Source organism: Winogradskyella tangerina (assembly GCF_003260205.1).
Lineage (GTDB): Bacteria > Bacteroidota > Bacteroidia > Flavobacteriales > Flavobacteriaceae > Winogradskyella > Winogradskyella tangerina.
The window spans coordinates 57,672-115,342 of sequence record NZ_QERF01000008.1 but is presented as its reverse complement, the minus strand read 5'-3'; the positions used below and the strand labels follow the sequence as shown (position 1 = coordinate 115,342).

Here is a 57,671-nt window from a genome sequence, read left to right as displayed (position 1 = left end):
CAGAAATGGAACTTCTAAATACTACGAATGCTTACGAGCCTAATGCAGAAGCCTACTTGGAGTGGTTAAAAACCGGTTTGGAAAATTTCAAGAAATAATATTAGACCTCGAAGTATACTTCTTCAAAAGGAATTCTGAAACGCTTTCCGTAAATCCCTTTTTCATCTCTAATTCCGCAGCCAATAACCATATTTATTTCAGCGCCTCTCGGTAGTTTCAAAATCCGTTTCACTCGTAGAGTATCACTACCTTCCATTGGGCAGGTATCATAACCGATCGCAGCCATACTGATCATAAAGTTTTGTGCAGCAAGTCCGGCACTTTTATGGGCAACAATGCGCATATCGCTTTGTCGTGCTTGCCTATAAATCGGTTTAAATAAGCCCATAATTTGAAAAACGCCATATTTAATCATTCCTAAAATACCGAGGAAATCGGTGTATACTGTTGGAATGAGTTTTTTATAATAATTCGTTGCCATTTTTTTTCGCCTTAGATCGCGCTCACTTAAACCCTCTTTATCATAGGCCTTGTTGATAAAATCAATATTTGCTTGCCTACGTTTTTTCCATAGGTCTTTCCGTGCAACGATGACAACTAATTGTTGTGCAGTTTTAGCTGCGCTCTGATTAAAACATGCTTCTGCAAGTCGCTTAAGCTTCTCTTTATCGGTCACATGATAAAACTCCCAAAGTTGAAGATTACTACTCGTTGGTGCTAATGCAGCATTGACGAGGCATTGTTTCACTTTTTGGGTGTCGATAGGAATATCTTTATAAACTCTTGTTGACCGTCGGTATGCAATTGCTTCTGAAACCGTTTTTTCCATGCTAATCATCTGTATTTAGGTACAAGATAAATGAATAAAGCAGAAAATAGCCCAATTTTAAATTAAAGCTTATCTTGAAAATCGATATGAAAAGTGTAACTATAGATATTGTAAACATAGGCCTGCTTATTATATCCTTGATTGCAGCCATAGTTTTACCTTTTGAATTATTCCTTTTTTCGTATGCCTTTCTCGGGCCATTACACTATTTGACGGAGATAAATTGGTTAGATGATAAAACCTATTTCATTAAGCCAAAACTTATAATTAAGCGGTTATTTATTGTATTCGCTATTGTGGTTGCAATATTTCCAATGATGAAATATCTTGAAGATGTTGCGGTTTTTGAACGACTTATGGAGTGGCTCGGACCAAATATAAATGCCATTCTTTTACTTTCTGGATTTCTATTTTCAATGGCACTGATTGTAATTCGAAAATTGAATTATTTAGTACTTGCCTTAGTGCTTAGCATAGTCCTTTCATTAATTTTTGCATTAGTCATCCCAAAAATAGTTGTTGTTGTTGGTGTGTTTTTGCCAACCATAATTCATGTCTATGTTTTTACGCTACTCTTTATGTTATATGGTGTTTTAAAATCAAAGAGTATTCCAGGTATAATCTGTGTTTTATTAATTGCTTTGGTACCTTTCCTTATCTTACTATTAGATTTAGATGCAACTCGGTATTTAGTTTCAGATTATACCAAAGCATCTTTTACGGATAGTGGTTTTATTCCGCTTAATTACAGTTTAGCAAATTTGATAGGTGCAGATATGGAGAAATTTGCTTTGTTGTCTGAGACTGGCGTAAAAATCCAAATATTTATCGCTTTTGCTTATACCTATCATTATCTCAACTGGTTTTCAAAAACCTCTATTATCGGCTGGAAAAAAAGTCTAACCAATAAGCGAACTAAATATATTGTCGGTATTTGGGTGGCTTCAGTGGCGTTATATTTATATGATTACACTACAGGAATTATAGCCTTATTTTTCTTGAGTTTATTGCATGTGGTTTTAGAATTCCCACTCAATGTAGTTACCATAAAAGAGATTAGTTTGGCAGTCTTCAGAAATAAATTTTGGAATAGAGTTTTAAGCCGAAAAGCCTAATTAAATTATTGAAATATAATACACCATCAGCTCTGGACTTGTCGCCACTTAAAAGCGACAAGTCCAGAATGATGGTGATTCAAGTTATAACAATAGAGACCGTATTCTTATATTATTTGGCTTTCATAAGCTTGAATGCATGATTCCAACGGTTTTCTCTGAATCCTGGGATACAATAAAGTATGCACAACTGTTCTAGAACACCACTAGCTTTTGCCGTTCCCATGTCTTCAGGTTCAAAACCAAACTGTGCAACAATTTCGGTCACTTCCTTTTTGGCATTTTCGTTATCACCAGCAAGAAACATGGTAGGTTTGCTTTCAAATTCAGGGTTCACCATGTAAGTACTTGCTACTGTATTGAATGCCTTAACAAAGTTGGCATTTGGTGCTGCCTCTTGTAATTCTTCCATCAAAGATTTCTCTTTGCTAGTGAAGAATTTTAAAACACCATCCTCGGGTGCCGCATCTGCAATAGGATTAGTGGCGTCTATGATGGTTTTGTTAGACAGATCATTGTCGTCTAATGTATTGATTACATCTTTTGCGACAGTACCTTTAGTTGCTAATACCAGAGTATCACCAAATTTTGCGGTCTCAGCTGTACTTCCTAGCTGAAGCCCAGGTCCAATTTGCGATTGCCATTCACTCAGTTTTGAAGTATCTCGAGTTCCTACCATTACCTGATAGCCATGTTTAACAAAACCTGCGGCTAGTGATTGACCTACAACTCCAGAGCCTATGATTCCTATAGTTTTCATAATTAATTGATTTTATTGGTTGAATAAATATTACCAAGCTATTGCTTGTCCTAAGTGCTCAAAACTTGAAGTTTTATCTGAACTATCTAAGGCCAAATCAACAATGGTTCTGGCACCTTCTTCAACAGTCAATGGAGCATGCTCGGTACCAAGATCTGTTTGAACCCAACCTGGGTGTGCAGAGTTTACCTTGATGTTGTCATTCTTTAAAGCCGTTGCTAAATGAATGGTATACGAATTCACAGCGGCTTTAGAGGCGTTATAGGCAAATGGTTTCACTTGGTAGTAATCTGATTCCGGATTGTTTGCCTCACCCAATGAACCCAAAATACTTGAAACATTTACGATGTTACCCTGATCGCTCTTTTTGATTAGTGGTACTAATTGTTGTGTTAGATCTACAAGACCAAAGAAGTTGGTTTCAAACGTATCTCTTAGAATGTCTTGCGTTAAAGAATTGACGCTATCGGCATCCCAGCTTTCCTTGGAATGTATGATCCCAGCGTTATTTACAAGGATATCTAAATGATCGTGATTTTTACTAATTGTGTCAACAGCATTCTTAATACTTTTAGAATCTGAAACATCTAGTTGTACAAATTCTGCGTCAACACCTTCGTTTTTAAGTTCAGCTACGGCTTTATTGCCGCGCTCTTCATTTCTGGCTCCAACTAAGACTTTGATTCCTTGTTGTCCCAATTCTTTAGCGGTTTGAAATCCTAAACCTTTATTGGCTCCTGTTACTAATGCTACTTTTTTCATGATTTTTAAGTTTAATTTAATGTTTGTACATACAAATAAGTATGTGTAAAAATTTTTATTTGTCGATTTCCATATAGGCCTTATGAATATCGTCTGTTAATTTTCTGGCGGTCTCTTTTCCTAAAATTGAGGTGTATTGTTTATACAAGCTCTGCCAAGCTTTTTTTAGTTCAGGTTTTAGCGCTTCACTTTTTTCCGTTGGGAAAACTTGTGTTGCACGACCAACTGATTTACGTTCTAATAAACCGCGATACTCCATCTTTTCGATAAGGCGCGTCACGGTCGAAGGTGTTAATTGCATTTGACAGCTTATAGCTTTAGGCTGAATACCAGGTGAATCATTCACGGTCATTAACAAAAAAGCATACGAAGTAGAAAGCCCGGTAGGGGCAAATGCTTCATCTGCCATTTTGGTCATCACACGAGCAAAAGCATTTGCTGAATGATATAAACATGTACAATATTTAGTTTCCTGTATTTCCATTTATGGAGCAAAGATATAAATAATGTTTGTACATACAAATATAATTTTGAATTTTTAGAAAATTTTATAATCTTAGAAGACAAGACTAAATACAGTGCCTTCACCTTCAATACTTTTTACCATAATACGACCTTTGTGAAGTAGCATAATTTGTTTGCAAAGACTAAGCCCGATACCACTTCCCGTGGCTTTACTTGTAAAGAAAGGAACAAAAATATTCTCTAATATATTTGTTGGGATTCCAGATCCGTTGTCATATACTTTTATGACAATATCTCGATTCGGATTCTGAGAAGCTAAAACTTTAATTTGAGCATCTTCCCTGTGTTTACAGGCGTCAACAGCATTTAATAAGAGGTTAATTAAGACTTGCTCAATAAGATGAGTATCGATATCTAGTTCTAGTTTTGGCCCCGATATTTTAAATTCAATATCAATATTTTTCGCTTCTATGGAAGGTGCCATTAATAATTGAATATTGCTAAATAATTCGGAAACTCTTACACGTTGCAGATTTAAGTTTGTCACCTTACTTAAGCTTCGATAGGTTTTTGCAAATTTGAGAAGACCTTCACTACGATTTTTGATGGTTTTAATTCCAGAATTAAGATCTTCAAGTTCTAGTTGGTGATTCTTAGGTTCCTTAATACTTTGCTCTAAATTAGTTTGAAGCGTATCAGCGAGAGACGAAATTGGCGTAATTGAATTCATGATTTCATGGGTCATTACACTCAATAACTTTTTCCAAGATTCTGATTCATTCTTATTTAAAGTGTCATCTATATTCTGAATCACTATTAGTTTGAAGGCATCCTCATCAACTTGAAAAACCGTATCTGAGATCAATATTTTAATGCTTTCATTCTGAAGGGCTATAGATATAGAATTTGGTTCGCGGTGATAGGTTTCAAAGATTGTGTTGAATAATTCGGGTTTTCGGTTTTCGACAAATCTGATATTCTTGAAAGAAGGCATATCTAAAATCTCACCAAAAGAGTCGTTACTCCATAGGACGTCTCCAGTTTCGAGATTGTAGGCAATGATGCCAATATCTACCATCTCCAAGATTTTCTGAAGGTAAACATATTGTGCCTGATTTTGAGAATTTATCTCTTTGATGGTTCGGTTGATCTCATTAAAACCTGTGTATAAAAATCTTATGTCTTTTGGTCCGCGATCCTCAGGGAACCATCGAGAGAAATCTCGATATTTCACGGCTTCAAAGAAATCATCCATAGCCACAAAGCGACGTTTAATAAATGTGTAAGTATTCCCCATAAGATAAAGAATTGCCATACTTGCAATAATTAAGTATGGTGTTTGATCTTCTTTTATAAAATAAAGAAGTATGAGAATTAGACCAACGAGTAGAAAAATTCTAAAGAATAGCCTTTGAATGTAGCCTTTATAGTTCATATTTATCCAATCGTCTGTACAATGCCGCTCTGGTAATTCCTAGTTCTTTAGCAGACTTAGAAACATTACCCTTATGCTTTTCGAGTACGGTGAGGATTGTGTTCTTCTCAACATCATCGAGATTTAAGCTTGTTGTATTAATGCTTTTAGTGGTGGCGGAGCGCTCAATAGAAGAGAAGACTAGGTCCTCAGGTTTTAATATATTTCCATCAGTCATTATTACAGCACGCTCAAGGACATATTGTAATTCACGAACATTTCCAGGGAATTCGTGTTTCTTTAACTTTGAAATAAATGCAGGATCGAATTTGAATGCACTTTTATTATATTTCTCTGCATAAAGAGATACAAAATAATGAGCGAGTTCAGTAATGTCTGTACTACGTTCTCGCAGTGGTGGCATCATAATATCTACCGTATTTATTCTATAAATAAGATCTTTTCTAAATTTCTTTTCGTCAGCCAGAGTTTTAGGGTCGACATTTGTAGCACAAATGAGTCTGATATCTATAGGAACGGCTTCGTTTGATCCAAGAGGCGTAACTTGCCTATTTTGCAGAACAGTCAATAACCTTACTTGTTGTCCGAGCGTTATATTTCCAATCTCATCTAAAAATAAAGTTCCGCCATTTGCAGCTTCAAAACGACCTTTTCGGTCTTCGCGGGCATCTGTAAATGCACCTTTTTTATATCCAAAAAGTTCGCTTTCAAAAAGTGAGGAGGTGAGGGCACCAACATCAACCTTAACAAAAGGCTGATTTTTTCTGTTTGAATTATCATGAATGGCTCGTGCAACTAGGTCTTTTCCTGTACCATTTTCACCAAGTATAAGCACATTAGCATCAGTTGGTGCAACTTTTTTGAGTTTTACAAAAACATCATTCATAGCATCACTATTGCCAATAATATCTACTGAGCTATTTGTTAAAGCTTGTTTTTGCGAAGTCTTAGATTTTTTGTTTCCTAATATGGTGCTGATGGTTTCAATAATCTTTTCATTCTTCCAAGGTTTCATTAAAAAATCAGAAGCACCTTCCTTTAGCCCTTTAATGGCAAGATCAATATCGGCATAGGCGGTCATTAATATAACTGCAGTTTCTGGTCGAATAGATCTAATTTTATTTAACCAAAAGATACCCTCATTCCCTGTATTAACGAGGCCACTAAAATTCATATCTAAAATAACGATATCGTAATTGGTTCGTTCAATTTGAGAATTAATATTGTTCGGATTTTTCTCTGTGACTACTTCTTTTACAAGTGGCTTTAGAAGTAGTCTCAAGGCGTTTAGGACATCGGCGTCATCATCGACAACTAATATGCGAGCATTTTTTAATACCATCCTTACAATATTACGATTTTATCTTCAGCCTTAAAAGCTTCTGAATTCAAAAAAAGTTAATGTTTCAAAGTGTGCAAATTCGGACACAGAGTGTATCAAAATCGAACACTTTTAAAATCAATTAAAAATGTAAGTATATGATAATCAGTATAATAAATTTTTGGCATCATCTTCACTATATATTAAGTGTCAAAACAAATTACAATGGACATACCAATTCAAAAGAAGAAATTTTCAAAACAAAAACTAGGCTTAATTGCTGGAATTCTAGCCATCGTCGCATTGATTGTGTTTGTTATAATTCAAACTTCAGGTGGTTCAAAATTAAATGTTCAAAAGGAACGCATAACCATTCATACTGTCAATAGAGAAGTGTTTCAGGAAAATATTCCTGTTAGTGGAATTATTTTGCCAATTACGACGATCTATTTAGATGCTTTAGAAGGTGGGCGTGTAGAGGAGAAGTTTGTTGAAGACGGTGCCATGCTAAAAAAAGGTGAGCCTATTTTAAGACTTTCAAATACAGATTTAGAGCTAAGTCTCATTAACCAAGAGACTTCCGTATATAATTTATTGACCCAAATGCAGATTTCTCAAAACGCTGCGCGCCAGAATACTATCAATAGACAAAACCAATTCACCGATGTTGAAAATAATCTCATTGAAGCCGAACGTGTTTATAATTTGAATAAGCGTCTTTATGAGAAAGGAGCAATAGGAAGACAAGATTTTGAATCATCTCAAAATGATTTTGAGTATCAAAAAGAACGTATGAAACTAGCAAAGCAAGTGTTATCCGAAGACTCCATTTCTTCAAAGCTCGAAATTAAACAAGCCAAAGACTCTTATGCCAGAACACAAAGTGCCTTAGAACTTATGCGAAAAAAGGTAGGTGATCTGGTAGTACGAGCCCCAATTGATGGACAGCTAACTTCGCTCGATGCTGAAATTGGTCAGTCAATCAATAAAGGAACACGTTTAGGACAAGTAGATGTAACAAGTGGATATAAAGTACGTGTTGATATTGACGAACATTATATTTCTCGAATTTATACCGGTCAGTCTGGAACATTCACACTAAATGACAAAACCTACACATTAGTAATTAAAAAAGTATTTACACAAGTCACTAACGGGCGTTTTCAGGTAGACATGAAGTTTGAAGGTGAAACTCCGGAAGGCATAAGAAGAGGCCAAAATCTTCAAATTAGATTAGCCTTAAGTGCTGAAAAAGAGGCGTTACTAGTGGCCAAAGGTGGATTCTACCAAAAAACAGGTGGCAATTGGATGTACAAAATAAGTGAGGATGGTAATACCGCTTACAAAATTGATGTGCGTCTGGGAAGTCAGAATACAGAATATTTCGAAGTATTAGAAGGCTTAAATATAGGAGACAAGGTAGTTACTTCAAGCTATGATTCGTTTGGTGATGCAGAAGAACTGATATTAAAATAAGATACAATCAATTAAAAAATGAATACCATGATACAAATTAAAGACCTGGAGAAATTTTACAGAACTGAAGAGGTTCAAACTATAGCCTTAAATAAATTATCCTTTGGAGTTAAAGAAGGTGAGTTTGTAGCCATAATGGGACCATCAGGATGTGGTAAATCTACATTACTCAATATTATCGGGCTACTAGATGATCCAGATAGTGGGAGTTTTATGTTTAATGGCGAAGAGGTTTCTGGATATAGCGAACGTAAGCGTTCAGAACTGCGTAAACACAATATCGGATTTGTATTCCAGAGTTTTAACCTTATCGACGAACTTACAGTTTTCGAAAATGTAGAACTGCCATTAATCTACACTGGTGTAAAGCCGGCGGAACGCAAAAAGCGTGTAGAAGAAGTTTTAGAGAAGATGCAAATTATGCATCGTAGAAATCACTTCCCCCAACAATTATCCGGGGGACAGCAGCAACGAGTGGCTGTAGCAAGAGCGGTGGTAAACAAACCAAAGCTTATTCTTGCGGATGAGCCTACTGGAAACTTAGATAGTACCAATGGTAATGAAGTTATGGATCTGCTAATTGATCTTAATGAAGCCGGAACAACTATAGTTATGGTCACTCACAGTGAACACGATGCCAAGTACAGCCATAGAATTATTAGAATGTTAGACGGACAGAAAGTAACCGAAAATATTCTGGCTTAGACATGGAATCATCAATCAAAATACATAATCAATCAATCATGGTGGAAACACTTCAGTATGAGACCAGCCAAAAAATTATACTGAAGTGTAGAAACCAAATTAAAGCAGAATTGTAATTGCAATGATGCATCAATCAAAAAACGAACGGTCTATCGAAGCCAAGGCGTAGTTAGATCAATTAATCACAGAAGTCATGCTTAAAAATTATTTCAAAATAGCCTTTCGAAACCTCCTTAAAAACAAGGTGTATTCATTTATAAATATTTCTGGTTTAGCTATCGGAATGGCGGCCACCATGCTCATTGGACTTTGGATCTATGATGAGTTAAGTTATAACAAGCATTTTGAAAATTATGATACCATTGCTCAGATTTATCAAAATGAATCAAATAATGGAGACACAGAAACTAGTGAAGCCATACCAAGACCTTTAGAATTTGCTCTGAGAGAAGCACATAATGATAACTTTAAGCATATAGTTATGTCATCTTGGAATTTTCCATGGTACCTCAAATATGATGAAAAGAACATCAACTTTCTAGGCAGTTTTATGCAAGAAGGTGTCATTGATATGCTCAGTTTAAAAATCATAAACGGCAAACCAAATGGACTGAAGGATTTAAATTCTATAATGTTGGCCGAATCTACTGCTGAAAAATTATTTGGAAATGAAGATCCAATAGGAAAAATATTGAAATTAAGCGATTCTTTTGAAATGGAAGTAACGTCAGTGTATGAGGATATTCCAGATAACAATTCATTTTCAGATCTTGAATTTGTAATGCCTTGGAAATTTTATATCACTTGGCAGGATTGGATCAGGGAAGCTGAAGATCACTGGGGGAATAATTCGTTTCAGGCTTTTGTTCAGATCAATGATAATACAACCATGGAAGCGGTTACAAATAAAATCATTAATGTAAAAAAAGAACGATCTCCAGAGGAAGCTGAATTTAATCCGGAAATATTTTTGGCACCAATGAAAGATTGGCATCTTAGAGATACCTATGAGAATGGCGTGCAATCTGGTGGCCGTATTGAGAATGTTTGGCTATTTGGAATTATAGGAACATTCGTTTTACTATTAGCTTGTATCAATTTTATTAATTTAAGTACAGCACGTTCAGAAAAAAGAGCAACAGAAGTAGGAATTAGAAAGTCTATTGGTTCGCATAGAAGTCAGTTGATATTTCAGTTTTTAAGCGAATCTTTTTTAATTGTGTTACTATCATTTGTGCTCGCTTTTGGAATTGTTTTACTGTCTTTAGATGGTTTCAATAACCTAGCTGCAAAACAAATTGTTTTTCCATGGACTAACTATCAATTCTGGATAGCCTCCATTTTATTCATTTTTATCACAGCGATTTTAGCCGGAAGTTATCCAGCCTTGTATTTGTCATCTTTCAATCCTGTTGCAGTATTAAAGGGAACATTTAAAGCAGGTAAATATTCGGCTTTACCTCGAAAGATTCTGGTGGTAGCGCAATTCACAGTTTCAATCGCATTAATCATCGGAACCATAGTTGTGATCAATCAGATTCAATATTCTAAAGATCGTCCTGTGGGTTATGATAAAGATAGTCTCATACAGGTGCCTGTTATGAGTGCTGAGTTTTCAGGTAAGAAAGACTTTATGCGCATGCAACTAATAGAATCGGGTGCAGTAGTGGAAATGGCAACAACGAGTAGCCCAACAACCAATGTTTGGTCTAACAGAAGTGGATATGACTGGGAAGGGAAGCCTGAAGGGTTTCAAGAGGACTTGGCATGGACCGCTGTATCTTATGAATTTGTCGAGACCTTAGGTTTAAATCTAATCGAAGGTCGTGGATTTTCGAGAGAATTTGCATCCGATTCAACAGCGGTGATACTAAATGAAACTGCTGTAAAATATATGAATATCGAAAACCCTATAGGTAAGTTAATTAGAGATTCTGATTATAATGATCCAGATCCTGCGCCACCATTAAAGATTGTTGGAGTTATTCAAGACTACATCGTCCAATCACCTTACGAGCCTGTTAAGCAAGCTATGTATGTATTCGATGCCTATGAAAATGAAAGTTACTACAATTTAAGGATGAATCCAGATCGCAGTATTAGCGATAATCTAGAAACGATAGAAGCGGTTTTCAAAAGAAATTTTCCTAATGTACCATTTAGCTATCAATTTGTAGACGAAGAATATGGAGCAAAATTTAGGGCTGAGGAACGCGTGGCAAGTTTAGCACGCATTTTTACAATACTGGCAATTTTTATTAGCTGTCTTGGATTATTTGGACTTGCTTCATTTATAGCTGAGCAACGAACCAAAGAAATTGGCGTAAGAAAAGTTTTAGGTGCATCGGTTAAGCAACTTTGGATTTTATTATCGAAAGATTTTATAACCCTTGTAATCATTGCACTGGTCATTGGTTCTCCAATCGCATATTACATGATGAGCCAGTGGTTGCAAAAGTTCTCTTATAGAACTGACATTTCATGGACAGTTTTTGCGCTTGCTTGTTCTGGTGCTGTCTTAATTTCGCTTTTAACAGTGAGCTATCAAGCCATTAAGGCCGCAACTGCAAACCCAGTTAATTCATTACGTACAGAGTAATCTCAATCAATCAAAAAACAAACTGTTATGATCAAAAATTATTTCAAAATAGCATGGAGAAATATCATGAAGAACAAGGTATTTTCTCTTATTAATATTATTGGTTTAACCATAGGACTGAGTGCATCTTTTGTCATTGGATTAATGATCTATTACGATTACACGTTCGATAACTTTCATAAAGATGATGATCGTATTTATCGAGTGGTAACAGATTTTACGAGTCCTGAAGGTCAGTTTCATAATCCGGGTGTTACTGTTGCCTTAGAGGATGCAATAAAGGAGAATTCAAATTTTGAAATTATAAATGGGTTTTATACTGAGCGCCCTTCAAAAGTAGAAAACAGAGAAAGTAACCTCGAGTTTAAATGGCCCAAATTTGTTATTTATACAAATGGGGAATACTTTGATATATTCAAGTATAATTTTTTAGCAGGAAACATGGATAACGTATTAGCTAACCCTAATGAAGTGATCCTATCTGAAAACAGAGCTAAGGACTATTTTCCAAATTTGAAACCTTCTGAAATTATTGGCAAGACCCTTGTATATAATGATTCGATTAATACGAAAGTCACCGGAATTGTTGAAAATTTTAAAGAACGTAGCGATATTGTTTTTGAAGAATTCATATCCCATCCCACCTTATTACAGACGAATACACGCGAATTTATTTTAGATAATAACTGGAATAGTACAAATTCCAATTCGCAACTATTTGTTAAAGTCAAACAATATGCAAACATCAATCAGATTAACGATGAATTGAAAGCATTAGCGGATGCGCACATTGATGAAGATATGAAGCGTTATGGCCAAACTCGAGCCTTTACCTTACAACCATTAAGAGATATCCATTTTAATGAGGATTACGGAGTTTATGATTGGGAACGTGGCATGGCTAGTAAACCATTACTTAGAAATTTGGCCTTAGTTGCATTATTTTTGCTCCTACTTGGTTGTATCAACTTCATCAATTTAAATACTGCACAGGCTACGCAGCGTGCTAAAGAAATAGGCATTAGAAAAACCCTAGGAAGTTCGCGTAAGCAGTTAATATGGCAATTTATGGGCGAGACCTTTATGCTTGTTGTAATTTCTGCCTTGCTTTCTATTGGATTAACAAAGTGGTTGATAAATGTCTTTTCAGATTTTGTGCCGGCTGATCTTGAATTCAAATTAATCGGAACACCGTTGATCTTAATAGGAATTGTAATTCTGTTGGTATTTGTAACTTTTCTTTCAGGCTTTTATCCGGCTGTCGTATTGTCGAAATTCAATACAGTTTCAGTTTTAAAAAATCATTTAGGTATAGGAGATAAAAAAGTTGGACTCCGAAAGTTCCTTACAGTATTTCAATTTACGATCGCACAGATTTTCATTATTGGAACGCTTCTCGTCGGAAGGCAAATTAATTTCTTATTGAACAAGGATATGGGTTTTCAAACAGAAGCTATAGTTTCAGTATTTAGTCCGCGTGCTGAGAGAGCACTTTCCAAAAAAGAATTGTTTGCCGAAAAACTAACCTCGATTCCTCAGATCAAAAAAATTAGTATTGGTGGTATGGCACCCGCCTCTTACAATACAAATACATCTTCAACCACTGTGAATAACGGAAAAACAGAGGTGCAATCTGATCTGCAATTCATTTTTGGCGATACCGAATATCTCGATCTTTTTGAACTAAAATTACTCGCTGGAAGAAATTTCAGAAACGATACTATTAGAGAATTGGTCATTAATGAGACGGCGCAACGCATTTATGGATTTGATTCACCCGAAAAAGCTATTGGAGCTTTAGTAGACTTTGGTGATGAAAAAGTACCTGTAGTAGGCGTAATGGCAGATTTTCATCAAAGATCGTTAAAGACTGATATTAAACCTATGGCCTTGGTAGGAGATTGGTATAGACCAGATTTTAGTAGATATCAAGCAATACATGTTGCTTTACAAAATTTAGAAGGTGACGATCTTAAATCTGCATTATCAAAAATTGAATCAACCTATAAATCGGTTTACACGGAGGTTGATGATTACCGAATTGAATTTATGGATGAAACAATTGCAAGATTTTACGACCGAGAAAAGAAAGTCTCAAAATTACTCAATTGGGCGACAGGACTATCAATATTAATAAGTTGTCTAGGACTTCTTGGGTTAGTAATTTATACCACAAATAGACGTGTAAAAGAAATTGGAGTACGTAAGGTTTTAGGAGCATCTATTTTACAAATCAACACCTTGTTGTGTAAGGAATTCTTGATATTAGTGGCCATAGCCTTTGTCATAGCGGCACCAATTGCGTGGTACGGAATTTACGATTGGCTACAAGACTTTTCATACAAAGAGCCAATCAGTTATTGGGTATTTCTTTTAAGTGGTATAGCTATGATCGTGTTCGCACTCATTGTAATAAGTGTGAAAACCTTAAGAGCAGCAAGTGTTAATCCAGTGAACTCGCTGCGCTCTGAATAAAAAACATCAATCAAAAAATGAACATATTATTAAGTTTAAACGAAGCCACACGTGCTGTGAATTCAGGTAGTAATCGAATCAACTTACTCGAAGACATCACACTAAATGTGAATGAAGGTGAATTTATATCACTAATGGGGCCATCAGGTTCTGGCAAGTCTACCTTACTAAATTGTATTGGTATGCTAGATAGTTTCACCGATGGTGGTTATACCTTTTTAGGACAACCTGTGCACAGCATGAAAGAAAAGAACAGATCAAAATTATATAAAGATTATATCGGATTTGTATTTCAGGCCTACCATCTTATCGACGAGTTAAACGTATGGGAAAACATTGAAACACCCTTGTTGTATAAAAATATTAAATCTTCGGAACGCAAAGCCTTGGTGGGAGATATGCTAGATCGATTTAATATCGTAGGTAAAAAAGATCTTTTTCCACGGCAACTTAGTGGTGGTCAGCAACAATTAGTTGGAATAGCTCGCGCATTAATAGGAAAACCAAAACTTATTTTAGCAGACGAACCTACCGGTAACTTAAACTCTAAGCAAAGTAGAGAGATTATGGAGTTGTTTTCTCAATTAAATAAAGAAGGAGTTACCATAATTCAGGCTACACATTCGGAAGCAAATGCAGCTTATGGTTCGAGAATCATTAATCTGCTCGATGGAAAAATAGTTCCGTAAAACAAGGATATCATGAAAACATATAATTTAATAATTACCATCTTGTTACTGATGGCTGAGGTGAGCTATGCTCAAAATCAGATACTACAAAGCTATACCTTAGACGAATGTATTGAAATAGCGCTCGAAAATAACCTCGATCTAAAATCATCGAATTTACGGGCAAATACTGCTAAAATAAATCATCAGCAAACTAAGGCAAATTTGCTACCTAGCATTAATGGAACCTTTAATTTGGGAGTTAATGACGGACGAAGTATTGACCCTTTTACCAATGATTTTATCAATCAGGAGTTAACCTTTTCTAATATGGGGTTAAGTTTAGATATGACCATTTTTAATGGTTTTCGACTGTTAAATGCCGCCAAACAAAATAAATTAAATCGCGAAGCTGCGACTCTTGAAGTTGAGGCAGCAGAACAAGATCTGGTTCTGAATGTTACATTGACTTATCTTCAGGTATTGAATAATAAAGCGGTTTTAGAACTCACCAAGCAACGATATGAAGCCACAAAGAAACAACTGAAAATTCAGGAGGATTTTTATAAAAATGAATCAGGAAACCCTGCAGATTATACTGATCTTCTTGGGCAAATTGCCAACGATGAAACGAGTATTTTAGTTTCAGAATCGAATCTGAATAATTCTAAACGTGACTTGATCCGATTAATGAATTTACCAGGCAATGTTAATGTTGATGCTGAAAATCTTTTGCTAGAAATGACAGGTTATAACTTATCTGCTGACGAGGTTTACAATGAAGCGTTACAAAATTTATTGACCTTTCAAGCAAATGAAAAACGGATTGAAGCTGCTAAAAAAGGAATCAGTGTAGCAAAGTCTCAATTTACGCCAGAGGTATCCGTTTTTGGTGGTATAAATACCAACTATTCTAGTGCTGCCCAGATATTTAATATGACCGGAACTGAAATCGTAGATACGGGTTTGTTTGTTACCGTCGATGGTCAGGATTTACCCGTATTCAATGAACAAATGAATTTTGATGCACAGACCATAAGCTTCGAGGATCAGTTAGATAATAACCTCAATACTGTAATTGGTGTTTCTGTGAGTGTGCCATTGTTTAATGGATTTAGGGCAAAGAATAATGTGGCCTTGCAGAAAATTCAGATGGAAGAATCTATGATCGAGTTAGAACGAACACATCTCGATATTAAAAACACGATTGCCCAAGTTCATTTTGACATGCAGGCCGCCTTCAATCGGTACAATAGTCTGTTAAAACAGGTGGAGGCTTACGAAGAGTCTTACCGAATCAATGAAATTCGATTCAATAGTGGGATTTCAAACTTTTTAAACTATGTAACCAGTAAAAATAACTTAGACAATGCAAGAGTAAATCTGGCTAATGCAAAGTACGATTATTTACTGCGTGTTAAGGTATTAGATTACTACAGGGGACTACCAAATTAATTCCACTCCAAGCTTTGCCGTTCGGCCCAATAATGCTTAGGCAAAATTGCTAAGGATTTTAGTTTTTCTAGTTCTGAATCAGTCAATTCGAAATCTAAGGCTTTTAAATTCTGTTTTAAGTGTGCCGTATTAGAAGCGCCGCTTAGTACTATGGTCGGTGCTAGAATATCTATAATATAACGAATGGCAATAGCATCGGTTCCGATATTATATTTAGTTTGAAGAGATTCGAGTAGATGATAGGCCTCTTGGTAATTTTCAAAATTTGAATGTTTAAAAACACGTCCATTCGCTAGAGCTTCTTTTATGATTACGGTTTTGTTATTTACCAGTAATTGTTTCAAAATTGAAAAGGTGGACTGTTCAAAAATATTGAAGGTCACCTGAAAACTATCAAACAATTCCACACCATCAAAGGTAACCTTAAGAGCCTCAGAAATAATTGCGTTTTGAGCAGTTCCGCTTGATGACAACCCGATTTTTAATCCATGAGTTTGTTTCAATTCATGCAGTCTAGAAAGTACTTTGTTATTGGTTAATACACCAGTTTCGAGGGTTGCAGAATGAATTTGATATATACTCAAATTTGGCAAAAAAGCTTTAGATACTTCCCATTGCTCATTCAATTTTGATAAAGAATGCTCTTTTATTTCATGTTTGCCTTTAAAACCGATTTCCCAGTTAGCCACATAAGTATAACCAAACTTAGTTGAAAGGTTAACATCAGAATAGGCTCTTGACTTATTCCATTCGAGTAAGAATTGTTCACCCAAACCGTATGAAGGTGCCACATCAAAATCTCTAATACCCATAGTGTAGGCCTTGTCTAAGACTTCAAAAGTATTTTTTTTAAAAGCATTGACAGATTTATCAATATCTGGATTCGAGCGAATATTGATATAATCTGGTCGGCCTAAAGCGGCTAATCCTAAACCAATTCTAGTTTTTTTAGCCATTTTAATAGTTCTTTATCTGATGGATTTCTAAGTTTCTTTTTGCCAATGGTTATAGTAGGAAAATTGAGTTTTCGATTTTCATATAGGTTGCGTAATTCTTCAGCGTAATCGTCGTTCAATTCAACATCTAAAAAAGAATAATCTAAATTTTGGTCATCTAAAAACTGCTGATAGTATTGCGTTTTATGGCAACGTGCTGCACCAAATAATTTAATTTTAGAATGAGCCATATTTGATTGAATAGTGCATAAACTCAAAGCCGCTAAATCAGCGGCTTTGAATTCAACTTTAAGTATTTTTTAATTTATCTGCGTGAAGCTTGCGAAACTTCACCAGTTTTGGTGTAATCACAAAACTGCAGTAGCCTTGTTGTTCATTATTCCTGTAATAGTCCTGATGCTCTTGTTCAGCTTCAAAAAACGTTTGAGCTTCAGAGATTTCAGTTACTATAGGGTCTTCAAAGTATTTACTGAGTTCGTTAATTACGGCCTCAGCAATTGCCTTTTGCGTGTCATCGTGATAAAAAATTACGGAACGATATTGTGTGCCACGATCAGCTCCTTGTCTGTTCAAGGTCGTGGGATCGTGAGTGGTCATAAAAATGACAAGAATATCCTCGTAACTTATAACGTCGGCATCAAAAGTTACCTGAATAACTTCAGCATGCCCTGTTAATCCTGAACATACCTCTCTGTATGTTGGTTTCCCTGGGACATTTCCACCTGAATATCCTGATACTACTTTTTCAACACCTTTTACTTCAAGAAATACAGCTTCCGTGCACCAAAAGCATCCTCCGCCAATTGTGGCAATTTGTAAATTTTTAGTTGTCATTAGCCAGCTCCTTTTCTAAAGTCATTGATTCAGAATTAATACAATAACGCAATCCACTTGGTTCTGGGCCATCAGGAAAAACATGTCCTAAGTGTCCATCGCAAGTATTACACATCACTTCAACCCTTACCATTCCGTATGATGTGTCTTTTTCATATTTAATGGCATTTTCTTTTATAGGCTGGGTAAAACTAGGCCAACCAGTTCCTGAACTGAATTTAATTGTAGAATCAAATAATGGTGTTCCGCAGCAAACACAGTTATATTTACCAGCGTCGTAGATACTGCAAAGTTCACCGCTGTGTGGACGTTCAGTCCCTTTTTCACGCGTTATTCTATATTGTTCTGGTGTTAATTGTGCTTTCCATTCTGCTTCGGATTTCTCAACACGTCTGTCTGGCGTTGGATTTCCATTTACAGCAAAATTGATCACATCTTTCCAAGTTAGCATACAATATGTCCTTTCTTTTCTAGTTAATAAATAGCCTTTTTTGGAAGTGCTAAGTTAGTCGATGAAAGTCAATATTCCTTGCATCATGGAGGTTAAAGTGCTCTTAAATTTTTAATGATTTTGAATTGATTTTTTTAGGGTATATTTATCAGAACAACTAACTAAAATCAAATGAACAAAGGAGCATATTTATTACTCATTACGGCCATCTCAGCATTAGGGGGCTTGTTATTTGGGTATGATACGGGTGTTATAAACGGCGCGCAGTATTTTTTAAGTCAATATTTTGAACTCGATCCAGCATTAAAAGGTTGGGTTGTTGGTAGTGCACTAATTGGCTGTCTTGTTGGTGCCTTAATAGCAGGTGTATTGAGTATAGTTATTGGGCGGAAAAGTTCATTGATTATATCGGCATTGTTATTTACCTTATCCGCTTGGGGCTCAGGGTTACCTGATATCTTTCCAGAAACGGTTACTGTTTTGGTGATCTTCAGAATTATCGGCGGTTTAGGTATTGGGATCGCATCAATGAATGCGCCTATGTATATCGCCGAAATTGCGCCTAGTCATATTCGAGGTAAAATGGTAACCTATTACCAATTGGCGATAGTAATTGGGTTTTTTGTGGTGTTTTTAGCTACCTATTTTATTGGAAATAGTCTATCTGAAGCCGAAAATATTGAATTCGGCTGGCGCCGTATGTTTTGGTCCGAGTTGGTGCCAAGCGGTTTGTTCTTGGTATTGCTGTTTTTGGTGCCTAAAAGTCCGCGCTGGTTGGCAATAAAGGGTAGGGACGAAGAAGCATTAGGAATTCTGACTAAAGTTCATGGTGAAGAGCATGCCCAACAAGAGATTGCAGAAATCAAGGCTTCTTTGCAAACCAAGGAAGACAAGGTAAAGGTGAATTACTTTTCAAAAGCAATTCTTGCCATTATCATTATTGGAACAGCACTGTCAGTTTTACAACAATTTACTGGAATCAATGCCGTACTATACTATGGCGCCGATATTTTTGAAAAAGCACTTGGCTTCGGAAAAGAAGATGTCTTAGCACAACAAATCTTACTAGCATTTGTGAATCTCGTCTTCACTATTGTTGCTATGGTCACTGTAGATAAATACGGTAGAAAACCACTTTTATATATTGGTTCTGTAGGAATGATAATCGGTTTCTTACTACTTGGTATCTCCTTGCAGCAAGAAGCAGTAGGTTTGGTATCATTAATTGGTGTGCTTGTATTCATTGGTGCTTTTGCCCTGTCGATGGGTCCTGTTGTTTGGGTGATTTTATCTGAAATGTTTCCGAATAAAATTCGAAGCGTCGCTATGGCAATTGCTGTGGCAGGTCAGTGGGCGGCAAACTACCTTGTTTCCCAAACCTTTCCGATCGTTATGGAAAGTGAGACCAATAATACTGCACCTTGGAATGGTTCTATGCCATACTTTATTTTTATTGCGTTTATACTAGTTATTATCTTTATAACGTTTAAGTTCATTCCTGAAACTAAAGGTAAAACCTTGGAAGAGATCGAAGCGTTTTGGGAGTAACAGAGTTTATTGCTATGACCAGAGACATTATTGACATTAACGATTTCACCATTTTAGTTGAGACTGCAAATTCTGATGAAACTATTCAGGATTCTTGCTGTTTTGATGAGCCTGTTATTGCAGTAGCATTTTATGGATCAGGAAATGTAGATTTAGAATTCGAATATCCTACGGCGTCCAAACACTATAATTATACCAAAGGCCTTGCTCTGTCTTTTTATTCTGATGAAAAGGTGATGTGTCATCATACAGTGACAAAGGATTGCCCTCTAGAATGTATCGTTATAGCGACAGCCACACGAAACCTTCACAAGTTACCAAATCAGGAAGGTGAGTTGTTTTCTGAATTACTCGAGCAATTGGTAAAACCAAAAGATCATTATGTTGAAGGTCCATGCTTTTTTATGACACCTGAGATGCTCAAAATTGTGAATGGTATTTTCAATATGAAATATGAAGGTAAAGCTAGGATGATGTTTTTCCGAAGTCAGATCACCGCCTTGCTATCTCACTTTTTTGGACAGTTGGCACTTCATAAGTCTAAAAGTTTTAAAACCCACGATCGTTCTCGCCTTGAAGAAGTAAAACAAATTCTAGCTCAAAATCTAGATAATCCACCATCATTATCAGAGTTATCCAAGATTATTGGCTTGAACACCACCAAGCTTAAAAAGGAATTCAAGGAAGTCTTTGGCGTCCCTGTTTTCAAGTATCTTCAAAATGAAAGATTAACTACCGCACACGAAATGATCAGTAGCAAAAGTGCAACGGTTCAGGAAGCAGCGTGGCACGTTGGCTACGATAGTTTGAGTTCGTTTTCAAATGCTTTCGCGAATAAATTCGGCTATCGCCCCAGTCAAATTAAATAATCGTCCTTTCCGACAAATCAAAATTCTTTTCAAATAAGTCAATGCTCTAAAGCAGAAATACTTTTGTCTTGTAATTAAAAATTATTAAGACATGAAAACTATTAGAGTCGTTTTAATCGGAGTAACCATCTGGATACTGGGCGTGTCCTTGTACACAATTTCCTTTCAATTTTCTATGATGGAAGATGCAGAAATGCAGGCCAATTTGGTGTTATTTCTTTCTGTTATTCCGTTAGTATGGTACGGAAGTGCTTTATACTATAAAGCCGAATCCACAACTCCTGGCTATAAGGTTGGACAGGCCTTTTTATTGACCAGTGCGGCATTAGACGCTTTAATCACAGTCCCATTTTTTATGATGCCTAATGGGATTGACCATTTTTCGTTTTTCACCTCATTCGGATTTTGGTTGGTAGCTTTAGAATTTTTATGCATAGCAGCACTTTATTACTATATCAAAGTGTATCCAAAAACGATCAAACTAAATCAGTAGCCGCATGGAATTCTCATTACAACACATTGTATTTTTTACATTGGTAATTTGCACCGGACTTAGCGCAGGACTCTGTTTCACTTGGTCTAATACAGTAACTGCAGGAATAGGACGATTAGATGATCTGGGCTTTTTAATGGCCTTTCAACAAATGAATCGCGTTATATTAAATCCCACTTTTTTTGTGGTGTTCTTAGGACCATTTTTTCTTGGGATAGTCAATCTTTTCATATTCAAAAATTTAGAATCACATGTTTGGTGGATGCTTTTGTTAGCAGTACTTCTTTATGCCTTAGGTGTGATCCTCGTAACAGTTTTTGGAAATGTACCATTGAATGAAATGATTGATCAGCATCAGCTGGAAACTTTGAGTAAGGTTGAGCTGAATGATCTTAGATTAGCATTCGAAGACCAATGGAACCGCCTTCATCTCGTGAGAACTATGACCTCAATACTATCATTTATAACCTTAGTAATTATAGCAACACAAATCACAAAATAAATATTAAAATCATGAAAACAGAACATTTTTTAATCACAGGAGGAACTGGTAAAACAGGTCGAAGAATAGTAGATCGTTTGCAAAATTTAGGTCAAAACGTACTGATTGGTTCAAGATCAGCACAACCAACTTTTGATTGGGATCGACCACATAATTGGCCTGAAGTCGTTGAAGGAATTGATAAAATCTATATTACCTATCAGCCAGATTTGGCGGTGCCTGGAGCAAAAGAAGCCATTTCAGAATTGGTAAGAGTATCTAAAAATGCAGGAGTAAAGAAATTGGTGCTATTATCGGGTAAGGGAGAGCGTGAAGCAGAACTATGTGAAGAGATCGTTATCAATTCTGGGATCGATTATACAATTTTAAGAGCAAGTTGGTTCAATCAGAATTTTAGTGAAAATTTCTTATTAGAGCCAATTTTAGAAGGGGTCGTGGCCTTACCACAAGCTCATGTAAAGATTCCTTTTGTAGATGCAGATGATATAGCTGATATAGCGGTTGAAGTTTTATTAAACGATCAACACAATAGCGAAATTTATGAGCTTACAGGATCGCAGTTGTTTACGTTTGAAGAGGCGATTGATACTATAGCAAGGGCTACTGAGCGAGAGATTTCTTTTGTGCCCTTGAGTTTGGAAGCCTACAGTAATGCACTGCGTGAAATGCAACTCCCTGAGGACTTTGTTTGGCTGATCGATTATCTATTTACCGTGGTACTCGGAAATCCGGATAATTCAACAGTGACCCACGACATTGAAAAAGTCTTAGGAAGAGCACCCAAAACATTTCAAGAATATTCAGATGAGGTTGCTAAAACCGGACTTTGGAATAATGCGAATATCAAGGTCTAACCAATCGATTGTTCATCAATCAAAATCAAAAACCCTTGCTGTTTTCAGCAAGGGTTTGGCTTATTAATTATTTGGTGCCGCATTACCAATCGTGTTTGGCAATAATCACACAAACATAGGTTTTATATTTACTTCCTTTTTCTCGTCTCACAAATCCAATACCAATATCCTTTAAGGAACCATTCCATTCATCGAGTCCTAACAGATGAATTCTATGACCAAAAGAAGGAACTCCTTTGTCAATAATAAACGTAGAGATGGCTGAAACACCATTATCTACATTGGCGGCAATGGATTCAAAATTATTATCTCTTTTATTTTTCAACCAACTCGGATTAAGTTTGTATCCACTCTTATTGATATAATAATTAATGCCGTAGCCAGAAGGATCTACATGACCATAGTAGTTTCTTTTGGCCATGTCATAGGCCTTGTTTTCAGCTACTTTCGCTAAGGTATCGTTCCAAATGAGTTCGGTCTTTTTTACTTTAGAATATCTTAAAAACGGGAATTGATCTTCAAAGTCTTCAGGATTGAGCCTAATCTGGTTCAGCAATTCATAGGCGTTTTGGGCTTCGTCTTTATCAATAACTATGGTTTTATCACCAGAAAATGTGGTAACAATAATGGTGAAGACGAGGATAATTATTTTTTTCATGTTTTCGAATTATCAAGTTGGGATCTTAGCTTTTGAATCTCCTCATTTTTAGTCTTTACCTCCATCTGAAAATATTTAAGACTCGTAAACAAGTAGATGACCACAAGAATATTTCGAAGATCAATAGAATTATATGCAGTTAAGATTTCAAACTTGCTAAACACCCAAAGAATACCGAACATTAGAATGGCAACTGTAGATATTATTTTTAATGCTTTTTTCATTTTATGAAAGGTTATTTCGCTTTAATAATATATTGATATGGAAGTAAATTGACATTAATATCGAAAGAAGTATAGCCAGCCTGCTTTAATTCGTTAACTACGCGATCTATGGATATTTTATGGTGTAATGGTGGGCCAATTTCATTTTCAGCCTTAATAAAATCGATAATAACTAACTCACCATGATCGGTTGTTCCTGTTTTTACTTTTTTAAAATATTCAGGTCGGTTTTCAATGTGATGATAGGTGTTCACTATCAATACCATATCAACTTCATTTTCATCTAAATTAGGTGAATCGTAAGGGATTTTACGTGTTACTATGCCTTCTAGATTGTTAGTGTTTATCCGGTTATTCAAATAGTTTAGAAATCCGTCGTCAACATCGGCAGCAATCACACTCGCACCTTTTTCAGCTAGTTTCACCGAGAAGTAACCCGAACCCGCACCAATATCCATAATGGTTTTTCCTTGCAGATCACCGAGATAGTTCAATACCTCTTCAGGTTTTTGATATGCATCACGTTCGGGCGATTCAAACCGCTTTACCAGTTCATCTACAGATGACTGATGCATATAGTCATTGGCCGTTTTATGATCAGAATGATGCTCTTTCTGGTGCTCTTCGTTCTTGTGTTTTTGGTGATCGGTATCTTTAGGGTGATTGTCCTTACATCCCAAGCAAACCAGTAATGAAAGTATTAAAACTATGTTTTTCATGAATTTTTAATTTTTAGACTTTTCACCAATAACCTCACCCTCTTTAGCATCTATTTTCATTTCACTGAGGTAGCTTAATATTTTTCCTTTAGAATCAACATTACCCACATAGCCAAAATCAGGCGAGTAGAATAAGAAATATTCTTGGCGTTTGTTTTTATCTCGATTGGTTAATTGCAGGCAATGCACCTTAACACAATTCTTGTATTTTTTTGCTGGTGTTTTAAATTTTAGATCAGTCTCAATAACCTCGTAGCTCCAGCTTTCATCGGCTTCATACCACTTGTCACCAAGTTGAGGTTCTACGGGAAGCGTAATAGATTCGGTCATGTTTTTACTATCAAAATGATAATAATGCGTGTCCGCTTTTCTGTAGTAGGCGGTATCGACATCGCCCCAACTGTACTTTCTATATCTCACATAGTACTCAAGATCGTTAAAGGTCTTTTTGTCATTGTCAAAATATTCAATAAAGTGATGTTTACCATACTTGAAATATTTAGCACTATTTGAATTTTCGAACAAGGTCATGTATCCTAAAGAGTGAAATGTGAAGGAGAATAAGGTTAAGGCAAGCAGGCTAATAAGGATTGGTTTTTTCATTAAGAAAGGATTTAGATGTTATTTTGGAGTAGTATTAGAATTTTAACGATAACTAATTTAATTAAATTACACGAAATATCCTGTAATTAAAATGACCTTAAAAATGAATCGATTTTTGACACACATAGGTAAGCAGAGTGAATAAAGAAGCCCTACTTCGCTTCTCAAAAGTTTGAAGCTTCGCAGGGTACATGTAGAGTCGGAGGGACTAACTTCGTTGGACCCACCTTGCCGAAAGTGCAAATGCCATTTGCTGGCTTCACAATCCAGGCGTTTAAAACAAAAAAGATCTTAGCAAGTAAACTTCTAAGATCTTTAAGTTTTATCCGCAACCAAATGGCGCTTCTTGTGGAGTCGGAGGGAATTGAAATTATTAAACTTTAACATACTTTAACATATTAGAATCCTATAGATATGTTCATAATCAGTGATTTTTTATAATTAATTATAATAATGAGTTATATTTGATAATATTAAAATTGTCACCGATTTTGTCACCTATTATGACTTCAATATAAATGAAACACTCTTTTTATCTTAAAGAGCCACAGAAAAGAAAGGGGGCCAAGCCAACGCTTGTATATTTTACTTGCCACTTCAATAAAGAAAAGAAGAAGTTTGTTTACTCTACTGGTGAAAAAATAGCACCCATTAATTGGAATTTTCAGAATAATAGACCAGTCCTTAAAGGTAGTAAGGCTGCAATAACTGCGAGGGCAGTTCTACAACAATTACAGCGATACTCGATTAAGTTTGAGGAATTAGTTGGTTTACATTCCAAAATAAATGAAGATTTAACATCTAAGTTACTTAAAGAGTATTTTGATTCCGAGTTTAAGAAGAGTTCAAAAAATAAGAACATTTTTTATTTAGCATATGATGCTTTTACTGAAGAGAAAATTAAGAGGCGAGAGTGGAAATCATCTACAATAAAACGTTACACCAATATTAAGAATCATTTAATAAGCTTTGAGGAACGAGCTAATTACAGACTCACTTTCAGCAACATTAATGGGAAATTCTATACTGATTTTACAGATTATTGCTACACTACTTTAGACCATGGCACTAATACATTTTCTAGGAACATTGGTCTTTTTAAGACCTTTATGTATTGGGCCTTGAAAGAGAAATATACGTATAATGATGCCTTTATAAGTTTTAAAAAACCCGAACGTGTAATCACTGAAGAGATAGCTTTAACATTAGATCAGGTTAAGACTATTTTTGAGTTCGAAATAAAGTCAAAATCGTTGGAAAAAGTTAGAGATATTTTTGTATTTCAATGTTTGACTGGACTTAGATATGGGGAACTTCGTCTACTAAATAAGCGCACTATAAGAGATGGAGTACTTCTGATAAAGGAAGATAAAGATGTAACAAAAGAACCTAGAGAGGTGCCATTGTTTGATATAACTGCCTATATTCTAAAAAAGTATGATAATAAATTACCACTAATATCTAACCAAAAGCAAAATCAACTAATAAAAAAGGTTTTTGAGGATGCTCAATTTGATTTTGAGGTGCAGTATTCAAGAAATAAAAACAAGCAGAAAGAAACTATTATTAAGCCTTTTTTTGATAGGATATCTACGCATACAGCCAGAAGAACCTTTATTTCGATCATGAAAAAGAAAGGTATAGCCGATAAAACGATAATGAAAATGACCGGACATCGAGACTTGAAAACGTTTAATAGTTATTACAAAGTTGATATAGAAGCTAAGGTAGATGCTATTAATCTAGCATTCGGAAGCATGGAATTACCAAAACTTAAAAAAGTCTAGATTTGATGGAGACAACAAAATATTTAGGTAGCTTAGAGAATGTTAATCTATTTGTTATCAGAAAAAAAACCATTAAGCAATTATTAGATAAGGAGATAATAAAAATTGATGAAAGGAATTACGGCTTTGATTTTGAAGACTCAGAATCGATTAAGTTGTTTACTCACTACAAGGGTTTAACTTATGAGATATCTGAGCTTCTGCTGAATGAGATTTATCTAATTCTAAATGATTACGTGGAAAGGGTTAGTGATAGTAGTCTAGATTTTAAAGATATTGTGTTTAATTCAAACGCTTTTATTGAAAAAAAAGACAAAATTGGTTATTACAAAGCTCAATTTGAAAATTTTTTTCCAAAGAGCTCCTTGGGTTTTTCGATATATAAAGGTCATCCTGGAACCGGGTTTCCTTCTTGGCAAGAATATGCTAAATTTTACATAGGTGATTCCACTACCTTGTTAAGTCTATATTTGAATTTTAATGCGAAAGATGATTCTCCAGAATGGGAAATTCCAATCAGTCTAAGGTTTATGAGATTTCTTTTAGATTATCATAAGGCAAAATTTATTGAGTATAATGATGAGTTTTTAGAATTTTTAGGGAAATGGATTGAATTTAGTGAAACAGATCATATTCTAGAATCGATAAAATTGAAAATAAATGAATTATCCAATAACAATGTCAAAGTTAATGGCCATGTCGACTTGAGGGGAGTATTCAGAGATAAAAAAAAGTTTGATACTATAATTAAATCTTTGATTACGAGAGGTATTGTAAATAATAAACTTGAAATCATTTCACAAGTTAATTGTAAAGATTTGAGAATATTAAGTGCATTTTGTTTTTTATTGAAAAAGCAGAATCTCGTTCACTGTAATGATAAAAATTTAATCAACCTTGCTTCGAAGACTTTTAGTTTAGAATTAAAACCGAGTACTTACTCGGAAGCGTGCAAAACTTTTAAAAACTATTATCCTGAAAGTATCAAAGAAGAGGAGCATTTGAATCTCTTAAGGTTCATTTAACCATTTACCATATATATATTAGTTTTTTGAATTTTTGAATTCTTCAAACATTCAAAGGTTTGGTTATCAGTAAATATAAATTTACCATTATTAACCATAATTAATTAATATGGAAGGTATAGTATTTCAAAATATTGATAAGGAAAAATTCGAGGCTCTCTTCAATAAGGTTCATCAGATAAATGAAACTCTCTCACTATTGGTTGATAAAGAGAATTCTGAGAAAATTTCTCCAGAAATGGCAGCTGAAGAACTAGATGTGACCACTCAAACTATCTATTCTTATATCCGTAAAGGTATTTTGCCTGCGTCAAAGGTTGGTAGAAAACTATTAATCAAGCGAAGTGATATTTCACAAGCACTCAAGGAGGTCAAATCTTTAAAATATCACAGAAAATAAGAACGAAACCCTATAGTATTACCAGTACTATAGGGTTTTAATATTGTTTATCATAAAGGCAACAAACGATGAAATATAGTAAAAAACGGTATAATAACCCAAGAAATCCAGGAGGTAAAGCCAATCTAGTTTCAATTTCTTCTTATGAATTGGCAATTAAAATAAAAAAAATCAGAAGAATTTCGGATCCATGTGAGCAACTCTTACAGTGTTATGAATTGATTAAGGCCTCTGAGTACGCCGTCAAATTATACGAAAAAGTTCTTAATCTAGATTTGATTAAGAATAAATCAACAATTATGACAGATTAATTATGGCAAATTTCATAAATAAGGAATTCGTGTTGATGATAATCGAAGACACAAATATTGAGGAAATTATCAAGGATTATGTAGAATTGAAACCAAAGGGAGCGTCACTTTTTGGACTCTCACCATTTACTGATGAAAAAACTCCAAGCTTTTGCGTAGATATAAAAAATAACTGCTACAAAGATTTTAGTTCGGGTAAAAGCGGAAATGTCGTTAATTTCCTCATGGAATTAGAAAATGTTAGTTTTCAGGATGCAATTGAAATTTTAGCAAAAAAACAAGGTAAAGAAGTTGTTTATATAAGTAAGGAATCCTCTGCAGAATTGGAAAGTAAGAGAAGTGAAAAAAGCAGGTTAATGAAGCTCTTGATAAAAGCACATAAGAATTATCAAAAGTTATATTTTAACCTTGAAAATGACCACTCGGCTAAAGTTGAAATTGAGAAAAAAAGACAATATACTCAAGAATGCATAATTGAATGGGGAATTGGTTTTGCTAGGGGAGGACAGCAATTATACAAACTTTTTCATGAAAAGGAATTTACTGATGCAGAGAACTTGGGGCTAATAAACCTCGAGAAGAAGTGTGATAAATTTTGGAATAGGGTAATCTACCCTATTCATGATCAAAAAGGTATTCTTATAGGATTTTCAGGTAGAGACATTTCCAATACTGAAAAAGCAGCAAAATGGATTAACCCAAAAACCAATTTGCTTTATGATAAGAGCAAGGTCTGGTATGGTTTACACAGAGCCTTACGGTCAATTAGATCAAAAGACCAGGTCTGGATTACTGAAGGTTATAATGATGTAATTTCATGGCACCTAAATGGAGTGATAAATACTATATCTCCCTGTGGAACTGAAATTTCTGATTTTCAAATCAATATTTTAAAGCGGTATTGTTCAAAGGTAGTTTTGTGTTTTGACAGTGATAAAGCAGGAACAAATGCAACGGTAAAAGCAGCTAAGTCTTTTATTGCTCAAGGATTTAAAGTTGATACAATAGTACTTCCAGGATGTGACCCGGATGAATTTGTGAGACAGTTTAAAGAAGATTTCAAAGAACTTGGGTTGGAATCATTTGTTGTTGAAAAATTCAGTAAAGATGGTTTCAAGTTTCTTTTAAATGAGTTGGTGAGTGGTGATGCCACTGAAATTTCAATGGGAGCGAGAGAATTGTGTGGTATTATTTCTGATATAGAGGATGAAGGTTTACAAGAAATCTATTTAGGATGGATAAAAAAAGAATCCAATATAAAAATAGGAATTTTAAGAGATTGGATTAAGGATAAAAAAAATGAAGCAGAACGATCAAATCAAAATCTTGAAGATAATAAACAATTTGAGTTGCCTAGTGAGGTTACCACTTCATTCGAAGAATTGAGTTCAGATATATTGAAATATGGTCTTTTTATTGATAACAACAAAATCTGGGTTATTGCAAATGCAAAAGAATCCGAAAAAAAACACTTTAAGCCAATTTCGAATTTTGCTATAAAAATTATTCAACATATGCAAGATGAGAAATTCCCAATGAAATTGATTAAAATAGAAAACATCCATGGAGACTGTTTTGTTTTTGATACACTATCTGATAACCTTAATTCAAAGCAGAAGTTTGACAACATAATGACAGGATGTGGAAATTTTTTGTTCAGTGGATCACCTTCCGAGTTTGATAAGTTAAGAGCCTTTTTATTCGATAAAATGGGTAATGGTAGAAAGGTTGAAACTTTGGGTTGGCAGCCAGAAGGGTTCTGGGTATGGAACAACAAAGTAAATACAGCAAAAGAAATAATTCCGATTGATGAGAACGGAATATTTAATCATAATGGAGTAAGTTACTATGTGCCATCAGCCAATATTATATTTAAAAACAACCCTTATAAATTTGAAGCACAAAAAAGAATAATTTCTTCGGAGAGTGAAATAACGTTTGCAGATTATACAAGAAAAATGCGAGAAGTACATAAAGATTTTTCGATCACAGCGATATTATTTACCCTGGCGAGTATTTTTCAAGATTACATATCCCATAAAAATGAAAACTTTCCACTCATGTTTATTTATGGGCCTGGATCTACCGGTAAAGATCAACTAATAAAATGTTGTATGAGCTTTTTTGGCAAACCTCAGACTGCGATTAATTTAGAAGGAGGGCTTTCAACTGACAAAGCAAAAATTCGTGAATTTGCACAATTCTCGAATCTAATTTCTCATTTATCTGAGTATAAGAGTGGAGACGCCAAATTGGATGGCATTCTCAAAGGTCTTCATGATAGACGCGGTTATAAAAGAGGAACTATTGATTCTCATGTTTCTACAGAAAGTATTCCAATACTTTGTTCTGTTGCAATGACTGGTAATGATTATCCAGATAATCCACCATTGATTACAAGATTATTGTGTATGGAAATGGATCAAAACCAATTTACGGTAGATGAAAACAGAAATTATGATAGTCTAAATGAAATGAGTGAGCTGGGAGTTAGCCATATCACCGATAGAATCTTGACCTATAGAGAATATTATATAGACAATTTCAAAAAGGTCTTTCAAGAACAAAAGGACTATTTATCAAACATTTTGTCAGGAGCAGTCGGAAGAATGATATCAGATAATGCGGTACTGACCACTACCTTTCACCTATTGAAAAATCATCTGGAATTTCCATTTACTCAACAAGAAATGGAAGAACATTTGAAAAGCTGTGTTAAAAAGCAAATTGCAAAGATAAATTCCGCAAGTAAAATTACTAAATGGTGGGATTGTTTTATTGCTTCATTAAGAGGAGCAAATAACGACCGTATAATAGTTGGTATCGATGTAAAATTGAATAATAATTTTCTTTCTTTCAATTTTACTCAATGTTTTAATAAGATCCAAAGGCAATGGTATCAACAATATAAAGAGTTGTCTCCATCAAATAATGAAATGATGAAAATAATACAGGCCGATAGCTGCTATGTTGAAAATGTTAAAAGTATGCGAATGGGGTCTGGCGCTAATTCAAAAAATACCTCTGCATATACTGTTAATTTAGATAAAATTAATATTGGAGTTGATTTAAAAGAGGAAATAAACAGATTGTCAAGTCATGAATTTATCCCAAGTTAACTTTGATATTAATTTTGAAAATTAAGATTTGTCCATAAAAATAAGCTATTTAACTTCCAACAAATCCAACATTAATATAAATACTTGAAAATTAATAGTTTAGATAATATAAATTGTTGAAAATATTGTTGGAGGGTGTTGGAAGCTGTTGGAAGCTGTTGGAACTAAAAGCGCATTTCCAACAGCTTCCAACATCGATAACAATTTAAATAATTGATTATCAAATACTTGTTTGTGTTGGAAGTCAGTTACGGTTTTTATAATTAAGAAGCACTTTTAAAAAATAATCCATGTTGCGTAACGATCGCGAATAATCGCCAGTTACGGCTTCCGGTCAATATTTTTCTACTCAGCATTGATGTTAGCAATTCTCAGCGAATTCGGACGTAGTCCAATCGCCGTAATTAGGGAAGTCAATTATGTGGGTGGCTTTTAATTCTTTTGAGATATTATTTTTTCCCCCATTTTTTCATCACGGATAATTATTCCATGAAATTCTTCTTTGTCAGGCGAGTTCCAATTTCCTTTTGCAGCTTTTCCTACGAATATGGATTGCTTATCTGAATTTAAATTTAGTCCTGTCGTACCATCTGGCATTACTGAAAGTGTTGCTCCTTCAGTTCCATTGCTTTTATCTAAACCTAAAACAACTCTGTCACTCCCATTAACATCAAGAATGCCATATCCAGTTCTTTCAAGACCAGTCTTGTCGTTAATTATTATTCCAGTAGAATTTCCTATTCTTTTCCCAATTATTGGATCTGGTGTTGGATCTCCAACAATTATTTTATCCCAACCATTTTCATCTAAAATTACTATTCCATTGGCATCATGTTTGTATTCTTTATACCAACCCATATATTTTTCCCCAAATTTTTTACCCCAAGTTTCTTTAATTTTTAAAGTATCAGTCCTTGCTCTGTTCTTAGCATACGGAATCGGAGCACCAATTAGTATTCTTTCCTTTCCAGAGACATCCTCAACAATTATTCCTTGAACACGAATAATTTTATCGTTTTTTAAGCTACTATGCTTTAAATAAATAAAGACTGCTAGAGATACTAGTATAATTGAGAGAAATATATCTTTTTTTCTATTACGATTTTTTAGTTGTTGAATTTCGTTTTTAAGTGTTTTGAATTTTTCATCCATAATTTTGTCTTCTTAAGTTAGTTTTCTAAAAGACGAATAATTTTTGTTGATGTTGCAAAATCTATTCAAATGGATCAGTTCAAATTATGTACAATGTGTTCGTGTATGCCTTGCGTCATGAATTAAATATGTCTCAAGTTTACAATCTATTATTTTTAGAAGATTAATCAGAAACTACAAAAGAGAGAATTAAGATTAGTATACACCTTGAGGCGATAACTTCAACAACAATGACAAACCGTTCTCTTTCCTACTTAAATATCGTTCAGTTCTTTGTTAGGCATTGGCATTTATAATTCTTTTAAAGATTTCACGATATCATTAATAGTATGAATAGAGGTGTTCAAAGCCATTTTGTCAGCAAGAGATGGACTAAAGTTTAGGACTTCATCTTTGGTAATTTTATGCCAAATAGGGAGAATTACTTTATGACCGTTCATTTCTCTTGCAACCATTCCATTCAGCTCGTACTCTGTCCAATTTTTTTTTACAAACGATGGTGAAATAATAACAATACCGTACCTGGATTTAATTAGGCCATCATCAATTTTTTTTCTTAAACTATCTCCAATTTTTAATTCAAATTCATCATACCAAACATTAAACCCATTATTTATCAGTGAATCAGCCAAGTCTCTAACTATATCATCTTTATCTTCTGTCGCATGGGAAATAAAAAAGTCATATTCTTTTGAAGTTTTTTTCTCATCCTTTTTGGCGTTTGATGAAGTATAGTTCTGATTTATAAGGTAATCTAATTGATCTTTTTGTCTTTCAATTTCAGATTGGAGCTGTCTTTGAAAGTCTATTTGTTCTTGCCTTAGCTTTTCTTGTTCATCTAATTCAGATTTTCTTAGTGCTTGCTTTTTCTTGCCAAGTTCTAAAGTTTTATTTGATATCTTTAATTGAAAATCTGCAATTTTTTTTCTGCAATTGGCGATGAATTTCGAGTGACTATCAATTTGCCTTTGTTTACTCCTAATAGAGGTTGCTGAAGTGTTTCTAGTAATGGAGCGATTAATAGAATCAATTTGCCTGTTTTTATCATTTATCTTTTTGCTCTCTGCAGCAATTTTCTTTTGAATATCAGATAATTCTTTCTCAATTTTATTTACTTGATTTTGGTAGTAGGATGAATTCATTACTTGCTTGTACTTAACGCATTCGTGTATGGCCCGTACTGACTAAAGAGTAGGAGTGATATAACAAAATTTTTGTAGATTAAAGATATATAAATTTTAGTGTATTCAGAGGTATGAGCTATAGACGTTGTTGTATGCTGTTTTATTTACCCTTATTTATTTTTACTGAATAGTTTCTTAATCCAGCTTGAATTTTTGTTTTGATAAAAGGACTTGTGCCTGCTAAATCTATGAACCCAACCTTCTTCACCGAAGATCTCTCCATGTAAACCGTCAGATAATTCTGCGACGTTTTTATTATCCATATAAACTTTTAATTCAGTGTCTAAATTGGCACTTTCCTGTATGGCAAATAGAAAATCGTGCATAGCACCCTCTAGTGCTTCCTCTAAAACGTCTGCTACCACTTGTTTTTGTTCTTGGGATAATTTTGAAAGTTTAGCATGTAGATCTTTTGATTCTTTATCCCTCCATTTACCCTGTAATAGACCTTGGAACTTATCGATTTGTTTATCCCTCAACTTTTCAACTATCAGTTTTCCAAATTTATCTAAAGTGTCATTCATTGAATTAATGGTTTAAATGGCTTACAACAACGGAATAAACTTATTACGTTTATTACCAAAATGTTTGCTTACAAATCTAGTATTTTTTCCAGTTAATTAAAGAAGTGAAATGGTTTTCATTTCCATGCCAACACAGGTAAATTTTCATTGCTTCTTGTGATAATTTCCATGGCAAAACACCATGATTTCCATGGCAATACACTATAATTTCCATGGCAATACACTATAATTTCCATGGCAAAACACCATGATTTCCATGGCAATTAAATTTCATTTCTTCTGAAAGATCAGTAATTACAGGGTGTTTGGCGTATAGGGTTAAGTAGCCATGGATTTTTCTTTTCATGGCTTTATATTACGGTTACTGTTTTAATTTTTTAGATCAATATCTTTAGATGATAAACCTGTTTTTTATGCAGTTTTTGCTGATTAATAATTACAAAAATTTTATTTTATTATTTTTTGTTGTTGAGTGCAGATTCGTTATTTAGAGTCATAGTTTTTAGTTTAAACTTTTGTGAAATCTCTTCATCAATTGTTGCGAGAAAATTGAAGAGGCTCAAATTCATACATGAAACATACCTGAAATCGAAATTTAAGTATTCCCCAATATTATTTTTCAATTCAGGAAATTGCTTGGCAAACTCTTTTGTAATTTTACGTCTATTGTGCACAGTTAGGTTTCGCTGTTTAACATAAAAATTGATATTTTTTCTCTGTACCTCAGTTTTAAAAATTTCTAAACCTAAACGATTTTGAAAGAATTTTTCAATGTCTTTGATTCCCTTATAAAATAGTTCTTCAATCTTTTTACTAGCGATAGAACTAATTAAATCATCCATTGATTTATGTTCCAAAATGAAGTCTAGTCTTTCAGATTCTTGAGTTTTTAAAATTTCAGGTTTTACCACCACAACTTCTGAGAGAACATCTTTAAAATAATTAGTAAAGTTATCAATTGAATTAATGTAAATCATGGAACTTAAGTGAATTTCATAAAATTTCACGCTTAAAAAGTCGTCTAAATTACTATCCAAACTTTTCTTTACAGTTTTAGGATTGTATACATGATCATAAATATTTGAGTAATATTCTCTTGCCTCATCATAATTATTAGAAATAAGTTTGTTGCCAACTTCTAAATAACTCATAAGCGATTCTGATCTCTGAATTTCTTGCCAAAAAATCGCAAAAGATTCAGTGCATGTGGTTATAATTTTCGCAGAATATTTAAGATTCTTCTCATTCATTCAATTTCGTTGATTGAGTTACGACTGAAGGTTTTGGCTATGTCTTGGGTATGGCACTTATTCTACAGAATATAGACTATACCATTCGTTATAGTAAGTTATTTTTCTTCAAAAGTTTCGTTGACTTTCTTAAATAACTTTTCAAAATTATTTAAGGTTTCTTCAGATAATACATCCAAATATTTATCTCTATTTCGTAGGAACACATCAGCTGGTCGGCCATGATTGAAACGTGGTATTTTTTCTAGTCTAGCTAATTTATTTACTATCTGATCATTTCCTTGAAGATCTTCAGGTTTGTATTTTTTGCTGAAAGTATCATTATATAATTTTAGATAGTCATTTTCCGAAAAAAGGTCTTCAATATCAGCTAGTTTTGACGCTACTATCTCATTGAGAGTGATAATTCTTTTTGATTTTAAATAACCTTTTGTCGAGAGGTTAGCTAGTTTTTGATTTCCTTCTTTTCTCGCGTCAACAATCACGGTTAAATCTAAATGAATTCCTAATAAGGCAACAAAGGTTGGGATCAAGTCTGCGCCACCAACGGGAATTAGTGTCCATTCATCTCTTAGTCCAATTCGTCCGTTTGCTAACAAGTAGTCTGATATTGCAGAGATATAAGTATAATCTGAAGTTCCTTCAAGTATCAAGTTGTTTTTCGATATGAACATATGCTGTGAGAGGTCATAACCTAATGCTCCTTGTAGCGGGAATAAAGTGTCTGGATCAGAAGTCATTACATCTGAGGTGACTTTCGAACCTTCATCTCTATTTTTTTCTTCAACTATTCTAGCCCTTTCCAATTTGTCTGGCTGAACCATAAAAGGTGAATGAGTTGAGTAAATTACTTGCCTTTTAGGCGCTAATCTTTCTTCAATAAATTTAAGAAAGTCGGCTTGAGCTTTTCCATGTAAGCCCAAGCCTGGCTCATCTAGTAAAATTATAACAGGTTCATCCTTATATTCATATTCGCTAAAAGCCGCAAGGAAAGAAAAAAACCATTGAAAACCTGTTGAATGTTCATTAAAAGGAAGTGATAGAAAGTGTTTATCGTCCCATATTCTAATTTTTAGCTCATCAATGACCGTAGTTTGGCCGTTTGTCTTGTTGACGGTCATTTTGTCAATATCAGGATTCACGCGCAATGAAGAATTTTGACTCCAATATTCAAGGACATCCTGAGTTAGAGCATTGGCTACATTTTCTAGTTCTCTTTTTCTTCTTTCATAGTCAGGATTCAGCAGGTAATCATCATCAGCAGCCGCCATTCTTAGCAGCGATTTAGCTGTTAACAAATTGTCATCAAGTGTTGAATCATCTGCCTCTAATACTTCTCTGATTTTTACAGTATATGGTAATGTGCTGTACTTATCGAAATAGATAAATTTTGGAATGAATTCCTGAATTAAACTATAGCAAGCGAAAATTAATGTTTTTGAGTCTCCTATTTGTTCTTCAAACCTTTCTTTTAATGTTCCGATCGACTCTTTTTCTTTTTCTGTAGTTTCTTCATTCAATTTATAGGTATCAAGAAAACTTTTTAATTCTAAAACTTCCGAACAGTTGGTTATCTGCGTTCGTGTTTCCTTACTAAAAGATAACTCCTGGATTATGTTCTTTAAATACTGACTCTCGTCCAAATTGAGCCAATGATATAGTATCCCTTTATAGGATTTGCTTAATGTCAGAGTAGATGATTTAAGGACATTGTCTCCAAATGTTTTGTTTATAAGTTGAATTTCATTTTCTTCTAACTCAAATATTGTATTCACTGGTCGTTCATCTTCGAGAACAACTCCTTTCATTCTATCTTTTTTCTCCAACCAAGCAGGATATTGATCTTCAATCTTGAAATCTGCATTTTGCCGAACTGGATTTAGTCTATATAGTGCATTTAAAAAAGAGGATTTTCCAGATTCGTTCTTTCCTACTAGACATGTAATATCCTTTTCAATTTCAACTTTTGTTGAATCAATGATATTTCTAAATTTTTTGATTGTGACTTCCTTTAATATCATATTTTTTGTTCTTTAATACACTTTGTTAGAAAACGTTGTTTTTTAAAAAGATCATTAGTCTAATAACTCAATTGTATGTTCTCTATCAGTGTCAAGATTTGGATTGTCATAAACTTCATTATTAGAAATATTTATCGTTACGTTAAGTCGTTCAAGAACATCACCTACCGTTAGTTCTACTGCTGGATATACGTCAACCAAAATCTCTCTCTCATCAGTGCTATCTTCATTATCTCTGCATATAAGTGATACACTAATATCATCAGTTCCGTAAAGTGAAATTCCAATTATTGTATACCTTTCTTCTAAATTACATTGTATAGCTATTTGGCTATAGTCAATACCTGCAATGTCAGCAGAGGCGTGTCCTTTTCTATCGTTATATTGTACTGATGCTTTCATAATTTGATAATTGTTATTTTTTACGATTTTTGCTAGCGATGGAATAAATGTAATGGGTTTATTTCCAATATAATTATTTACAAATTTAGTTTTTTTTAGCCGCTTAAGCTCCGCTCTAAGTTACTTTAATCTCTTGATTTATTACTATTAAAATTCAAGATTCCTTTTCAATTTTGATATAAATTTAAAAGCCATAGTACGGAATATTGGGTGCATGAGCTTTCCCAATATTATTCGATCTTAGCACTAATTCCAACCATTTAAAAAGGCTTTCATTAGATTTATACTGACTAATTCCCTGTACGTATATCCAAGGTTCAGAGTATTTTTCAAACACGTATAAGCGAAATTGATTTCATTTAACATGTCCTTTTTTATCTCCTTGAGTTATGAGGAGCCAAGTCAACAAGTTATAAAATAATAACCATAATTTTATACGTAGAACTACGTATTTCTCATGGCCATGCTCTATTATTTCCATGGCTGACTACAGTAATTTCCATGGCAATTACATTTCATTTCTTCTGAAAGACTGGTAATTACTAAATGTTTGATTCACAACGGAATTTGCCATGGGTTTCTAATTTTCATGGCTTACTATAAAGTCCGCTGATTTTAATTTGTATTTATAATACGGCAAAAAGCACCTCTCATGGGAAATGCTATTATTATCAAAAAGGGGCGCCATTAATTAATTTGGGATTAAACCTAACTAAAAGTTTAAATTTAATAAAATATATCATAAAATTTTCACGCATTTTCAGATGTATTTATAAGGTCGGTAATTACCCTAGACAGTGAATTAAAAAGTTTCACTATATTCTTTTCATAAATAGGTTGCTTCTTATTGTGGGCCATCTCGCAAGATGCTCTTGGAATTTTAGTCAGTCAGCTGAGTATATACATTATATTTAGGTAACCCAATAGCTGTCGGCAACATCAATATTACCTTTTTAGCATAAAATAATATTTTGTTTCAAAGTTATAATAAAACTTATTTATTAATTATGTTATCAATCCATTCATCAAAGTTCTTATGAAACATCTGTTGTTCCATAGATATTTCCAATTCAATTTTTAGAGATAAGTCTACAACTCGTTTTAATTCTTTCATTTGTTTTTTGTAAACGCCGATAGGCATTAAATTTTTCTTACTTTTTAGTTCTTGTAGGCGAATCCATAGGGCTGTAGTTACATCTTTCATATTAACTTGTTTTTGGTAATTATTTCGCAATAAAAAAAGCCTCTAAATCATTAAAAACAATCAGAGGTTTAAAATTAATTTATATCGTAAATCTTTTGTGATTTATTTAAATCCATGTTCTAATTTACAATAATGTTTGTTGGAAAATAAATATGTGAGGTTATTTGCAAACTTAATTTAGTCATCTGTTTTGTCACCTAAAAATAAAAACCCCAGTATATATAATATATACTAGGATTTTTAGTGGAGTCGGAGGGACTCGAACCCTCGTCCAAACAAGTAACCAAAGGGCTTTCTACACGCTTAGTTTTTATTTAATTTTCGACTGTAAACTGATTAAAAACTACCCATTTACAGCTTAGCTTCTAAATCTCGAAAGGGCATCGAAGCACTACCCAATCTTAGTTAATTTTTACGATGCCTCTAAATAGAACGCCACTAACCAAGGCTTTCTGGAGACATTTAGCTTTCCCGCCTCGCGGGACTAGGCAAATCTTACTATAATTCAGATTATGCAGCTAAAGCGTAGTTATTCTCGCCGTTTAAAATTTGGTCTAGCCTTTTACGTGTTTCAATACCATTACACGACGTGCTTACCATTTCATTAATCTCGCTGTCAAAACCAGTCGACCCCAAAATGATAATTTTTGTGCGTTTTCTCGTTCGCCGAAACTTCAGAGCAGGCGAACGGGCTGCAAACTTACAAAAAAAGTTGTGCAACCTCTTTATTACAATTATTTTCGCACAAAAATTATTCCAGACCATTTTCCTGACCATTTTGTCAGTTTTAAAACCTATTGCGCATGAAATTCGCCATCATCAAAGAACGCAAAAACCCACCAGACCGTCGTGTGGTATTTTCACCCGAAACTCTTGCTGAAGCTCGTAAACGCTTCCCAGAAGCTGAATTTATTGTGGAGTCTTCAGATATTAGAGTATTCCCAGATGAGGCTTATGCAAAATTAGGCTTCGAGGTTACTAATGATGTTTCTGATGCCGATGTGATGATAGGCGTAAAGGAAGTCCCTATTGAAAATCTTATACCTAACAAAAAGTATTTTTACTTTTCGCATACTATCAAAAAGCAACCCTATAATCGAAAGTTATTGGTAGCTATGCTCGAAAAGAACATAGAAATGTTCGATCATGAGACTATTGTGAATCAAAAAGGTTACAGACTCATTGGTTTTGGTCGATATGCCGGATTAGTTGGTGCCTACAATGGTTTTAGAGCCTTAGGATTGCGAGATGGATTATTCAACTTACCAAAGGCAGAAACGCTTTCAGACTTAAATGAAATGAAGGCTGAACTCGATAAAATTACTATTCCGAATATAAAGATCCTCCTAACCGGAACGGGAAAAGTAGCACGTGGCGCTAAGGAAATTCTAGATCATTTAGGGATCAAAGAAATTAGTGATGCCTTATATCTCACTTCAGAATTTACGGAGCCAGTATATGTTATGGCCGATGTGATGGAATATGCTAAACGCAAGGATGGTAAAGTTGGTGAAAGACAAGAATTTTATAAAGATCCTTCAGGCTATGAAAGTAATTTCATGGCGTATGCGAAACAAACCGACTATTTTATTGCTGGTCATTTTTATGGTAATAACGCACCATATTTTTTCACAAGAGAAGATGCAAAGCACCCTGATTTCAGAATTAATTTAGTTGCCGATATTTCGTGTGATATCGATGGGCCAGTAGCAAGCACCATTAGACCTTCAACCATCGCTGAACCATTCTATGGATATCAACCTCAAACAGAATCAGAAGTAGCATACGATGCTGATGACGCTATAACTGTCATGGCAGTGGATAATTTACCGTGTGAATTACCAAAAGATGCTAGTGAAGGTTTTGGGGAAACATTTGTGGAGCATGTTATTCCAGCGTTCTTTAATTCGGATGCCAACGGGATTCTAAAGCGTGCAAAGATCACTACCGCAGATGGTCAATTAACAGAGCGGTTTAGTTATCTCCAGGATTATGTAGACGGAAAAGAATAAGGTCTTATCGTTTAAGCGTGAAATGCCCAAAATGGACGTCACCATTATTTCTAACTACTCTAAACCAATAGTCATCACTCGGGAGGTCAACACCATTGTGTCTGCCATCCCAGCCCTGATCATTATAGTCTAATATGGCCATAGTTCTGCCATATCGATTCACCACGTGGATCTCAATATCCTCTTCTTTTTGGGAATTAATGATCTGCCAATAATCATTTACACCATCGTCGTTTGGTGTAAAGAACTTATCGTAATACAATAGAAAGAGTCGCTCGCTCGACACCTCATAAAGACAATTTACATCTCTCACATAAACCGTGTAATCATCTATAGGTAGATTATAAAAATCTGGTGAAGATTGCCAATTCGCACCGTCAACAGAATATTCAAACTCTCCGGATGTATTGTTGCTTAAGGTGACTTTAATTGAATTATGATTTTGACTCCAATCGAATACTTTTATGTCCTCAATGATCGGTGCTTCAGCATCATTAACTACAATAGTGATCTCAGCCTCGCACACAAAATCACCAAAGTCTTTAACAGCTGTGAGGACGTATTGTCCGGTGTTAAAGACAGTAATGTCTTGGGTGGTATCTCCGGTTGACCATTCATAACTAATAAATCCATCAGGAGGACTTAGGGTAGCGCCATTTTCATCACATATAAATGCCTTGGTCGGCATATCTATTGTGACATATTCTGGTGTGATGACACTGAAATTTGTCATATCAAAACAAGACGGATTAATCGAGTTCTCCACTCTTACCCAAATGGGTTGTGTGCCAATTTCAGGAGTAAATTCTGAAACTTCATTACTCATTAATAAGGCATCTATTTCTGAAAAATAGTAAGAGACACTAAATACATTTGGATCCAAACCATTCAAAATTTCTTCATCATAATCAAACAAGAAGATATTATTGTCTTCTGTACATAGAAAAAGATCATCGGGTCTGCTTGCAACTGGTGTGTCGTAAATTGTTATTTCTTTTGTGTCTGTAAACATCAGTTCGTCATCATCGTTGTAAACTTCCACAGAGGCAGTATAGGTGCCAGGTGCACTATAGGTATGCTCAATGTTTTCGCCTTCGGCCGTTGTACCATCACCAAGATCCCAAATATATGTTGGTCTGTAGACCGGAGCTGAATAATTAAATTCAGTACTCTCGCCTAAACAAATATTTTGATGATAAATACCTTCAGGATATTTGGGAAGCAAAAATGCTGGAAAATCTAAAAGTGTTTCATTAGTTAAACCCTGCACATTTTCTTCGAAATTACATCCCAAGCCTAAGACATCAGGATTATTGATAGCGCCAACAAAGAAATTACCACGTTCAAAAGTGTATATTTTGCCATTCGGGCCACGCTTTAAATAAGGAAATCTACCTCCATCGACAATGCTAGTTGGCTCTGGTATATTTTCAATATCAGAAATATCAAATTGCTTTATGCCTCTACTGTCTTCGCCATAATAAAGCACTTCACCATTTGCTGAAAACTCAACAGCACTATTAGGTTGTTCATTAAAATCATCATCAACGTCTTCATATTCATGTAAAAATTTTACACGACCATTAAGATTGTTGAACTCTAATAAAAATAGCTTATTAAGGCCTGGATAAGTTGCTGCCAATAAATCGTTGTTGGGAGACACTTCAATGGTTCCGTAGTCTACGAAGTTACCATCAAAAATACTCACTCCAGCACCTGAAACTACTGGTGTAGTTGCGATTCCATTTTCAGTAATCAGGTACGCATAATATTGCCCTCGTCTTACGCCAACAAGCCAGCGGTCTCTACCATTTCCGTGTCTTGCTACCACCATGTGTTGCGCTACATCATTGATCATTACCACATGCGTATTGTCGGGTTCTAGGCCGCCTAATCCATCATCTAATTCCATGTTCACCACGGTATAGGTCAAATAGTTTTTTAGCCCATCTTGAATATTGACAAAGACATAGTAACGGTTATCGTTTCCTGGGTCTCTTGATATGGCCGCATCTGCATAATATACGGAGTACTCGTCGGTTGGTGAATTGAGCATATTTTCATGCTCTCGGTTTCTGAAAATACGTCCATCTGAATAGAACATTAGATCACCTTCTTCATTATTTGCACATATAAGATTATCTGGCCCTTCTATAAAACCAAAGACGATTCTGCGTTCAATTGTATTATCTGAAATACTTGAGGGATTACCTGCAAGATTAAATTGCATACCTGCCTTCTGACCAAAATACCAAATATCTCTTTCACCTTGTCCATTGACAGTAATGGACAAAAGGAAGAAGAGGAATACAATAAAACCGTTATTTAAATTTTTGGTATTCAATTTATATCCTATTTCACAGCTTATATAAAGATAATACTTACGTTTCTAAAATCCATTAAGTAAATATTAAATTCCATGAATCGGCAAATAAACAGGATGAAAATCCAATTATTTGGCTGATTTAAACAGTTGATTTTGGCGGCATTAGCTGCTCTAATTGCAGCAAAAATTATGCCGAAAACCACTGAGATTTAATTTGAAAAAGTCCGCCTAGGACCTTATGATTTTAAATGTTCATGTAGTTTTTTATGGTATTCCAAAATAACCCCTAAGTTCTTTTGATCTAGACGTTGGCAATGCACAATTGCATTTTCAATATTGGTAAGCAAGATATTAAAGCCTCCATTTTCAAATATATTCCCTACTTGCTTTCTGAATTCGCCACCATCAATAATTGCTTCTTTTAGATCGTCAATACTATCGATATTTGGTAACGCAACGAAGGTCATATTGTCGAAACTCTTTAAATCATCATTCAAACTTACTACGAGATCATTCACTCTAAATCCAAATCGTCTCACATCACTTTCGCTAACTTCTTGAGCTTGTAATTGAGCTAGTTCACCATAAATGGTATTTTTTATAGCCACTGTTTTCTTATAGAATATAGTTAGCTCCTGGTGTTGTTTATAAAGATTACTGAGAAGATTTTGATCACCAAACTTTTTAGCTAAGGCCAAATGGAATTTGCAAAAATCCGTATCCCATTCAATGAAGTTTTCTGAAAACAGTTTTTCGCGTTCGGTTAATAATTCGTTATAACCTTCCTGAATTGTTCGTTTCTTATAGGTTTTACCTTTGAAAGCAAAAGAATTTTCCTTCGTTGTACCACCAGCGATTTCACCCGCTTTAAGCATCAGGTTTTCAATTTCCTTAATAGGTTGCATGATCGTTTCGAGCCTATGTTTTAGATCATCATAGGCTGATGCTTTCAAATCCACACCATCGAGATCATTTTCGATAGTTTCAATTTCAGGAATATTTAAAAATCTGTTTTCAAACGAATTACCAAATTCATTGAGTAATTCTTTCCCATGGTTTTCGGAAGAAATAAAATTTTCAAATTCATCGGTGCTACAGAATTCTTGCGGAATTTTATTGACATACTGCTTATAAATAAGTTTTGTCATCTCTATTTGCAGCGCTTCCTTATTATTAAAAAGTAACCACGGAGAATCCTCATTGCTTTCGCATTCCACAAAAGGCACCTTTGCATTGTCTTGTCGCATGTCATTCGGCGGGTGACTTGCGTACATATTCACCTTAGAATGTTCTGAGCTTGTAAAATACGTTTTACCACCTCGATTATCTGCAGGAAGTGCTTCTAGCATCGCCATTTGTGCCTCTTTAATTCTTGCCAAACTTAAATTGTTGTGCGTGTAGAGGTTTTGGGTGAAAAGCTTTTTCTGCGAAGCTAAGTACGCATAATTAATAGTGTTATTCCATTTTTCAAAACCGCTATCTAACTTCCATAATCCGGAAATGATGGCATCACTTCCAGTCGTGCTGATTGCTACTTTATCCGCATTAAATTCCATTTCACGAGATAAGGAAGAATACATTATGTTCAGAAATTGATAGAAAAGATTTAAAATTTGTCTAATGATCCAAATTACAGGCGTAATGATCCAAGCGGCGAAAGATAGTCTTAGGTCCGACGCTCGCCATTGATCGAGAAGGTCATCCCATTTATCACGTGCAAAGATCATATCGTGAATGATCGTATTTGCAGAAATTATATAACTGCCAATTTTCATACTGCTCTGAGAAAAATGACCGAACTCATGACTCATTACTGCTTTAAATTCACTTAGATTCAAACAGCTAACCAATCCGAGACCAATGGTAAGTTCTTTTCTTACGGGAAGAAATAAACTCAACCACATATTTGTATAAGAAACATAAGCGTTCACATCGGGATCGGCATATATGGCTTTTGGCTTAGGTGCGCCTGTTTCCTCACAAATTTTTAGGATAAACTCCCACAATTGCGGATAGTCTTTCTTTTTGAGTTTAATTCTATTTTCACGTTTATGATTTTTTAATTTGAAAATAAACTTCAAAGTGAAAAACCATAACATTACTGTCCCGGCAATAGCTCCGATTTTACCCAAGATTGTTAACTTATTTACGCTCACCATATCATAGGTAAATGCCCAAATTACCAGATAACTTAGGGCTACAACTAGAGCGCCATACAAAACAAAGAAAAGAATTATAGACAGAATTGCAAGAAACGCACGCGTCTGATATGAGGCAGTTAAAGCCGTAAGTTTTTTAGGAACACTTTTGGGGCTAGGAGGATAAAGATTTGTTGTCATCGATTTAATTTAGTACATGAAATTTAGGAATTTATGTACAAAATCAAAATACGGAAATGGCTTATTAGATTAATTACATTTATTTTCTTTAAAGTGAGATTGAATTCTTTTATTTAAAGAGTAATGACTGGGATTTCAATTAATTACCATTGTGGTGTAAATTTTTAAAAACCCAAAAACCAACCATTAAAAATCCGCCAAAACCTAAGGTGAATAGCCATGCTTCTGAATGTTGAAAAGGGGAAAGGACAATATTAATAACATCCATGATTAAAATCTTTGGGTTACTGATAATTTCCCACGAGTTGTAGCGCAATACTCGACCTAAGTAAACACCAAAACCACAAAGACCTAATATTGAAAAGGTCATTAATTTAATGGGTGCCTTTTTGAAGGTTAATGCCATTAAACATTGCATATCGCGTACAGATAAAAAGAACAACAATAACCCAGAAATAGCAAAAGAAATCAATACTATAACATCTAACCAAAGCATAAGATCATTACTGCTTCTAAGGTGAATAAGATCTGTGACAAGGTATGGCGCATTAGGTAAGAAAGCCAGCCAAATCAAAAACCAGAGCCCCAGTTTAACCTTACTAAGATTCCTGGTAGTACTCAAGTACATGGTAATGGTGTAGGGAATAATTGCCAGAAATATGTTCCAAACTAAGAATAGATAGAAAAAAGATTTGTTCAGCTTTATTCTTACCATCAATGCAATTAAGCTAAAGCTAAGTGCCACTGCTACCAATGATAAGGTTTTAAACTTCGACTGTATTAGTGTTTTTATAGATTCCATAGTAATGTTCAAAAATTAATATTGTGATAATTCCTAATGTATAGGCAACGAGATCTCCGAGCTGAAAAGTGCTGCCTAAAATAAGTTTCGCAACCGTACTGTTTTGTAAATTAAAGTAGGCTAAGAACGACGTGAGTTGGAGCAATTCAATACCATACGCAATAAAGAGGACGGCAAAAGCCGAGGCCCTCACACTCAGACTAGTGCATCCTCTAAAAATTGCATACAGTAGAATTACAACTAGGTAATCACCTAGCGTATATCGGATAAATCCGGTTTTGATGATAAAAGCAATGGCTAATTCTAATAGAAAAATAAAATGTGCCAGCGCCAGGTAATATTTGTTGAATTGGAGTTTCATGGTTATGAATCGATAAAATTTAAAACAATAAAGAAGTACCCTATGGCCACAGGAATATTTAGTGTTAAAAGCATAGCATGTCCTAAAAGTTCAATGCTGTTTTTCCAAAGAAATAATGCCGATAATATGACTAAAAAAAAGAGCATAGCATTAATGGCAAATGCCGCATAGAGATACCAAATGCCAATGTAAGTAAAGGGGTCAATTTCTCTAGTTATCATAAATAAGATCAGAATGATCGTTCCGATGGCGAAACTTACTAATGCACTTACTTTACAGGTGTTCTTTATGGCAAATACGATATCCATTTGATTTATGTAAGATTTAACCATTATTCCAATCGATCTTCCTTGAAACGTACATTACAATAGCAAGGATCACGAATAAGCCAATACTTCCTACAAGCAGGGCGTAATTTTCTAATTGAATTATTACATAGATAAAGGCATATAGTGCCGATAATGAAATACCTATGAAAATGGGGAATTTCATATTCTTCAGAATAGACCTTGAATAAAGGGTGATCAGTGCAACTACTGATATGCCGGCAATGAGATAGGCTTTCAAGAAATTACTATGTTCTGATATCGATAACAACAAGGTATAGAACATTATCAAGGCTAAACCGATCATTAAATATTGAAATGGATGTATGTTGATCTTACTTAATGTTTGAATTAAGAAGAACAGTAAAAATGTTAGACCGATCACTAAAAAACCATATTTGGCAGAGCGTTCACTTTTTTGATATTCATCTACCAGAATGACAAATTTTGTTCCGAAGGCAAATTGATTCAGATTCGGGATTTTATTGAAATACGTTTGAGAAAAAGCACGGTTTATAGAAAGTACTTTCCAATCTACCTTAAAGCCTTTTTTTGAAATACTTCTCGTTTCATCGTTTGGTGAATAATTACCAATAAACCCAGGATCAGCCCAGTTTGAAACCATGTCCATGGTGGTGGTTTTACCCACCGGAATTAACTGGATCTGTTTACTACCGTCATAGGTCACATTCATATTAAATTGAAAATCTTCTTTTAAAGTTTCTTCATTTATAAATCCAGTTTCGAGTTCATCGAGATGCGTACCATAGCTTTTACTATCAATGAAATTGGTTTCATATGCATATGAAGTACCATTAACCTCAATCTGCATTTCGGTTTTTATACCCTTTAAATTGGTGGTTTTGAAAATCACTGATGCCTTATCCCATAAGATATCCTCATTTTGAATATCTTTTGAAGTCAGATCAATAGAATTAAATCCTCCTGTCAGTTGAATTTTTGAAGTGAAAACGGCAGACTCAAAATTTCCTAGGTAGATGGATTTTGATTCAACATCTACATTGGCGTCCAAGGTTTCTGGAAAAATATACGCGTAATTAGTGTGCGTTTTAGTTTCCTTTATGTAAGTGTCGGTTTTTTCATTATAGGTTGAAGTTTCTGAATAAGATTTATAAGGAACTTTTAGTATGGGACCGTACATAATTACTTCATTTCCCCACTTGCCATTAATCTCCCTAATTACGTCTTGCTGTCTAAATGCCCGCTCTTCGATTAAAAGATTAACGTAAGTGAGCGGAATTAATAAAACCATAATGAGTAACCCTACGATTATCATTCGGGCCGTAATTGAGGTTCTTAACCAATTTCCAAATTTGTTAGGTTGATTTGCTTTGTTCTGTTGTTCTGAGTTTTCCATGTTGTTATGTTTTTTGATCTGACTTATATATTTAAAAATGTAATTGCGGATCTAGAGAAAATTGCCGATCTAAAGTCTTCAATAGATACGTTTAAAAGTTGTCTGTAGTTGTAATGGTGAAAAGGATGGGCTTGTTTGCCGATCTTGTAAGCGTTGTAATAGTAGCTGAAATAGTCTGGTAATATAGCTATGCCTAGAATAATAGCGCCGTATAAATATGGGCTTCGTTTACCATTGCCATAACAAAGACATTGCAGAGCAATTTCATCTTCAACTTTAGTGCTAAATCCGCAAAGCACATGGTAACAATCGTGGCGTTCTACTTTCGGAATTAGTTCAAAGTTGTTTTCGTCTAAAAATTCACCAAGATGTCTTCCGAAGGAATCTACAGGGAAATTTAAAAGATCTGCTTTGTCAACATCCCAGGGTTGATGACTTTTGAAAAGTGACGTATAGATACGTTGTGAATGTTCAAACAACCAAATGATAAGCTGTTTCCTTTTGGACCTCCAATATTTTAGTAGGCTGTTCATGGCAGTTGGGTTTGATTTGGTTCAACGGCAAAATGTTCTAAAATACTTTTGAAAAGTACTTTGAAATTCAGAGTAAATATGTAAAAAAATAGATTCATGTAATGTTCATTCGTTTGATGTCTTCTTTGTAAGCTGTGGGTAGGAGCAAGTCTTTGATTGGTCCGTCTAAACGAATACGTCTTAATACTTTATATACGGCAACTAAAGGTTTTAAAAATGAATATTTCCTTAAGTGCAACATGGCTCTAACGGATTCTGGGACCAAAAGGATTTGAGCTTCAAGCAGTAAATAGTATCTCATAAATCCGAGATGCTTTTTATACTGTTTGTAAAGGTCTTTTGAAAGCTCGCCATTTAATAGATCTTCTTGGAGGTGTTTAGTGCGATCTTTTTCAAATTCTGAATAGCTAAGCGGTACGTCTTGTATTCCCATTCGTCTCCCAACATTACCGAATACGGTTAAGACTTCTTGTTTTTCGTTCGTAGTGAGTGGCCTTTGTAATAATTCATAAGACCTGATCGAATAATCAATAAGCATGTAAAGCACATCTTTATAAGCCCATTGAGGGATTTTTTGATTGCGATTTTGTTCAACAGCCTCATGGATAGCTGTTATTTGATCAATAGCCTTATGTGCATTTTCCTTTTTTGAAAACACGATCATTTTAGCATACTGCACTGTTGAGAACAGTCGACCCAGAGGATCTTTTGGAAGTTTCCCTGTAAAGTACAACCAATCCACAGCCTTGTTTAGCGCAAATTCAGCTGAAGCACCTGCAAACACCATAAGTATGGTATCGCTTTTACCCCAAATCTCTCTAACAATAGAATTATTGTCAACAAAATTAGTCATGCTATCAGGTCTTTTTAATTAATTTTTCGAGGGCTTCAATATGTTTTTTAAACTCTTTTCTTCCCAGTTTGGTCGCGCTATATCTTGTATTTGGCTTTCGACCAATAAATTGTTTTTCTACCAATATATATTCAGCCTTCTCTAAAGCTTTAGTGTGGCTGGCCAAATTGCCGTCAGTTGCACCCAACAATTCTTTAAGCGTATTAAAATCAGCATACTCGTTTACCATTAGAATAGACATTATACCGAGTCGTATTCTATGATCAAAGAGTTTATTTATGTTGGTTATTATGCTCAATTCAATAAAATTTGTTCAAAGTTAGTCAAAGCCAACCTTGTTATTGCTAGTTATTGGCATCATATTTAAAATGCATCCAAGTTCCGTAAACAATATGCATAATGCCAAATCCGATGACCCAAAGCCAAAAGCCGTATCCTGGGTAGTAACTTGCTATAAGTCCCAGAACAATCTCAATATATCCTAAATACTTTATATCGCCCAGACTATATTTTGAAGCACTCACCAATGCTAATCCGTAAAAAATAAGCATAAGCCCACCTGTTTGTCCATAGCGTCCCTGACTTAATATGATAAAGCAATAAATACCACCAACAGCGAGTGGTACGAGAAAATTAAAAAGTAAGCGCTTTGAAGAACTATCCCAAATCTTCTCTTCATTCTTTTTTGCTTTTCGGGTGGTTAGAATAATTCCAGTTATAGCACTTAGACTGGCCACCATTAAAAGTACGGCCATGCATGTCCAGAATACCCATCCATGAAAAATATATAATGTACCTCCGCTATAGGTGATAACCAACCAGTAAACCACCGCTGCGCCTATTAAGGCGTAGACACCAGCGAGTATTCCCGATAAACCACTTAATGATATAAAACGCGAGGATCTGTGCATTAGATCCTTGATCTCGCTCAGGTCTTTTAGATAGTCTTCGTTGCTCATAATTAAAAGTACTTTGAAATACAAAGTAAATAAAATTATCTGGTTCTGGCAAAACAATTTTAGAGGATATTAACTAAATTTATAGTCTAACATCAAAAATCGATATAATCATGTTTGGATTGCTTTTAACGATTGCCAACCTTGCAGGCGGGATTCTCCTCGGATTGGCCACATTAGATAAATGGGATGGAGAAAGTAACTTCTTTAATAAGATCGCAGGAGTCTTGGCCCCATTTCAAACGGTGATTGGCGGGGCGCTAGTAGTATTGCCCTTAATTAAATTTAGTGTAATCGGTATCATTAGTATTTTAGGTGGTATTTTGTTGCTTACACATGTATTTGGTAAAGTACCAGCATTAGAAACGAGTCTGCGCAAGTTATCGGCATCATTAATGCCATTTAAAGCGATTATCGGAATAGCTTTAATTGTAATTGGATTGTTGAGACTATTTGATTAAACTATGAATCCGGCCGAAGCCTACATCCTAAAACAACCCGAACCTTATAAAACTATTTTGCTACAACTACAGGCTATCGTTGAAGCTGTAGCACCTAATGCTGAATTAAAGTTCAAATATGGCATACCCTTTTATTACAATAATGGGTTTCCTATTTGTTACTTAAACCAGTCTAAGGATTACGTTGATTTTGCCTTTTGGCATGGTGATAAATTAGATCAATACAGGGAGCATTTCGTTACAACCAACAGAAAAGTAGTGACGTCATTGCGGTATAAAAGTGTTGAAGATATTAACGATGCTGTAGTGGTTTATGTTATTGAACAACAACTTGCTATAAATATCAACCCTTTTAAATTGGTTTTAAGCGGAAAGCACAAGAAAAACGACTAAAGATCACTCTGTGAAATTAAAGTGTGCTATTTGTTAGTTTAACATTTAAGGGTATATTGCATAAAATCCCTAGACCCTAACACATCGTGAAAATTAATTGGCATTCAGATACACAGTTATCTAGTGATGAATTAGATAAACGCATACAATTTGAATTTGATTTTCGTCAGAAAATGACACGATTTCTTATGCGATTTCCAATACTCGATCGTTGTCAGGATTTTGAATGTTATGTTTTTGATTATTTCGTTGAAAGTCAAAAAATAGAACTCTCAAAGGATACAGCTGAACCTTTCTTTTCAAATTTAAAAAGTCGTTGGCATTTATTCGAAACCGGAGAAAAATCTGCTTAAAACGTATTTATTACCTTTCTAACAGCAACCAAGCGCTCTAACAAACCTTCAAGTTTGTCTAAATGTAGCATATTAGCACCATCACTTTTTGCATTTGCAGGATCGAAATGTGTTTCAATAAACAAACCATCTACGTGGTTTACCACGCCTGCCCTTGCGATAGTTTCGATCATTTCCGGACGGCCGCCTGTAACACCAGCACTTTGATTAGGCTGTTGCAATGAATGGGTAACATCTAAAACTGTAGGAGCCATTTGTCTCATGGTCGGAATTCCCCTGAAATCAACGATCATATCTTGATAGCCAAACATTGTACCTCTATCCGTAATCCAGGCGTTTTCATTACCCGCATCTTTAACCTTTTGAACAGCATGTTTCATGGCTTCCGGACTCATAAATTGTCCTTTTTTCAGGTTAACTACTTTACCTGTTTTTGCAGCAGCGACTACGAGATCCGTTTGTCTTACCAAAAATGCAGGAATTTGAAGCACATCAACATATGCTGCAGCCATCGCCGCATCTGAAGCCTCATGAATATCGGTAATTGTAGGTATATCGAAAGTCTGAGATACCTTTTCAAGAATCTTTAAGGCTTTTTCATTGCCAATACCGGTAAAACTATCTATTCTACTGCGATTTGCTTTTTTAAAGCTTCCTTTAAAAACATAAGGAATCTTCAGTTTATCCGTAATAGACACCACACGTTCTGCAATGCGTAGGGCCATATCTTCACCTTCAATGGCGCAGGGTCCACAAAGCAAAAAGAAATTATCTGAATCGGTATGTTTTAATTTAGGAATCGCCATCGATGCAACAGAGTTAAAAATTCAGTTGCAAAGATATATTAAAAAAGCTTTTTAATACTATTTCGAATGATCCAGAGCGACATTACAAAGTTTCCAATAACAATGGCACCACTATAAAATAAGAAGCGTTTAGCATTTTCAGACCAATTGACGATGTTTAACACATCCGACAAGTAAGCCAAAATCACATAAGAAGACAAACAAACAAACACAATCCCCAATGAGAAATTCAGTTTTCGATTTGGTTTAATGAGTTGCCATAAAAAAGGAATACCAAACAATAATATTGGGTACGCAGAAATGCCTTCACTTCTATTTATGTATGTAAACCAATAGGCGGTAACAGACAAAAAATATAGGTAAGGAATAAATTTGGTGTATTTGCTAATTGTATTCATCTGGGTTTGTTTTAGGGTTCAGACGTAAACAGCCCAATTAGCGGTTGAAAAGAAAAAGGCTATTACTATTAATCAATTTCTAAAACGTAAGATACGAATTGAAATTGTTTGATATTCAAAATATAACATATTATTAACGAATAGAGGATAATAAGACGTACCTTTGCACGCTGAAAATCAATACGGCTTATGACCAAGATTAAAAATATTGCAATTATTGCACACGTCGATCACGGGAAAACTACGCTGGTAGATAAGATTATGTACCATTGTCAGTTGTTTAGAGATAACGAAAATACAGGAGATCTCATTCTCGATAATAACGATCTTGAACGCGAACGCGGTATTACCATTACCTCTAAAAACGTTTCAGTCGTATATAAAGACACAAAAATCAATATTATTGATACACCCGGTCACGCCGATTTTGGTGGTGAAGTAGAACGTGTTTTGAACATGGCCGATGGTGTTTTACTATTGGTTGATGCCTTTGAAGGCCCAATGCCACAGACACGTTTTGTGCTTCAGAAGGCTATTGATCTTGGGTTGAAACCTTGTGTAGTTATCAATAAAGTGGATAAAGAAAATTGCACACCAGACGAAGTGCATGAGAAGGTATTCGATCTTATGTTTGAATTAGGTGCTGAGGAGTGGCAATTAGACTTTCCGACGGTATATGGTTCAGCGAAGCAAAACTGGATGAGCGAAGATTGGCAAAATCCAACAAGCAATATTGAACCATTGTTAGATATGGTTATTGAGCACATTCCTGAGCCAAATATTGCAGAAGGCAATACACAAATGTTAATTACCTCTTTAGATTTCTCTTCTTTTACAGGTCGAATAGCTATAGGTCGATTAACACGTGGTGTACTTAAAGCGAATCAACAAATATCATTGGTAAAACGTGATGGTTCGATTGTGAAAAGTAAGATCAAGGAATTACATACGTTTGAAGGCTTAGGTCGAAAAAAAGTAGAGGAAGTTCAGGCAGGAGATATTTGTGCGATCGTTGGTCTTGAAGGTTTTGAAATTGGTGATACTGTTGCCGATCTAGAACAACCTGAAGGCTTAAAAACCATTGCCATAGACGAGCCAACAATGAGCATGTTATTTACTATTAACGACTCACCATTTTTTGGTAAAGACGGAAAATATGTAACCTCTCGTCATATCAAAGAACGCCTAGATAAAGAATTAGAAAAAAATCTAGCACTAAGAGTTGAAGATACCGATAGTGCCGACAAGTTTATGGTTTTTGGACGTGGTGTATTGCACTTGTCTGTTTTAATAGAAACCATGCGTCGTGAAGGATATGAACTTCAAATTGGTCAGCCACAAGTAATCATCAAAGAAATTGATGGTGTTAAGTGCGAACCTTTTGAAGAAATGACCATTGATCTACCGGAAGAGGTTTCAGGAAAAGCCATAGAAATGGTTACCATGCGAAAAGGTGAAATGCTGAGTATGGAAGCTAAAGGTGAGCGTATGGTATGCGAATTTATTGTGCCATCTCGTGGTATAATCGGTTTACGTAACCAATTGCTTACAGCTACTGCTGGTGAGGCCATAATGGCACACCGATTTAAAGAATATCAGCCATTAAAAGGTGGAATTCCAGAACGTCAAAATGGGTCATTGGTGTCTATGGAAAATGGTACAGCGATTCCATATTCTATTGATAAATTGCAAGAACGCGGAAAGTTTTTCATTGATCCGGGTGAAGATATTTATGAAGGCCAGGTTATCGGTGAGAATTCTCGAGGTGATGACATGGTCGTTAATGTCACCAAAACTAAAAAGTTGAGTAATGTCCGTTCTGCGGGCGCTGATGATAAAGCCAAAATTGTTCCAGCAATTAAATTTTCGTTGGAAGAAGCCCTAGAATATATTCAGAAGGATGAATACGTTGAGGTTACACCAAATCATTTAAGATTACGTAAGATCTTATTAAAAGAAGTGGATCGAAAGCGAAATAAAAACGTTTAGATTAAATAGGAAGGAACCTCGAAAGGGTTCCTTTTTATTTTTTAAGCCCTAGAATACTAAAGAAAAAACTGAAAAGTATGGTTTGAATACCTAATTGTAGACAGGTTATAGCCGGTATTACCAATCTTAGAGTTGATCTTACATCAAGGTTTCCAAAGTTTTGATCCCTCCAAACAGATAGGCTTTCAAGACTTAAAAACAATCCAATAAGTAAAAGTACAAATCCTAAGATTAGACCTCTTTCAAGATTAATTATATGGAAGAGTTTGTTGTAACGATTCGATTTGGGTAAAAGTTCATTTTCTACAGCGAATACCTTGGTCAGTCCATAAAATATTAAAAACTGAACCCCAACGAGTAAGAATGCAGAAGCATACAAAAGCGTATGCACATCGAGTGTTATACCTTCAAATTTAAGTGGATTTGCCAACAGGAAAACACCTAAGATCAAACCAATTAAAACCAATAGAATCCCTGGATATAGAAACACCCAGTTAGGTGCATATAGCATTAAAAAACGCAGGTGTCTCCAGCCATCACTCCAAGTTTTTAGGTGTGGTTTTCTGCTTCGTCCGTCCTTTTTTAAGGTGGTTGGTACTTCGGTTATTGAAAGTCCATTGAGTTTAGATTTTACTACCATTTCTGAGGCAAATTCCATTCCGGTAGTTTTCAAATTCATTCGGTTATAAGCTGATTTAGAAAACCCTCTTAGTCCACAATGAAAATCTCCGATCTTTATTTTAAAAAATAGTCGCCCAATAAAAGATAACACCGGATTGCCAAGATATTTGTGCAAAAAAGGCATGGCATTATCTTCGATACCGCCTTTAAAGCGATTACCCATAACCAAATCAAATCCTTTTCTGAGTTGATCTAAGTAGGGCATGAGGTTGCTAAAATCATAGCTATCATCGGCATCTCCCATTATGATAAATTCGCCATTAGCGGCTTCAATACCAGTTTTAAGTGCATTACCATAGCCTTTTTGCTTAGCGTGTACAACCGTCGCATTTAAAGATTGTGCTATTTCTATGGACTTGTCTGTACTTCCGTTATCTGAAATGATAATTTCTCCTTCAACCTTATGTGTTTCAAAAAAAGCATTTGCCTTTTCGATACAAATTGCCAAGGTCTCTTCTTCATTGAGACACGGCATTACGATTGATAATTCAGGATTTTTGGCCACGGATAACAAGGTTGTAAGTGCTAAGAAACAATAAAAATATCAAACTGTAATTATAGAAAAGATACCGTTGAATCGAATGCACTGCAAAAGCGATGAACATTGCATTAGATAAAATTAGCGACGATAATACAAAAACAACGATATAGCGCCTTTGATAGCTTTGCAAGCTTTTTATAAGGCTAAAGAAAAACATTACTACCACAAACCAAAGCAATAATTGACTTTTGAATCCGTAAGAAATATTAGCATAATATAGCTTTGCCCAGGGTTTGAAGTTGTTAAGAATGAGTGTTTTTGTGTAAGCCTTACAAGCAGCTTCGGTCTCAAAGAATATACTAGAATTTCGTTGGTTTTCAGTCCAATCTTCAGGAAAAGACTTTTCAGAATAATACGCTTTTCCAACTTCTCTAACGGTTTGGTTACAGATCTTTGGTAGATTATCGTGAAAAAACTTATAGGCTTCTTTGGTGGTATATTCAGGTTTTATCAGAAGATCTTTTATCACTAAACTATCATAACTCCATCTGAAGATATTTTTGTAATCTTCGTTTTCAAACAGCTTGTAATCCTCACGCTCTGAAAGATAAATTGGTGCCGTGGCAGCACTAGTAAATCCTAAGGGCGTAGGTTTGAAAAAGCCATCTTTCAATTTATGATAACTGCGTTCTGTTAAACTAGCAATTACCATTACGCCACAAAAGAAAGCGATTCTGAGGATGTGCTTTTTCTGTAGAATTTGTTTTCTGTGAATTAAGAAATAGGTCCCTGCAAAAATTAAGGTAGTGAAGATAAACTGACTTCTCACAGAAATTAATGCGAGATAAGCAATAAGATAGTATTTGAAGTTTTTGGTATTATTATTCAGAATAATATCTAGCCCTGTGGCTATAAAAATTAAATAGAGACCAAACCCTAGACCTTCGGAAACCACATTATTTGCAATGCTTAATGGTGGGAAAAAGGGGAATAATAAAAGTATAATTACAGGAATTTTTAAATAAATCTTCAGCTGAAATAACTTTGAGATCTTCGAGAAAAAGTAGT

At 34.8% G+C, this 57,671-nt stretch carries 58 protein-coding genes and 1 other RNA gene (2 of these 59 cut by a window edge); 22 read left to right on the top strand and 37 right to left on the bottom strand.

The window, feature by feature from the left end:
- Window positions 1-98, top strand: the 3' end of a protein-coding gene (locus DDY94_RS12210) for a protein-disulfide reductase DsbD family protein (RefSeq protein ID WP_111684404.1). Its footprint begins 1,879 nt before the window's first position; only the last 98 of its 1,977 coding nucleotides appear in the window; the start codon falls outside the window, past its left edge; the stop codon is at window positions 96-98.
- Between the two features lie 2 nt (window positions 99-100).
- Here DDY94_RS12210 and DDY94_RS12205 read toward each other — a convergent pair whose 3' ends face one another.
- Window positions 101-829, bottom strand: coding sequence for a nitroreductase family protein (locus DDY94_RS12205; RefSeq protein WP_111684403.1), 729 nt, complete (start codon window positions 827-829; stop codon window positions 101-103).
- 86 nt (window positions 830-915) lie between these two features.
- On the opposite strand from DDY94_RS12205, the gene DDY94_RS12200 reads away from it, so the two are divergent.
- Entirely contained in the window at window positions 916-1,944 is a 1,029-nt protein-coding gene (locus DDY94_RS12200) for a hypothetical protein (protein ID WP_111684402.1), read from the top strand.
- A 112-nt stretch (window positions 1,945-2,056) separates the two neighbouring features.
- On the opposite strand, the gene DDY94_RS12195 is transcribed toward DDY94_RS12200, so the two are convergent.
- The 5 genes from DDY94_RS12195 to DDY94_RS12175 all read right to left on the bottom strand — a co-directional run bounded on the left by DDY94_RS12195 (window position 2,057) and on the right by DDY94_RS12175 (window position 6,708).
- Window positions 2,057-2,704, bottom strand: a complete 648-nt coding sequence (locus DDY94_RS12195; RefSeq protein WP_111684401.1) for an NADPH-dependent F420 reductase — start codon at window positions 2,702-2,704, stop codon at window positions 2,057-2,059.
- Between the two features lie 30 nt (window positions 2,705-2,734).
- Window positions 2,735-3,466, bottom strand: coding sequence for an SDR family oxidoreductase (locus tag DDY94_RS12190; RefSeq protein ID WP_111684400.1), 732 nt, complete (start codon window positions 3,464-3,466; stop codon window positions 2,735-2,737).
- A 55-nt stretch (window positions 3,467-3,521) separates the two neighbouring features.
- Complete coding sequence (locus DDY94_RS12185) at window positions 3,522-3,950, bottom strand: MarR family winged helix-turn-helix transcriptional regulator (protein WP_111684399.1); 429 nt, start codon at window positions 3,948-3,950, stop codon at window positions 3,522-3,524.
- Window positions 3,951-4,022: 72 nt separating this feature from the next.
- Entirely contained in the window at window positions 4,023-5,366 is a 1,344-nt protein-coding gene (locus DDY94_RS12180) for a sensor histidine kinase (protein ID WP_111684398.1), read from the bottom strand.
- Window positions 5,356-6,708 (bottom strand): sigma-54-dependent transcriptional regulator, encoded by a 1,353-nt coding sequence (locus DDY94_RS12175; RefSeq protein WP_111684397.1) that lies wholly within the window; start codon window positions 6,706-6,708, stop codon window positions 5,356-5,358. Before DDY94_RS12175 ends, DDY94_RS12180 begins: the two co-directional genes overlap by 11 nt.
- A 204-nt stretch (window positions 6,709-6,912) precedes the next feature.
- Here DDY94_RS12175 and DDY94_RS12170 point away from each other — a divergent pair, with 204 nt between their 5' ends.
- The 6 genes from DDY94_RS12170 (at window position 6,913) to DDY94_RS12145 (ending at window position 16,065) form a co-directional block, all read left to right on the top strand.
- Window positions 6,913-8,163, top strand: coding sequence for an efflux RND transporter periplasmic adaptor subunit (locus DDY94_RS12170; RefSeq protein WP_111684396.1), 1,251 nt, complete (start codon window positions 6,913-6,915; stop codon window positions 8,161-8,163).
- A gap of 27 nt (window positions 8,164-8,190) precedes the next feature.
- A complete protein-coding gene (locus DDY94_RS12165; protein WP_111684620.1) occupies window positions 8,191-8,868 on the top strand; it encodes an ABC transporter ATP-binding protein in 678 nt (225 codons plus the stop codon).
- A 193-nt stretch (window positions 8,869-9,061) separates the two neighbouring features.
- Window positions 9,062-11,467 carry an ABC transporter permease gene (locus DDY94_RS12160; RefSeq protein WP_111684395.1) on the top strand — a complete coding sequence of 802 codons (2,406 nt, stop codon included), beginning with the start codon at window positions 9,062-9,064 and terminating at the stop codon, window positions 11,465-11,467.
- A 27-nt stretch (window positions 11,468-11,494) separates the two neighbouring features.
- A complete protein-coding gene (locus DDY94_RS12155; protein ID WP_111684394.1) occupies window positions 11,495-13,942 on the top strand; it encodes an ABC transporter permease in 2,448 nt (815 codons plus the stop codon).
- Window positions 13,943-13,959: 17 nt separating this feature from the next.
- Complete coding sequence (locus DDY94_RS12150) at window positions 13,960-14,631, top strand: ABC transporter ATP-binding protein (RefSeq protein ID WP_111684393.1); 672 nt, start codon at window positions 13,960-13,962, stop codon at window positions 14,629-14,631.
- A 12-nt stretch (window positions 14,632-14,643) separates the two neighbouring features.
- The gene (locus DDY94_RS12145; RefSeq protein WP_111684392.1) at window positions 14,644-16,065 is read left to right on the top strand and encodes a TolC family protein; all 1,422 of its coding nucleotides are present in this window, start codon (window positions 14,644-14,646) and stop codon (window positions 16,063-16,065) included.
- Here the strand turns inward: DDY94_RS12145 and DDY94_RS12140 are convergent.
- From DDY94_RS12140 to msrB, 4 genes are read right to left on the bottom strand one after another with little or no spacing between them, the layout of a single operon-like run.
- Complete coding sequence (locus DDY94_RS12140) at window positions 16,062-17,021, bottom strand: aldo/keto reductase (protein WP_111684391.1); 960 nt, start codon at window positions 17,019-17,021, stop codon at window positions 16,062-16,064. The two genes, DDY94_RS12145 and DDY94_RS12140, sit on opposite strands and share 4 nt — an antisense overlap.
- Window positions 16,994-17,251 (bottom strand): glutaredoxin family protein, encoded by a 258-nt coding sequence (locus DDY94_RS12135; RefSeq protein ID WP_111684390.1) that lies wholly within the window; start codon window positions 17,249-17,251, stop codon window positions 16,994-16,996. Before DDY94_RS12135 ends, DDY94_RS12140 begins: the two co-directional genes overlap by 28 nt.
- A 58-nt stretch (window positions 17,252-17,309) precedes the next feature.
- On the bottom strand, window positions 17,310-17,855 hold the full coding sequence (gene msrA, locus DDY94_RS12130) for a peptide-methionine (S)-S-oxide reductase MsrA (protein ID WP_111684389.1): 546 nt from the start codon (window positions 17,853-17,855) through the stop codon (window positions 17,310-17,312).
- Window positions 17,845-18,306, bottom strand: coding sequence for a peptide-methionine (R)-S-oxide reductase MsrB (gene msrB, locus DDY94_RS12125; protein ID WP_111684388.1), 462 nt, complete (start codon window positions 18,304-18,306; stop codon window positions 17,845-17,847). Before msrB ends, msrA begins: the two co-directional genes overlap by 11 nt.
- A gap of 171 nt (window positions 18,307-18,477) precedes the next feature.
- Between msrB and DDY94_RS12120 the strand changes: the two genes are divergently transcribed.
- The 5 genes from DDY94_RS12120 (at window position 18,478) to DDY94_RS12100 (ending at window position 22,572) form a co-directional block, all read left to right on the top strand.
- Window positions 18,478-19,854: a sugar porter family MFS transporter gene (locus DDY94_RS12120; protein WP_111684387.1), complete on the top strand. Its 1,377-nt coding sequence runs from the start codon at window positions 18,478-18,480 to the stop codon at window positions 19,852-19,854.
- Between the two features lie 14 nt (window positions 19,855-19,868).
- On the top strand, window positions 19,869-20,723 hold the full coding sequence (locus tag DDY94_RS12115; protein ID WP_111684386.1) for a helix-turn-helix domain-containing protein: 855 nt from the start codon (window positions 19,869-19,871) through the stop codon (window positions 20,721-20,723).
- A gap of 91 nt (window positions 20,724-20,814) precedes the next feature.
- The gene (locus DDY94_RS12110; RefSeq protein WP_111684385.1) at window positions 20,815-21,216 is read left to right on the top strand and encodes a DUF5367 family protein; all 402 of its coding nucleotides are present in this window, start codon (window positions 20,815-20,817) and stop codon (window positions 21,214-21,216) included.
- Window positions 21,217-21,220: 4 nt separating this feature from the next.
- A complete protein-coding gene (locus tag DDY94_RS12105) occupies window positions 21,221-21,718 on the top strand; it encodes an anthrone oxygenase family protein (RefSeq protein WP_111684384.1) in 498 nt (165 codons plus the stop codon).
- An 11-nt stretch (window positions 21,719-21,729) separates the two neighbouring features.
- Window positions 21,730-22,572, top strand: a complete 843-nt coding sequence (locus tag DDY94_RS12100; protein ID WP_111684383.1) for an NAD(P)H-binding protein — start codon at window positions 21,730-21,732, stop codon at window positions 22,570-22,572.
- Between the two features lie 82 nt (window positions 22,573-22,654).
- Here DDY94_RS12100 and DDY94_RS12095 read toward each other — a convergent pair whose 3' ends face one another.
- Genes DDY94_RS12095 through DDY94_RS12080 form a run of 4 tightly spaced genes read right to left on the bottom strand, consistent with a single transcriptional unit; the run spans window position 22,655 to window position 24,776 of the window.
- Window positions 22,655-23,230, bottom strand: a complete 576-nt coding sequence (locus DDY94_RS12095) for a CAP domain-containing protein (RefSeq protein ID WP_111684382.1) — start codon at window positions 23,228-23,230, stop codon at window positions 22,655-22,657.
- The gene (locus tag DDY94_RS12090; protein WP_111684381.1) at window positions 23,227-23,454 is read right to left on the bottom strand and encodes a hypothetical protein; all 228 of its coding nucleotides are present in this window, start codon (window positions 23,452-23,454) and stop codon (window positions 23,227-23,229) included. Before DDY94_RS12090 ends, DDY94_RS12095 begins: the two co-directional genes overlap by 4 nt.
- An 11-nt stretch (window positions 23,455-23,465) precedes the next feature.
- Window positions 23,466-24,173 carry a class I SAM-dependent methyltransferase gene (locus tag DDY94_RS12085; RefSeq protein ID WP_111684380.1) on the bottom strand — a complete coding sequence of 236 codons (708 nt, stop codon included), beginning with the start codon at window positions 24,171-24,173 and terminating at the stop codon, window positions 23,466-23,468.
- Between the two features lie 6 nt (window positions 24,174-24,179).
- Complete coding sequence (locus DDY94_RS12080) at window positions 24,180-24,776, bottom strand: hypothetical protein (RefSeq protein ID WP_157957314.1); 597 nt, start codon at window positions 24,774-24,776, stop codon at window positions 24,180-24,182.
- 518 nt (window positions 24,777-25,294) lie between these two features.
- Here DDY94_RS12080 and DDY94_RS12075 point away from each other — a divergent pair.
- The 4 genes from DDY94_RS12075 (at window position 25,295) to dnaG (ending at window position 31,418) form a co-directional block, all read left to right on the top strand.
- On the top strand, window positions 25,295-26,563 hold the full coding sequence (locus DDY94_RS12075; RefSeq protein ID WP_111684378.1) for a tyrosine-type recombinase/integrase: 1,269 nt from the start codon (window positions 25,295-25,297) through the stop codon (window positions 26,561-26,563).
- A gap of 5 nt (window positions 26,564-26,568) precedes the next feature.
- A complete protein-coding gene (locus tag DDY94_RS12070; protein WP_111684377.1) occupies window positions 26,569-27,588 on the top strand; it encodes a hypothetical protein in 1,020 nt (339 codons plus the stop codon).
- 109 nt (window positions 27,589-27,697) lie between these two features.
- Window positions 27,698-27,988 (top strand): helix-turn-helix domain-containing protein, encoded by a 291-nt coding sequence (locus DDY94_RS12065; protein ID WP_111684376.1) that lies wholly within the window; start codon window positions 27,698-27,700, stop codon window positions 27,986-27,988.
- A 313-nt stretch (window positions 27,989-28,301) separates the two neighbouring features.
- A complete protein-coding gene (gene dnaG, locus DDY94_RS12055; RefSeq protein WP_111684374.1) occupies window positions 28,302-31,418 on the top strand; it encodes a DNA primase in 3,117 nt (1,038 codons plus the stop codon).
- 432 nt (window positions 31,419-31,850) lie between these two features.
- Here the strand turns inward: dnaG and DDY94_RS12050 are convergent, their stop codons facing one another.
- From DDY94_RS12050 to ssrA, 9 genes are all read right to left on the bottom strand, one after another.
- Window positions 31,851-32,570 (bottom strand): hypothetical protein, encoded by a 720-nt coding sequence (locus tag DDY94_RS12050; protein ID WP_111684373.1) that lies wholly within the window; start codon window positions 32,568-32,570, stop codon window positions 31,851-31,853.
- A 290-nt stretch (window positions 32,571-32,860) separates the two neighbouring features.
- Complete coding sequence (locus tag DDY94_RS12045; RefSeq protein WP_111684372.1) at window positions 32,861-33,712, bottom strand: toll/interleukin-1 receptor domain-containing protein; 852 nt, start codon at window positions 33,710-33,712, stop codon at window positions 32,861-32,863.
- 152 nt (window positions 33,713-33,864) lie between these two features.
- Window positions 33,865-34,278 (bottom strand): DUF6547 family protein, encoded by a 414-nt coding sequence (locus DDY94_RS12040; RefSeq protein ID WP_111684371.1) that lies wholly within the window; start codon window positions 34,276-34,278, stop codon window positions 33,865-33,867.
- Between the two features lie 223 nt (window positions 34,279-34,501).
- The gene (locus tag DDY94_RS16310; RefSeq protein WP_262627056.1) at window positions 34,502-34,624 is read right to left on the bottom strand and encodes a hypothetical protein; all 123 of its coding nucleotides are present in this window, start codon (window positions 34,622-34,624) and stop codon (window positions 34,502-34,504) included.
- A gap of 109 nt (window positions 34,625-34,733) precedes the next feature.
- On the bottom strand, window positions 34,734-35,528 hold the full coding sequence (locus DDY94_RS12035) for a hypothetical protein (protein ID WP_111684370.1): 795 nt from the start codon (window positions 35,526-35,528) through the stop codon (window positions 34,734-34,736).
- 98 nt (window positions 35,529-35,626) lie between these two features.
- Complete coding sequence (locus DDY94_RS12030) at window positions 35,627-37,549, bottom strand: ATP-dependent nuclease (protein WP_111684369.1); 1,923 nt, start codon at window positions 37,547-37,549, stop codon at window positions 35,627-35,629.
- A gap of 54 nt (window positions 37,550-37,603) precedes the next feature.
- Window positions 37,604-37,951: a hypothetical protein gene (locus DDY94_RS12025; RefSeq protein WP_111684368.1), complete on the bottom strand. Its 348-nt coding sequence runs from the start codon at window positions 37,949-37,951 to the stop codon at window positions 37,604-37,606.
- A gap of 994 nt (window positions 37,952-38,945) precedes the next feature.
- Entirely contained in the window at window positions 38,946-39,155 is a 210-nt protein-coding gene (locus DDY94_RS12020; protein WP_111684367.1) for a hypothetical protein, read from the bottom strand.
- 241 nt (window positions 39,156-39,396) lie between these two features.
- Window positions 39,397-39,789: a transfer-messenger RNA gene (gene ssrA / locus DDY94_RS12015) on the bottom strand.
- Between the two features lie 169 nt (window positions 39,790-39,958).
- Between ssrA and DDY94_RS12010 the strand changes: the two genes are divergently transcribed.
- Window positions 39,959-41,167, top strand: a complete 1,209-nt coding sequence (locus DDY94_RS12010) for an NAD(P)-dependent oxidoreductase (protein ID WP_111684366.1) — start codon at window positions 39,959-39,961, stop codon at window positions 41,165-41,167.
- 4 nt (window positions 41,168-41,171) lie between these two features.
- Here DDY94_RS12010 and DDY94_RS12005 read toward each other — a convergent pair whose 3' ends face one another.
- The 10 genes from DDY94_RS12005 to DDY94_RS11960 form a co-directional block, all read right to left on the bottom strand.
- Entirely contained in the window at window positions 41,172-43,511 is a 2,340-nt protein-coding gene (locus DDY94_RS12005) for a T9SS type B sorting domain-containing protein (protein ID WP_111684365.1), read from the bottom strand.
- Between the two features lie 218 nt (window positions 43,512-43,729).
- Entirely contained in the window at window positions 43,730-45,832 is a 2,103-nt protein-coding gene (locus DDY94_RS12000; protein WP_111684364.1) for a M48 family metalloprotease, read from the bottom strand.
- Between the two features lie 139 nt (window positions 45,833-45,971).
- The gene (locus DDY94_RS11995) at window positions 45,972-46,634 is read right to left on the bottom strand and encodes a DUF1361 domain-containing protein (RefSeq protein ID WP_111684363.1); all 663 of its coding nucleotides are present in this window, start codon (window positions 46,632-46,634) and stop codon (window positions 45,972-45,974) included.
- Complete coding sequence (locus DDY94_RS11990) at window positions 46,597-46,995, bottom strand: ribosomal maturation YjgA family protein (RefSeq protein ID WP_111684362.1); 399 nt, start codon at window positions 46,993-46,995, stop codon at window positions 46,597-46,599. Before DDY94_RS11990 ends, DDY94_RS11995 begins: the two co-directional genes overlap by 38 nt.
- Before the next feature lie 2 nt (window positions 46,996-46,997).
- Window positions 46,998-47,303: a hypothetical protein gene (locus tag DDY94_RS11985; RefSeq protein WP_157957313.1), complete on the bottom strand. Its 306-nt coding sequence runs from the start codon at window positions 47,301-47,303 to the stop codon at window positions 46,998-47,000.
- A gap of 16 nt (window positions 47,304-47,319) precedes the next feature.
- Window positions 47,320-48,699, bottom strand: a complete 1,380-nt coding sequence (gene creD, locus DDY94_RS11980) for a cell envelope integrity protein CreD (protein WP_111684360.1) — start codon at window positions 48,697-48,699, stop codon at window positions 47,320-47,322.
- 23 nt (window positions 48,700-48,722) lie between these two features.
- Window positions 48,723-49,232, bottom strand: coding sequence for a Coq4 family protein (locus DDY94_RS11975; protein ID WP_111684359.1), 510 nt, complete (start codon window positions 49,230-49,232; stop codon window positions 48,723-48,725).
- A 94-nt stretch (window positions 49,233-49,326) separates the two neighbouring features.
- Window positions 49,327-50,085, bottom strand: a complete 759-nt coding sequence (locus DDY94_RS11970) for an oxygenase MpaB family protein (protein ID WP_111684358.1) — start codon at window positions 50,083-50,085, stop codon at window positions 49,327-49,329.
- A gap of 4 nt (window positions 50,086-50,089) precedes the next feature.
- A complete protein-coding gene (locus DDY94_RS11965; protein ID WP_111684357.1) occupies window positions 50,090-50,383 on the bottom strand; it encodes a winged helix-turn-helix domain-containing protein in 294 nt (97 codons plus the stop codon).
- 46 nt (window positions 50,384-50,429) lie between these two features.
- Window positions 50,430-51,044, bottom strand: a complete 615-nt coding sequence (locus DDY94_RS11960) for a hypothetical protein (RefSeq protein ID WP_111684356.1) — start codon at window positions 51,042-51,044, stop codon at window positions 50,430-50,432.
- A 110-nt stretch (window positions 51,045-51,154) separates the two neighbouring features.
- On the opposite strand from DDY94_RS11960, the gene DDY94_RS11955 reads away from it, so the two are divergent.
- The 3 genes from DDY94_RS11955 (at window position 51,155) to DDY94_RS11945 (ending at window position 52,248) form a co-directional block, all read left to right on the top strand.
- Complete coding sequence (locus DDY94_RS11955; protein WP_111684355.1) at window positions 51,155-51,502, top strand: hypothetical protein; 348 nt, start codon at window positions 51,155-51,157, stop codon at window positions 51,500-51,502.
- A 3-nt stretch (window positions 51,503-51,505) separates the two neighbouring features.
- On the top strand, window positions 51,506-51,895 hold the full coding sequence (locus DDY94_RS11950) for a DUF1801 domain-containing protein (protein ID WP_111684354.1): 390 nt from the start codon (window positions 51,506-51,508) through the stop codon (window positions 51,893-51,895).
- Window positions 51,896-51,981: 86 nt separating this feature from the next.
- Window positions 51,982-52,248: a hypothetical protein gene (locus DDY94_RS11945; RefSeq protein WP_111684353.1), complete on the top strand. Its 267-nt coding sequence runs from the start codon at window positions 51,982-51,984 to the stop codon at window positions 52,246-52,248.
- On the opposite strand, the gene kdsA is transcribed toward DDY94_RS11945, so the two are convergent.
- Complete coding sequence (gene kdsA / locus DDY94_RS11940; RefSeq protein WP_111684352.1) at window positions 52,245-53,054, bottom strand: 3-deoxy-8-phosphooctulonate synthase; 810 nt, start codon at window positions 53,052-53,054, stop codon at window positions 52,245-52,247. The genes DDY94_RS11945 and kdsA overlap by 4 nt on opposite strands.
- Window positions 53,055-53,092: 38 nt before the next feature.
- Complete coding sequence (locus DDY94_RS11935; protein WP_111684351.1) at window positions 53,093-53,452, bottom strand: hypothetical protein; 360 nt, start codon at window positions 53,450-53,452, stop codon at window positions 53,093-53,095.
- Between the two features lie 189 nt (window positions 53,453-53,641).
- Here DDY94_RS11935 and typA point away from each other — a divergent pair, with 189 nt between their 5' ends.
- Window positions 53,642-55,441 carry a translational GTPase TypA gene (typA, locus tag DDY94_RS11930; RefSeq protein WP_111684350.1) on the top strand — a complete coding sequence of 600 codons (1,800 nt, stop codon included), beginning with the start codon at window positions 53,642-53,644 and terminating at the stop codon, window positions 55,439-55,441.
- Between the two features lie 34 nt (window positions 55,442-55,475).
- Here the strand turns inward: typA and DDY94_RS11925 are convergent, their stop codons facing one another.
- Window positions 55,476-56,627, bottom strand: coding sequence for a glycosyltransferase family 2 protein (locus DDY94_RS11925; RefSeq protein WP_232817868.1), 1,152 nt, complete (start codon window positions 56,625-56,627; stop codon window positions 55,476-55,478).
- Window positions 56,611-57,671: the 3' portion of a hypothetical protein gene (locus DDY94_RS11920; protein WP_157957312.1), read on the bottom strand. 250 nt of this gene lie beyond the right edge of the window; the window shows 1,061 of its 1,311 coding nt (coding positions 251-1,311); its start codon lies beyond the right edge, outside the window; the stop codon is at window positions 56,611-56,613. Before DDY94_RS11920 ends, DDY94_RS11925 begins: the two co-directional genes overlap by 17 nt.

What these genes read in the sequence shown, in the direction of transcription:
- DDY94_RS12205 (WP_111684403.1), bottom strand. Translation starts at nt 829, where the DNA reads ATGGAAAAAACGGTTTCAGAAGCAATTGCATACCGACGGTCAACAAGA.
- DDY94_RS12200 (WP_111684402.1), top strand. Translation starts at nt 916, where the DNA reads ATGAAAAGTGTAACTATAGATATTGTAAACATAGGCCTGCTTATTATA.
- DDY94_RS12195 (WP_111684401.1), bottom strand. Translation starts at nt 2,704, where the DNA reads ATGAAAACTATAGGAATCATAGGCTCTGGAGTTGTAGGTCAATCACTA.
- DDY94_RS12190 (WP_111684400.1), bottom strand. Translation starts at nt 3,466, where the DNA reads ATGAAAAAAGTAGCATTAGTAACAGGAGCCAATAAAGGTTTAGGATTT.
- DDY94_RS12185 (WP_111684399.1), bottom strand. Translation starts at nt 3,950, where the DNA reads ATGGAAATACAGGAAACTAAATATTGTACATGTTTATATCATTCAGCA.
- DDY94_RS12180 (WP_111684398.1), bottom strand. Translation starts at nt 5,366, where the DNA reads ATGAACTATAAAGGCTACATTCAAAGGCTATTCTTTAGAATTTTTCTA.
- DDY94_RS12175 (WP_111684397.1), bottom strand. Translation starts at nt 6,708, where the DNA reads ATGGTATTAAAAAATGCTCGCATATTAGTTGTCGATGATGACGCCGAT.
- DDY94_RS12170 (WP_111684396.1), top strand. Translation starts at nt 6,913, where the DNA reads ATGGACATACCAATTCAAAAGAAGAAATTTTCAAAACAAAAACTAGGC.
- DDY94_RS12165 (WP_111684620.1), top strand. Translation starts at nt 8,191, where the DNA reads ATGATACAAATTAAAGACCTGGAGAAATTTTACAGAACTGAAGAGGTT.
- DDY94_RS12160 (WP_111684395.1), top strand. Translation starts at nt 9,062, where the DNA reads ATGCTTAAAAATTATTTCAAAATAGCCTTTCGAAACCTCCTTAAAAAC.
- DDY94_RS12155 (WP_111684394.1), top strand. Translation starts at nt 11,495, where the DNA reads ATGATCAAAAATTATTTCAAAATAGCATGGAGAAATATCATGAAGAAC.
- DDY94_RS12150 (WP_111684393.1), top strand. Translation starts at nt 13,960, where the DNA reads ATGAACATATTATTAAGTTTAAACGAAGCCACACGTGCTGTGAATTCA.
- DDY94_RS12145 (WP_111684392.1), top strand. Translation starts at nt 14,644, where the DNA reads ATGAAAACATATAATTTAATAATTACCATCTTGTTACTGATGGCTGAG.
- DDY94_RS12140 (WP_111684391.1), bottom strand. Translation starts at nt 17,021, where the DNA reads ATGGCTAAAAAAACTAGAATTGGTTTAGGATTAGCCGCTTTAGGCCGA.
- DDY94_RS12135 (WP_111684390.1), bottom strand. Translation starts at nt 17,251, where the DNA reads ATGGCTCATTCTAAAATTAAATTATTTGGTGCAGCACGTTGCCATAAA.
- msrA (WP_111684389.1), bottom strand. Translation starts at nt 17,855, where the DNA reads ATGACAACTAAAAATTTACAAATTGCCACAATTGGCGGAGGATGCTTT.
- msrB (WP_111684388.1), bottom strand. Translation starts at nt 18,306, where the DNA reads ATGCTAACTTGGAAAGATGTGATCAATTTTGCTGTAAATGGAAATCCA.
- DDY94_RS12120 (WP_111684387.1), top strand. Translation starts at nt 18,478, where the DNA reads ATGAACAAAGGAGCATATTTATTACTCATTACGGCCATCTCAGCATTA.
- DDY94_RS12115 (WP_111684386.1), top strand. Translation starts at nt 19,869, where the DNA reads ATGACCAGAGACATTATTGACATTAACGATTTCACCATTTTAGTTGAG.
- DDY94_RS12110 (WP_111684385.1), top strand. Translation starts at nt 20,815, where the DNA reads ATGAAAACTATTAGAGTCGTTTTAATCGGAGTAACCATCTGGATACTG.
- DDY94_RS12105 (WP_111684384.1), top strand. Translation starts at nt 21,221, where the DNA reads ATGGAATTCTCATTACAACACATTGTATTTTTTACATTGGTAATTTGC.
- DDY94_RS12100 (WP_111684383.1), top strand. Translation starts at nt 21,730, where the DNA reads ATGAAAACAGAACATTTTTTAATCACAGGAGGAACTGGTAAAACAGGT.
- DDY94_RS12095 (WP_111684382.1), bottom strand. Translation starts at nt 23,230, where the DNA reads ATGAAAAAAATAATTATCCTCGTCTTCACCATTATTGTTACCACATTT.
- DDY94_RS12090 (WP_111684381.1), bottom strand. Translation starts at nt 23,454, where the DNA reads ATGAAAAAAGCATTAAAAATAATATCTACAGTTGCCATTCTAATGTTC.
- DDY94_RS12085 (WP_111684380.1), bottom strand. Translation starts at nt 24,173, where the DNA reads ATGAAAAACATAGTTTTAATACTTTCATTACTGGTTTGCTTGGGATGT.
- DDY94_RS12080 (WP_157957314.1), bottom strand. Translation starts at nt 24,776, where the DNA reads ATGAAAAAACCAATCCTTATTAGCCTGCTTGCCTTAACCTTATTCTCC.
- DDY94_RS12075 (WP_111684378.1), top strand. Translation starts at nt 25,295, where the DNA reads ATGAAACACTCTTTTTATCTTAAAGAGCCACAGAAAAGAAAGGGGGCC.
- DDY94_RS12070 (WP_111684377.1), top strand. Translation starts at nt 26,569, where the DNA reads ATGGAGACAACAAAATATTTAGGTAGCTTAGAGAATGTTAATCTATTT.
- DDY94_RS12065 (WP_111684376.1), top strand. Translation starts at nt 27,698, where the DNA reads ATGGAAGGTATAGTATTTCAAAATATTGATAAGGAAAAATTCGAGGCT.
- dnaG (WP_111684374.1), top strand. Translation starts at nt 28,302, where the DNA reads ATGGCAAATTTCATAAATAAGGAATTCGTGTTGATGATAATCGAAGAC.
- DDY94_RS12050 (WP_111684373.1), bottom strand. Translation starts at nt 32,570, where the DNA reads ATGGATGAAAAATTCAAAACACTTAAAAACGAAATTCAACAACTAAAA.
- DDY94_RS12045 (WP_111684372.1), bottom strand. Translation starts at nt 33,712, where the DNA reads ATGAATTCATCCTACTACCAAAATCAAGTAAATAAAATTGAGAAAGAA.
- DDY94_RS12040 (WP_111684371.1), bottom strand. Translation starts at nt 34,278, where the DNA reads ATGAATGACACTTTAGATAAATTTGGAAAACTGATAGTTGAAAAGTTG.
- DDY94_RS16310 (WP_262627056.1), bottom strand. Translation starts at nt 34,624, where the DNA reads ATGAAAAGAAAAATCCATGGCTACTTAACCCTATACGCCAAACACCCT.
- DDY94_RS12035 (WP_111684370.1), bottom strand. Translation starts at nt 35,528, where the DNA reads ATGAATGAGAAGAATCTTAAATATTCTGCGAAAATTATAACCACATGC.
- DDY94_RS12030 (WP_111684369.1), bottom strand. Translation starts at nt 37,549, where the DNA reads ATGATATTAAAGGAAGTCACAATCAAAAAATTTAGAAATATCATTGAT.
- DDY94_RS12025 (WP_111684368.1), bottom strand. Translation starts at nt 37,951, where the DNA reads ATGAAAGCATCAGTACAATATAACGATAGAAAAGGACACGCCTCTGCT.
- DDY94_RS12020 (WP_111684367.1), bottom strand. Translation starts at nt 39,155, where the DNA reads ATGAAAGATGTAACTACAGCCCTATGGATTCGCCTACAAGAACTAAAA.
- DDY94_RS12010 (WP_111684366.1), top strand. Translation starts at nt 39,959, where the DNA reads ATGAAATTCGCCATCATCAAAGAACGCAAAAACCCACCAGACCGTCGT.
- DDY94_RS12000 (WP_111684364.1), bottom strand. Translation starts at nt 45,832, where the DNA reads ATGACAACAAATCTTTATCCTCCTAGCCCCAAAAGTGTTCCTAAAAAA.
- DDY94_RS11995 (WP_111684363.1), bottom strand. Translation starts at nt 46,634, where the DNA reads ATGGAATCTATAAAAACACTAATACAGTCGAAGTTTAAAACCTTATCA.
- DDY94_RS11990 (WP_111684362.1), bottom strand. Translation starts at nt 46,995, where the DNA reads ATGAAACTCCAATTCAACAAATATTACCTGGCGCTGGCACATTTTATT.
- DDY94_RS11985 (WP_157957313.1), bottom strand. Translation starts at nt 47,303, where the DNA reads ATGGATATCGTATTTGCCATAAAGAACACCTGTAAAGTAAGTGCATTA.
- creD (WP_111684360.1), bottom strand. Translation starts at nt 48,699, where the DNA reads ATGGAAAACTCAGAACAACAGAACAAAGCAAATCAACCTAACAAATTT.
- DDY94_RS11975 (WP_111684359.1), bottom strand. Translation starts at nt 49,232, where the DNA reads ATGAACAGCCTACTAAAATATTGGAGGTCCAAAAGGAAACAGCTTATC.
- DDY94_RS11970 (WP_111684358.1), bottom strand. Translation starts at nt 50,085, where the DNA reads ATGACTAATTTTGTTGACAATAATTCTATTGTTAGAGAGATTTGGGGT.
- DDY94_RS11960 (WP_111684356.1), bottom strand. Translation starts at nt 51,044, where the DNA reads ATGAGCAACGAAGACTATCTAAAAGACCTGAGCGAGATCAAGGATCTA.
- DDY94_RS11955 (WP_111684355.1), top strand. Translation starts at nt 51,155, where the DNA reads ATGTTTGGATTGCTTTTAACGATTGCCAACCTTGCAGGCGGGATTCTC.
- DDY94_RS11950 (WP_111684354.1), top strand. Translation starts at nt 51,506, where the DNA reads ATGAATCCGGCCGAAGCCTACATCCTAAAACAACCCGAACCTTATAAA.
- kdsA (WP_111684352.1), bottom strand. Translation starts at nt 53,054, where the DNA reads ATGGCGATTCCTAAATTAAAACATACCGATTCAGATAATTTCTTTTTG.
- DDY94_RS11935 (WP_111684351.1), bottom strand. Translation starts at nt 53,452, where the DNA reads ATGAATACAATTAGCAAATACACCAAATTTATTCCTTACCTATATTTT.
- typA (WP_111684350.1), top strand. Translation starts at nt 53,642, where the DNA reads ATGACCAAGATTAAAAATATTGCAATTATTGCACACGTCGATCACGGG.